This is a genomic window from Aureibaculum luteum (assembly GCF_003449015.1).
In the GTDB taxonomy this organism is placed as follows: domain Bacteria; phylum Bacteroidota; class Bacteroidia; order Flavobacteriales; family Flavobacteriaceae; genus Aureibaculum; species Aureibaculum luteum.
The window spans coordinates 1-57,671 of sequence record NZ_QRGD01000004.1 but is presented as its reverse complement, the minus strand read 5'-3'; the positions used below and the strand labels follow the sequence as shown (position 1 = coordinate 57,671).

Sequence of the window (57,671 nt, the reverse complement as noted above, 5' to 3'; positions counted from 1 at the left end):
CAAAAGGTAATGGGGTTCTAGTTTGATCAACTTTTTGATCTTTTGTGTTAATTAAGATGGAAATAGGGTAGTGGTCAGGGTGCAGATCAGACCATTTTTTTAGGGCTTCTAAACCTTCTGTGAAAAGGAGATGATGACTTCTGAAATCGATATCTTGGATATGAAACATTTTTAAGCCAGGTAATTTTAGTTTCTCCTCACTATCATAAGGCAACGGTTCTTGTCCAGTTAATTTTACAATATCTAATCCCTTAGGGTTTGAAAAATATCCACCTTGTGGGTCATAAAAAACATCTAATTCTAGATTCCGTAAGCCCAAATCTAATTGCTTACTTAATGAAATATGACCATATTGTAAACCCTTCATTCTCTTTGTATCTATTTTTTCTAAATAATCATACAACGGTTTCTCAATAGGGATTTTATAAGAGTTGTGACTGCCAATTACTTGAATATCATTTAAATAAACGTTTTTACTTTTACATCCAACCAAAAAAAGTAGTACAAAAATTATTTTCATAACTAATTGGTAATTCTTTTTAAACATCGTATTTTTTTTATGGATTGATATTTTCAATATAAAAATTGGCAAATCTTTTACCTAAGATTCGTTGACTCTCTGAATCAAAATGTAAATTGTCACCTTTATCTATTAAATCAGCTGTACTTATGACAAAAGTATATTTGTCTTTTTTTGCATAGGTATTTATAATTTTGTTGATGGCTTTCCAGGTCTCACTTTCTGGTCTATACCCTCCAAGTTCTCCGACTAATATTGGTAATTTTTTACTTCTAACAGAGCTTCTAAATGATTTAAATAAATGTTTTAAATTATTTTCATATTTAGGAATATCATTTGTATTTGCATCGCTTTCACCTTGATGCCAAAGTATACCTTTTACAGTTCCATATTTTTGAGCTAATTTTACTTTTTCTTTAAAATTAGTGAGTAATTTAACATCTCTATGGATGGAGTCTCCTAACCATTTAGTGGTAGAACTTCCTCCTACAGCAGTAGGGATAAGCAATATTGATACGTCTTTAGGAATTTCCTTTAATAGACTGTTTGCAAATGACAATCCGCAATCTAAACCACCCGATTTCGGTTCATAAAAATGCAATGGCTCTTTAGCAAGTACTATGTCATTATTTTTGTTTATAGTTAAAATGCGTTTTGAGGTAATGGTATCTTGTGGTTCAACAAATCCACGACCAGCCATGTTTGATTGACCTGCCATTAGAAACACCCATAATTTTTTCTTTTGGGGTAAGTTAGTCACTAATACTTCTTTCTTTGGAAAATTTAACTGGCGTTCATATTTTGCTATTTCTCTTGATTTTAACCAATTATTCATCCATTTTTCTGCAAGATTTGGCCATGTTTCTGCGGCGGAATTGCCTTGCCGTAAACCATAGCCGTGTCCGCCTTTGGCAAGCATATGTAATTCAACAGGAACTTTATTATTTCTTAAAGCTTTAGCCATCACTAAACCACTATTTCCATAAGGGTCGTCGCTCGTTCCAAAAATAAAGAATGGTGGAGTGTTTTTATCTAAATAAAAAGCAGGATCTATAGTTTTGTTTATACCTCTATCTAAATAGGCAGGATAAATTAGCATTGTAAAATTAGGGCGACTAGATACATTATCAGCAATATCTATTTTATCGTAAGTATTGGTCTGAAAACTGGTTGAAGCTAATGCTGATAGATGTCCACCAGCTGAAAATCCCATGACTCCAATTTTATGTGGATTTAAATTAAATTCTTTAGCTTTACTTCGAACCAAACGTAAAGCTCTTTGTAAATCTTGTTTAGCTCCTTTTTCTTTTTTCGGGACTCTATATTCTAAAACAAAAGCGGTGTAACCTAAACTAGTTAACCATTCAGCAATTTCATAACCTTCTTTATCAATAGCTAAAATTTGATAGCCACCTCCAGGGCAAATTATTATACCGGCTTTAGCATCATTTTGTTTTTTGGGTTTATAAACAGTTAATGATGGGTTTGTGATATCGGTTAGTCTTTTGACATTACCCGATACATTTTCAGTTTGCTTTGCAATGTGTTTTTTTTGACTTTCTCCTGGCACTTCATCTGGCCATAAATAAATTGTATCTCTCGTTTGTGCCATAGCGAGTACTGATACACTGAAAAAAACAGTAAAAATTATAAGTTTTAGTTTTTTTATTGATATTGCCATATTATTATAATTGATACATTATTTTTCAAATTCTATCTTAAAACCTGTAATCGGGATTTCAGTGCTGGAATATCTTGGAATGCCTAATTCTAAACCCACTTTGGTTTGTTTCCAACTTACTTCTTTAGAATTATCTAATTGTGTAACAGACTTTATTTTTTTGTCAGATGAAAGGGCTTTTATTACTGCTTTATCCCCTTTAAAACTGCATACATAGGCATAAATAAATCCATCTTTTTGAGTGAAAATTGTTTCTGGAAAAATCTCTTTGGAGGTAGCATCATTTACAGCATCTTTCAACGTATTTTTCTTATCTTCAACTTTTACTTGAGATTCTTTTTTATCATTATCATTAGGTCTTTCACTATGCGTTTTCCATGGTGTAGAACCATAAATACCTTCTGAATTTAATTTCATCCAAGTTCCTATTTCTTGTAATCGTTCTTGAGCTTCTTGTCTAATTTCACCTTTACCAGTTGGCCCATTATTCAATAATAAATTACCTCCTTTACTCACTATTTCTAGTAACTGCCTTGTCATTAACTCTGACGATTTGTAAATGGTGTCATATTCAATATACCCCCAATTTTTACTCATGGTGATACAAGCTTCCCAAGGCTTAACTTCTAAGTCTTCAACAATTTTTTGCTCTTTTACTTGGTAATCGCCTAAGCCATTTCCTATTCTACTATTGATAATACACTCAGGCTGTAAACCTTGTATTAAATCTTGTAATTCTTTGCTTTCATCAACACTTATAAGTTCAGGCGTATCAAACCATATGACGTCAATTTTACCATATTGGGTAAGTAGTTCCTTTATTTGAGGCTTTACTTTTCGCTTAAAATATCGGCTAAAAACCTTAATATCTTCATCTGGATAATCAACTAAATTACTTCTACCACCTTTATGTGGCCAGTTTGTAGCAACATCTGGATCTTCCCAATCTCGACCTAAAGAATAATAAAATCCAAATTTCATGTCGTACTTATGGCAAGCATCGACAAGAGCTTTCATGGGGTCTGTTGCATAAGGTGTACGTTTTTTAATATTATAGTCGTTGGAAGGAGAATCAAACATGGCAAAACCATCATGATGTTTAGAGGTAATGATAATATACTTCATACCAGCCTCTTTAGCAGTCAACACCCATTTTTCAGCATCAAAATTTACGGGATTAAAGTCATTGGCTATTTTTCCATACTCTTTTAAGGAAATTTTTTCGTGAATCATAAAGTGTTCATTGCCCTTTGCAATGTGCCCATCCCAGTAACCTGCAGTTTCAGAATACAAACCCCAGTGCATAAACATTCCGAATTTAGCATCTTTCCACCAATCCATTTTCTCTGATGATTGAGCATAGCTAATATTCAGAGAGCTATAAATAACAATTAAACTGTAAAGAATTCTTTTTTTAGTGGCTATATTCATCTGATGGTATTTGAATAATAAATCGTGATTTATCTAGAGAATCGTTTGATTCGCTAATGTATTAAAATTGTACTCTTTAAACGAATGTCTTTAGAAGAAGCTCCCAGCATAAATTCATACGTTCCATTTTTAAAAATCCATTGCTTCTTATTTGCATCCCAAAATTGCAATTCTTTTTTAGAGACTTGAAATTGAACCTGCTTTGATTTTCCAATAGGTATGGTAGTTCTGTTGAAACCAATTAACTTTTTTATGGGACTTTCAGTAACAGATTTTGGAGCTTTAAAGTATAATTGAACTACTTCATCACCATTATAATTACCTGTGTTTTTAATAGTGGCAGAAATAATAATCTTTTCACCATGTTCTTTTACCTTAAAGTCGCTATACTCAAATTTAGTATAGCTTAATCCGTATCCAAAAGGATATAATACATCTCCTTGAAAGTACATATACGTTCTACCATTAGATATTTCATAATCTTCCATAGGAGGTAAGTCATCTACAGATTTATAAAAGGTAAATGGTAATCTACCCGCAGGGTTGTAATCTCCAAATAATACATCTGCAATTGCTGTTCCGCCAGATTCTCCTGGATACCAAGCATCAATAATAGCGGGTATATTTTCGTCCATCCAATTAATAGCCAGAGAACTACCCGCAACCAAAACAACAATCATATTCTTGTTTATGGCATACATCTCTTTTAAATAATTAATTTGATCGTCAGGTAAATTTAACGAGGTCCTATCTTTTCCTTCTTTTTCAATAGATTTATTTATACCCATAACAGCAATAACATAATCACTTGATTTAGCTGCTTCTTTATCCTCTTGGTATATATCGTCAGTATTACTAGGAACTTCCCATAGTAGTTGACAAATTGCGTCACCGCCATTATCAAAATACTCTAATTTAATAGCATATTTTTTACCAGCTTCCATATTAATTTCAACTTGATCAGTCGTAGCTCCGCGATTGTGCCATTCATCTACAACCAGCTTGTTATTTAACCATAAACGAATTCCGTCATCAGAGTTCACTCCAATTTTATACGAACCTGAAAAGTTGGGTGTAATATAACCTGTCCAGCGTATAGATTTATGCCTAAAATTGGTATATGGATCTGGAGGGTTATTTACAGGATCGAAATTAACAACCTTGTCAACACGTGTTTGTGGGGTTCCTTCTAAAAATTTATCATCAAAATATTCACCAAATAGACCTGATTCATCATTAAAATCATTTCGTAAATTCTCTGCTTCCAAAAGATTTAAATTTCTGGCAGCTGTTTTCCATTTCACATAGTTCACGGCTATTTTATCACCTACTTTATTTTGAATACCTTCAAGTGGAGATATTGGTTTTATTACTGGTAATCCGCTATAATCACCAAAAACAACTTGATTAGCGTTAAAACCAACTACTGCTATTTTTTTTATTTTATCAGAATTTAAAGGTAACGTATTATTGTGATTTTTTAAAAGAACAATGGATTGCCTTGATGTTTCTAGAGCCAAATCTTGATGTTTTTTAGAACCAATAACATCAGGTGAAATTTTTGTATATGGATTTTTATCCGTGGAATCAAAAATACCTAATTTAAATCGTGCTCTTAAAACACGGGTAACCGATTTGTCAATTGACGCTTGTGAAACTAACCCATTTTTATAAGCCGTTAATAAGTGCTTTGCATAAATATCATTACCACATTCTAAGTCTAAACCACCTTCTATAGCAACTTTTGCAGCTTGTTCTTTAGTTTTTACAAATTGGTGTGACTTCACTAAATAGGTGGGGGCTCCACAATCGCTCACCACATACCCTTTAAAACCCCATTCTTCTCTTAATATAGTATTTAAAAGCCAATTGTTTGCCGTACTAGGAATACCGTTTATGGCATTATATGCACTCATTATAGCTTGAGCGTTTCCTTCTTTAACGGCCGCTTTATACGCAGGAAAGTAATACTCACGTAATGATTTTTCTGAAACCACAGCGTTGTATGCAAATCTGTTTTCTTCTTGGTTATTAGCAACAAAGTGTTTTGGAGTGGAAACTACTTTTAAATATTTTTTATCATTTCCTTGTAGTCCTTTTACAAAAGAAACACCTATTCTACTGGTTAGATAAGGATCTTCACCATAGGTTTCTGGAGTCCGTCCCCATCTAGGATCTCTAGCCATATTTATAGTAGGGGACCAAAAGGTTAGTAAATCACTATAGACATTTTTTTGGTCTAGACCCTGATTATAAAAATTCCATTTGGCTCTTGCCTCATCAGAGATAGCAGATGATACATTATAAATCAAATTAGGATTCCAAGTTGCTGACAAAGCTATTGCTTGAGGGAAAACAGTAAACCGTCCCCCTTTTACAACACCATGTAACGCTTCATTTCCATGATAATACTTTGCTACATTTAATCTCGGAATTGCTACGGATGTGGAAACTAATAATGAAACTTTTTCTTCAATAGTCAAACGATCTAATAGATCATTTACTCTCTTTTCAGTTGACAACTTTTGATTTTGAAAAGGAAACTGTTCTTGTGTTGTCCCAACCATTGGAAATAAACAGAGTATAAATAGTATAAACGTATTTAATTTCATCAGATAATAAAATCTTATATTAATATTTATATTTTCCCAAAAGGTACTATTACAATATGAATTTAATGAACAGTATAATTACTTTTTAATGAATTCAACATTGGTAATTTTAACCACAATGGGGTTATGCCATATTTTATTATTGTAGAGTCGTTGTGCCCTACTCACAGAAATTTCTAACAAATCGTCATGCTGTATAAACCGCGTTGTAGGCGTGTTTTCGGGCCAATATTCAACGACTAAATCACTTTGACCCAATACTGAAACTTGGGTGTTTTTTGTGGATTTCATGTTTTTTAGCAGAAAATTTCGTCTAAAACCTTTAAACCAATTTTGTTGGTTGGTGATAAAAACATAGGCTGTGTTTTCCTTTTTATCTTTTGTAAACCACATATCACCATCTTTAATAATTGTCGGTAACGTTCTTGTGTTTTTTATGCCTTCTTCATTTACGTACATCCAAAGAGCTACTTCACGCAAGCGTTCTTCTTGTTCTATAGGAATTTCACCATTAGGTTTTGGGCCAATGTTTAACAAGAAATTACCTCCTTTAGCTCTAATTTCAATTAATTTTTCAATTAACTCTGAACCACTTTTATAATTCTCGTTGGTGGGTTTGTATTGCCATTGTGTTCCCATAGTCATACAGGTTTCCCACGGTCCTGGCATTGCACCTCCAGGGATACTCTGTTCTGGAGTTTTCATTTCACCTCTGGTAACAATTATAGATGGATCTTTTTTGTGAACATGTTTTACAATATCAGCTTTATGAAAAGAGTCAAAAAACATAATGTCTGGTTTATATTTATCTATTAACTCATCTATTTGTTCCTTGTCATATGCTAATAATTCTGGATTTTTATTCACACTACTCATTTCACCCTTACGAGAAATTAAATGACCTTGTTTTCGTAAAACGCTAAAATCTTCAGGAGAGAAATACAAGCCAACCTTTAATCCCTGTTTACGTAAAGCTTTTACCAGTTGTCCTACGATGTCTATACCGTAAGGTGTATTCATAATATTAAAATCGGTAGTTTTAGTATCCCACATACAAAAACCATTGTGGTGTTTTGCTGTAAAAACTACATATTCAGCACCTGTTATTTTAAACAAGCGAGCCCATTCATCCGCATCAAATTTATCAGGATAAAATGTTTTTGGAAGTTCATTATAATACTTATCTACATAATCGTCTGAAGCACCAACTAATGAATGACTGATAACACTACCCAATTGAGAATCGACACTCCAATGAATAAATAAACCAAAGCCCATATCCATATAATCTTCTACGAGGTCAGGGTTGTTTTTAAGTTGAGCAAAGGTTGTTATGCAAACGGTAAAAAACAAAGTGATAGTAATTTTTATCTTCATTCTCATAATTTTTTAATTTTTTAAAGTTTCTTCACTTGTCATTTCTAAAATTAATGTTCCTCCCTTAATAACATCGCTATGAATTAATTGATAGTTATTAATTGGCTTATTATTCAACAAAACCTTGTTGACTAGTGTATTGGTTGGACCATTATTTTTTGTTTTTATTGTAAAGGTATTGTCTGAATAATAATCGGGATTTAATTTAATGGTTACTTCATCAAAAATAGGACTTCCAATTTGATATTCTGAATTACTGTCAGTTCCTCCATTCATTTGAAACAATCCAATTTTCATAAGTACGGCTAAACTGCCCATAAGACCTTGATCTTCATCACCATTGTAACCTGTTGATGGTGACAATCCACCAAAAGCTTTATCAGCCACTTTTCTAGACCAATATTCTGTTAAATCAGGACGCCCCAATTCATTAAAAATAAAAGCAGTTTGTATAGAAGGTTGGTTGCCATAATTGATAGGAATACGTCTATATTCAGGATGACCTTCTTGAGAATGCGAGGTGCCTGCTGTGAAATTTAATTTTTCAGAAGTTTTAAATTGATTGTTTAGTTTTTCAATAGCCTTTTCATTTCCTCCCATTAAAGTAGCCAACCCTTCTAAATCATGAGGTACAAACCAAGTAGACTGAGCACCATTAGATTCAATAAAACCATGTTCAACTTGATAGGGATCAAAATCTTTGTACCATTTTCCATTCACATCTTTAGGTCGCATCCAACCCAATGATTTATCATAAACATTTTGATAATTTTTTGATCTTTTTAGAAAATAATTATAGTCTTCTGTATGGCCTAATTTCATTGCCAATTGAGCCAATGTCCAATCTTGGTAGGCGTATTCCATAGTAAGGCTTGCACCATCTTGATGACCTCCAAAATTACCTTCAGGAATAGGGTAGGGTACATATCCCTTTTCTATATAATACTTTAAACCACCACCAAGATTTGTTTTATGTTCGTATCCCGCTTTTTCCATTATGCCACCTGACATATGATTCTTTTTAAGTGCTTGGTAAATAGTTTCTAAATCTTCCTTAATTATACCTTGCTGAATTGCACTTACTATAAAAGGTGTACTAGAAGCACCTGTCATTACATAGGTATAATTACCACCAGATGGGCCTCTTGGAATTAAACCGCCATCCTTAGCATATTGTAGTAATGAGTGTACAAATTCTTCTTTTATTTCTGGATAAACGAGTCCCCACAATGTATTAATAGTCCATTGTGCCCCCCAAAAAGAATCAGAGTTAAAATGGTTAAATTTTGGTTTTCCATTTTCATTTAATGGAATCTGACCTATTTTAAAAGTATCTCCAGTATTATCTGGATAGGCACCATTTACATCACTAATTATCCTTCTACCTTGAAGTGCGTGCCATAAATCTGTATAAAAACGTCTTTGTTCTTGATCAGTACCTCCTTTAACTTTAATCCTACTTAATAAACCTTCCCATTCATTATGAGAATCTTTTACAATTTCATCAAAATTCCATTGAGGTAACTCTGAGGCTATATTATTCGAAGCATTTTCAATTGAAGTATATGATATACCCGTTTTCATTAATATAGGTTCTTCTGAAGCTTCAAACTGGATTAAATAATTACCAGTTTTATCATCGCGTTCAATAGATTTGAATGCTTTATTTAGCTCAACTTTAAAGTATATGGTTAAGGGTTTAGGTCTGCGATGTGTAGCGGCTGCAATAAGCTTTCCAGAAAATTCTTTATCACCTGTTTTTTCTAACACACCATTTATGTTTTCACATGGGCCTAAAACAGTATTAAGATTGAATAATATACCCGCATTTTTTTCTTTCGGAAATGAATATTTATGAAAGCCAACACGTTTTGTACTTGTTAACTCAGCATTGATATCATATCTTTCTAGTTCAATCTTATGATATCCAGGTTTAATCACTTCGTTTTGGTGACTAAATTTTGAATAGAAATCGGTAAAAATTGTTTTACTATTTTCTTCAGAAAGTGTTACTGGCATAATGGATAGACCTGAAATTTGCCAAGCATGTATATGGCTGAAGCCTTTTATTGTATCAATGGCATATCTATATCCACTTCCCCAGGCACCTTTTATTTCGGTATCAGGACTTAAATTTACCATTCCAAACGGTCGGCTTGCTGATGTAAAGAAAAACCATCTAGAATTTTCTGAATCTAAAATTGGATACACTTTATCAGTTAAATATTCTTCTACTTCTGAAGTGTTTTGTTCTTCTTTTTCTCTTTCTTTTTTACATGAAAGAAAAGTAATAGAAAGGATGCTAAGTGTTATGAATCCTAGGGTTAATATATTTTTTATTTTCATGTGTTTATGGTTATTGTTTTTCAATGGTCACATGCTGTTCGCAATTAATCATTCATTTGGGTGATGAAATTCTGAACATGCTCGTTTCATTTAATTACCTTTTATTTTCATTAAATTGGTATGAATGGCTTCAAGCATTTCTTTGGATGGAAATCCATTATTAGGCCTTCTTATTTCAGGATTATACCAATTTTTCCATTTTTTATTCTTGTCGCCTTCTAAACTTCTTTTATGAATTATGTCTAACTTGATATTGGCTTCATCTAATAATTGAATAGCAGTATCTAACGCACTCGTATCACGAGTGGCTTCAAATGATTTTTTGAATTTTGAAATTCTATGTAAGCAATTTTCAAATTGAATTAAATCTAAATAAAGATGTGCCGGAAGCGTGATATAATCATTATAAAAAGTATCATCGTTGGATACATATTCAGAACCTTTTACGGCATAATCAAGAGCTTCTTTAGCTAATTTTAGACGGTTTTCGATATGCTCGTAATCTTCAGCAACAGCCTCATAATTAAAAGGTACAGGTGTTTTACCTGGACGTTCAATTGGAGCATTACTTAAATAGGAAACCGTTTCTCTAATTTCCCATAAATGTTCTACATAACCGCCTCTATTTAATTGAGCTTCATGTAATTTTCGCATTGATTTAATGGCATATTCTGAAGCTTCTTTATTAAAATAACGTTCAGACCATTGTTTATAAAATAAATCACCATCGAAGGCTTCAACATTTTTTGATAACTCAGAGAAAGCCTCCATATTTAATAGAAAAGGACGAAATGTTTGTCCATTTACCAAACAATATTTGTCAGCTTTATATTTTCTTACCATACTTTTCATTATGGTATCTATTTTATTAGGGTAGGGGTCATGTACGGTATGATTAAGCCAAAACCCGGCATGCATATACGTTCCGAAATCATAATCTTTTGTACTTTCAGGGAGATGTTTAAAGCCACTAAAGCCATCATCTGACCATGCTACTAACCAATCTTTTGGAGGGTTGAAATTGTTATTAAACATTTCCATTCCATCTGCATAACAAACCAATACTTTTTTGGCATTCGGATTGTGTTTATCAATTAAGTCACCTAGGACTTGATATACTTCATTAAACACTTCCGTTTTATCTTCACCGCAAGAGCTTTTATATTCCCAGTCCCAAACTTGATTTCTGGGACGTAATGAAAAAATATCAGCTTTTGAAAATGGAGTTTCTTCGAAATAATAGGTCCATGTATCTATCCAATCTTGTTTGTAATCTGTCCAACAGTCGGCTTTATTTTGATCTAAAGGTTTTATTTTATAACCTAAGCTGATGTCAATTTGTACCATCATCCCTTTTTCATGGGCATAGTTTATCAAACTATCAACATAAGAAACGCGAAGTTTATAATCTGGATTAAGCTTTTTATATTCAGGTCTCGTAAAAAATTCAGGACGACCCAACATGTCAAAAAGTTGAATGGCATTATAACGCATTCTAACTAAAGAATTAATTAATTCGGTATAACTTTCCCAATCATATTCTAATAGTTTACCACGGTAATTTGCCAACTCATCGACATCATTTTCAAAATAGCCTAAAATTGGTATTTGTGGTGGAGAAATAGTTATTTCCTCAAAATCAAAAAAGTTAATTTTCTTATTTTTATTTGGCAGTGTACCTGTCCAATATTCTAAAGCATCAACACCTAGAATTTCCTTAGAATAATCATAGATGGCATATTGCATACCTTGTACATCAGAGCCTGCTATTACAATAACTTGTGTGTTGTTTTTTATTTCTTTTTTTGCCCAAATACCACCTCTTGGTCCAGGTTGAGTTACACTAATAGATAACTCATCATCTTGTGTCATTTTTGAGATTAAAGTACTTGATTCTGGAGTGCCAAGGACAAAGAATACACCCTGAGAAGGTATATCTTTATTTTCTGAAATTATATGAATATCAGAATCACTGATTTTAGTTAAATCTACTTTTAAATCGTTTATAGCATTTAATTCTAATTCTGAAGCATTTTCACCATAGATTAAATAAATAGTATGGTTTTTGGCAACGTCTGGCTTACATGATATTAATAAGCTGATGCTTAGAAGTGTATAAAAAAAGATTACCCTATGACGAATGTTTTTTGCCATTTTAATTACGCTATTGTTAAAATATAGGCAGGTAGTATAATTACCTGCCTATATAAAAAACTAACTCAAATAATATTTTAAGTACTCTGATTTATTCTTAGTAACCAGGATTTTGTGTCATGGTTTCTGGAGAAATCTCTATCTCTTTCACAGGGATAGGACGTAATAAATGTTTTGAAGCATCAAATGTACCGTGATCTACATAATGAGGGTTATATATTAATCTTTCCTCTAATTTACCCATACGTTTTAAAACTGTCCATCTATTTTCTTCACCTATTAACTCTAATGCTCTTTCAACAAGTATATCATCTAAATCAATTGAAGTGTAATAATCAGCAACACCTGTTGCTCTTTCTCTAACTCTATTTAAATGAAATAAAGCCTGTGCACTATTACCAGCACCTAAAAATGCTTCGGCAGCCATTAAGTGTGTGCCAGCTACTCTATAAATAAAATTATCGCGAGCACCACTACCATTTTCTTCAAAAATTTCATCATCAAACTTTTTCAATATTGGAAAACTAATGAACTCTGGATTTAATGAATACTTATAAACAACTCCATCAATATCAGCGGGTCTACCAAATAAATATTGATCTGGTTGGTATACCCAATAACGATCTAACTTATCTTTAATTTCTGTTTCACTCAATGCATATTTCGGAAAATAGATAACAGTATCACCGGGATTAATTATATCAGTACCTAATCCACCTTCTTCGTCTGCTATTATTGTTCTATGAATAGTTACATCTTCCCTGGTATCATTATCTTCAAATAAAGAATAAAAGTAAGGGGTTGGCATTGTATTGCTAAGTTTTACACCATAAGGGTTTTTTCTACTTACACCTGGTAAATTAAATACTTGATACATACCAAAAGAATGCATGTTATTGCCATTGTCTTCTGAAAAACCGGTATCTCCAAATTGTCCTGCAAAAAGTATTTCGTCATTCACTTGATTATCATAAGCAAAAAGTTCAGCAAAAGATTGACTTCTAATATCATAACCATCAATGGCTTGTAAAGCTAAATCGGCTGCTGTTTGAAAATCAGTACTTTGTCCATAATCTTTATAGGCTCTTGTTAAATATACTTCTGCCAACACATGTTGTGCAGCACGTTTAGAAAATCTACCTGTTTCAGGGTCAGCTTTTAAATCTGGAATAACAGCTTCTAACTCACTAATAATTAACGTATAGGTTTCTTGTTCTGAAGAACGCGTGTAATCATTACGAATACTTTGAGGTTCTTCTAAATCAAGTACTACACCTCCAAATTGTTGTACTAAATTAAAAAATGCAACTGCTCTTAAAGCTCTTATTTGAGCTAACCCATAAGTCTTATCTGCTATTTTACCAGAACTCCAGTTAATTTCATTTTCAAATCTATTTAAAGCCGTGTTCGCCTTTGAAATTATACCATAATTAGCATTCCATATACCGTTGGTTTGTGAAGCATTAAAGCTGACATAATCATTTTCACTAGAAGTATTAAAAATTTCTAATTGTGTAGTGAAAATGTCAGTTCCTAAATATTTGTAACCACTGTTTAGAAAAGCACCTCTTACACCTCCATACAGGCCTACAACTAATTGATCTGCGGTGTTTTCATCAATAAAGTTCTCACTTGTAATACCGCTATAAATATCTTCTTCTATATACTTGTTACAGGCACTAAATAATAGTGTAATACCAAGTATGACGATTATCTGATTTATATTTTTTATTTTTTTCATCTATAATAATATTTAAAAATTAATATGATACCTTAAGTCCAAATAATACTGTTTTTGTCATGTAACCTGCATTATAAGAGTTTTGTAACGCAGTTTCAGGATCTGGCCCTTTGTAACCAGTAAATGTAAATGGATTCTGTACATCTAATGACAATCGTAAACTAGCCATTTTTAATTTATCTAATACACCTTGTGACGCATTATAGCCTAAACCAATATTACCCACTTTAACAAAACTTAAATCTTCATAATACCAATTTGTATTTCCATATTCTGGAGCAGGATACTTTGCATCTGGATTATTTGGTGTCCAAAAATTCATATCAAGACTATTAAATTTAGCATCATCACCGTTATAAGGTGTAAAGTGCGAATAGAACTCTGAATGACCGTATGATCCTTGTCTTGTATATATTTGAATCGATAAATCTAAATTCTTATAAGTAAAAGTATTCGTCATACCTCCAATCCAATCTGGAGATACCTGACCTAATATAACTTTATCTTCAGCCCCATAAGTACCACTATTGTCTTGATCTATTACTTTATACTGTCCAGGGAAAGCTCCATAAACGGCAGCTTCAGCAGCTTCGTCTATTTGCCATATGCCATCATTTTGGTAGCCATAAATGGCGTCAACAGGTTGACCTACTTGAAGTACACCATGTGATCCATAAGTCTCTTTATCTAATGAACCATCCAATTTTAAAATTGAGTTTTTATTCTTAGCAAAATTTAAACTTGTAGACCATTTGAAATTATCCGTTTGAACATTTACAGTATTTAAAGTAATCTCAATACCCTTATTTTCTACAGAACCATAATTACCTATGGCAGACCCATATCCAGTTATATTTGATAAGGTTCTACTAAGAATTGCATCTACAGTTTTTTTTCTATAAAGTTCTAAACCTAAACGCACTCTATTATTTATAATTCCTAGATCGATACCAAAGTTAACTTCCTTAGAACGTTCCCATGTTAAATTATAATTAGGCAATCCATTTACATCTACACCATTAGTATGTGTATTTCCGAAAAGATAATCAGCACCACCTAAAAAGGCTAAAGAGCTATAAGCACTAACTGGACTGTCGTTACCAGATTCACCGTAACTTAAACGAAATTTTAAATTACTTAACCAACTCGTGTCTTGTAAAAAATTTTCTTCACTGGCTTTCCATGCAAATGCCGCAGAAGGAAAGAATGCCCATTTGTTATTTACAGCTAATTTTGAAGATCCGTCATACCTACCTGTAAAGGTGAATAAATACTTATCTAAAATATTATAATTTAAACGACCTGCAAATGATGATAAAGTTTCTTTTCTATAATTTGTTTTATAAGCTCTAACATCTAGACCTGCAGCAGTATTGTAAAACGAATACGCATCTGTGTCAAAATCTCTTGTTTCAATATTACTGTATTCACTTTGATTGTAATAAACAGAAGAAATTAAAGTAGCCTTTAAGTTTTGTGTATCTGAAATATCAAAATCAAAATCTATAATATTATCCCAAGTATATGATGTTTTAAATGAAGCATCATAATGTGATTGGATTCTTGAAGGGTCATTCCGAGCCGCTTTTGTATACAGTCCTCTATATTCACCAAACCTTGTGTTCTTAATATTAGGAGCAAATTGTGTTTTAAAGCTCATCCATTCTGTAGGCTTATATTGTAAAAACACATTAGCAATAACATCTAAAGATTTTGTATTCACTGTCCAAGCCCCTTTATCTTCATAATAAGGATTGGTAAAACGACCATCCTGATCATCTGGAAATAAAATAACATTACCATCAGGATCAAATGAGTTAACTGTTGGTGCTAAACGTAGCGTACTTCTAAAAAGCTCTCTACTTCCTTCTTCTCTTTCAGACAATGATAAGTAAGCTTTTACACCCGCTGTAAATTTATCAGTAACTTTTTTTGTTATAGAAGCACTTAAATTATAACGCTCATAACCTTCAATACCCATAACTCCTTCATCATTTAAATATCCAATAGATCCATTATATGTAAGTCCATTAGAACCACCAGACATTGCTAAATTATGACTTGTTTGTATACCTGTTTTTCTATAATCACCAGCCCAGTCAGTATAACGACCGTTTGTTACGTTGTCAAATTCTTCATTTGTATTTTTAAATTCTCTTGATAAATCAACTGTAATGCCATTATAGTCAGCCACAGTACCTTCATATCCATTTTTAAATAGTCCTTTCCAAGCTGTACTTCTTAATACTTTATCAACAAAGCCAACATATTCATCACCATTATAAAAATCAGGAATGTTAGTAGCAGAACGTACCCCTAAAGTAGCCTCATAACTAAAAACTGTTTTTCCTTCTATACCATTTTTGGTAGTAATAATAACAACACCATTTGCACCTCTGGCACCATAAATTGCTGTAGCAGAAGCATCCTTTAATACATCCATTTGTTGGATGTCGGCAGGGTTTAAAATATTAATGTCGTCAAAAAATATTCCATCAACAACATATAGTGGTTTTGAAAGGTCACTAGCAAGATTATCACTAATCCCATCACGACCTGCGTCACTATTTTTTATTACTGTATTACCCCTAATATCTATAGAAAGTGGAGCACCAGGCTTATTACTTAATGCCCTAACATCTACTCCTGCTATTCTACCTTGAATCGCTTGACCGATATCTGTTTTTTTCTGTTCCGTTATAGTGGCTGCACTTATGGACGCAACTGCACCTGTTAAATCTGTCTTTTTAACAGAACCGTAACCAATGACAACTACTTCGTCTAAAGCATTTGCACCAACTTCTAATTGAACGGTGTAACTAGATGATCCATCTAAGATTATTTCCTTCGTTTCAAAACCAATAAATGAGATTAATAAACGAGCATTTTCGTTTTTAACGGTAATAGTGAATTTGCCATCAAAATCTGTAACAACTCCGTTGTTTGTACCTTTTACAATAACGCTTGCTCCTGGTAAAGGTTCTTTTAAATCATCTAATACTGTACCTGACACCGTAGTTTGTGCCCATGTATTAACTGAAAAACCTACCATAAAGACAATTAGTAAGAGTTTTAATTTTTCCATATTTAATTGTTTAGTTAAAATTTAAGTTAATTATTTGTTGTTATTAATATTTTGTTAAAATTACTGAAGATGGAGAGTTATAGAATGGATTTTTTATTCAAAAACATGGAAAATCGTGTTATTCTTTTCTTTTTTTTACAATTTTTAATAGACCGTTATTTCTTCTTTTTATTGAAAATATTTTTCAAGATTCATTTATAAACATTTAGATTGTAACAATTTAAGGTCGAAATTGTCCATATTTTTGAAATATTAGTCCATCTTTTCAATTAGAATATATAATATATTTATTCGCAAGGCTACTATACACTAAAAGAGTATAGGCAATAAGTTTAAAATTAAAAAAATAAAGGTATGACAAATGATAATCCGATGGATAATATTGACGATTGGGAAGATAACTTAAAAGAACGTTATCCCGATCCAGAAGCTACTAAGAAGGAAAAGGAGGAGTTTAGAAATTATTTAGATTCTGAGCGAGTAGAGACCGTTAAGGAATTTTACCGCGTAAATCATATCAATCAAACGTATCGTTTTGTTTGTGAAAAAGAGAAGGAGTTTTTAAAGTTTGACAAAAATGAAATGTCACTTTGGGATGCCGTAGATTTTTTAAACACATTGGTTGATGACAGTGATCCTGATATTGATTTAGATCAATTTCAACATTTATTGCAAACGTCTGAAGCGATAAGAGCAGATGGTCATCCAGATTGGTTTGTACTCACAGGTTTTATTCATGATTTAGGTAAGGTATTATGTCTGTTTGGTGAACCACAATGGGCAGTAGTTGGTGATACTTTTCCAGTTGGGTGTAAATTTTCAGATACCATTGTATACCCTGAATTTTTTGATAAAAACCCAGATACCAATGATGAACGTTATAATACTAAATTTGGAATTTATACTCCTAATTGTGGTTTAGATAAGGTGAAAATGAGTTGGGGACATGATGAATATTTATACCAAATATTAAAAAATCACTTACCAGAGCCCGCATTATACATGATCAGATACCATTCCTTTTATGCACAACATCGTGAAAATGCTTATACACATTTGATGAATGAAAAGGATATTGAAATGTTTGAATGGGTTAAAAAGTTTAATCCCTATGATTTATACTCAAAAGCTCCTGTAGAACCAGATGCGAAAGCTCTCAGACCTTATTATGAAGAACTAGTTTCAAAATACCTGCCTTCTTCGTTAAAATTTTAATCACTAACTACTAACTAAACAACACTTTTAATATGCTTTATACCTACTTAGGTTTTTTTGGATTTACATTTTTTGTAATATTTTACACGGTTTTTAAACTTCGTAAAGATAAATTCACAACTTCAGAAGGGTATTTTTTAGCAGGTAAAAGTTTAACAGGACCAATTATTGCTGGTTCTATGATACTCACAAACATTTCTACCGAACATTTAATAGGTATGAATGGAAGCTCCTATAAAAATGGTATCATTATTATTGCATGGGAAGTAACCTCAGCAATTGCTTTAGTGATTGCCGCTATTTATTTTATTCCTAAATTTATGAAAATGGGTATTTTCACTATACCTGAATTTTTAGAAAAACGTTTTGATGGAGCTGTACGTTCGGTAGTTGCTTTTTTATTAATGTCATCGTTCGTCATAACCTTATTACCAATTGTTTTATATTCTGGAGCCATTAATATTGAAAGTGTATTTGACTTTTCAAGTATTTTCAATATATCTAAAGAACATTCACTAATTTATACAGTTTTAGTGATAGGGATTATTGGGTCTTTTTATGCCGTTTTTGGAGGTTTAAAAGCGGTCGCCTATTCCGATAGTTTAAATGGAATAGGATTAATGCTTGGTGGTCTACTTATTCCAACGATTGCACTTTATCAAATTGGTGATGGTAATATGCTTACTGGATTAAGTACGGTTTATGATTTTGCACCTGATAAATTTGATATTATCGGAAAACCTGATTCTGTGCTTCCGTTTTCTGTATTATTTACAGGTTTAATGATTAACCAACTCTATTTTTGGGGAATGAATCAGGCTATTATTCAACGGGCTTTTGGAGCAAAAAACTTGGTAGAAGCTCAAAAAGGATTAATATATACTGGAGTTTTAAAGTTATTTGTTCCAGCAATAATAGTATTACCGGGTCTAATCGCTTTCTATTATTTTCAAGATCAGTATTATGAGACCCCTGATTTAATTTACCCAATGCTTGTAAAAAAAGTGTTACCTACATATCTATATGGGTTCTTTGCAGCTGTTATATTAGGAGCGGTATTGAGTACTTTTAACAGTGTTTTAAATTCAGCTAGTACTATTTTCTGTTTAGATATTTACAAAAAGATTATAGATAAGAATGTTTCTGATGCAAAATTAGTGAAATATGGTAAATTGTCTTCTGTAGTTTTAGCCATAATAGCCATCTGTGTAGCACCGATGGTAGCTTATGCTCCAGAAGGTTTATACCAATTGCTTCAAGAATTAAATGGTATCTTTTTTATTCCCATTTCATCAATAATTATTGCGGGCATCTTTTTTAAGCAGATTAACACGAAAGGGGCAAAGGCAGGACTCTTTTTTGGATTTACCTTTTACATCTTAACCACATTTATTTTAGATTTAAATATCCATTTTGTTCACCTGTGGGGTATAGAATTTGTGCTTAATTTTATCATCATGTTTTTAGTTTCATACTTATTTCCAACAGTTGAAGAGCATCCTTATATGGATAAAGGTTCTGATGAAAAATCGTGGCCGGCTGTAAAAACGGCAGGACTAATACTTGTAACCTTAACGATATTAATTTACGTATTACTTTCTTAAGAAGTTAAAATAATCTAACGCCACATTAAAGTCTTTGGTTCCGGTAAATGTTAAATACAAATCTGTTTTACCTTTTAAGCAGTGTATTTCTTTTAAGATGTATTTCTTTTGCAAATTATCTGAGTCAATAGGTATTCTTCCTAAAATTTGACCAGATAAATTACCTTGTCTTATTTCTAAAAAGCCTTTGCCCTGAACACTATTTAGTTGCAGTTGAAATTCAAAATTTTCATTTTCGAATAACATTTCAGCATATCGAATCCAATTTCCATCTTTTATGTTGGTCAATCGAAATCCTTTATTCTTCAGCCCTCGCTTTTCTATATTTGATGATTTTTCATAATACCATTCTGCTTCAATTTTTTTCCATGATGCTTTATACTGACCAACGCCATTGCTAAAATGTTCATCTAAGAAGTTGGTATCGGTTACTATATGTCCATTATCATCAATATGACAATAGCTTATAATACTCTCTCTAAACTTATATCCATCTCGTATGTAATAACACCAAATATGATAAAACTGACCTTTCCACCAAAAAAAACTACCATGTGCAAATTCACCCAACTTATATCCTGTACCAACAGCATCAACACATTCATAAGGACCATAAATATTCTTAGATATTGCATATTGATTTCCCCAACTTAAATAGTATGACTGTTTATATTTGAAGAGATAGTTTTTATCCATCCATTCAGGTGCATTTTTCCAAGCATCTCCTTTTATTTCTATTGGTTTAGGAGTTTCTGCCGTAGAAATCATATCATTATTTAGCTTAACAATATAATATGCATCTGTTTTATCTCCATAAATTAGATAAGGCGTTTTATTTTTATCATCATCTGTAAAAAGCGTAGGGTCGTGTAATGGAGAAACTAAAGGTTTATGTAAAGCATCTGTAAAAGGACCAGTAGGATGCTTTGCTTTCATAACACCTATGCCACGTTTTCTATCAGAAAAGTAAAAGTAATAATTTCCATTTCTGGCACTAGCATCACTAGCCCAACAATCTTCACTATTATCATCCATATAATTATCTTTTGGAGATATAGTTTGTACGTGTTTCCAATCTAATAAATTCGTTGTGGCAAAAACACGCCAATCTTTCATAACCCACGTTTTATCATTGGGGTCAGCATCATGACCACTATAGAGATATATAGTATCATTAAAAACGCGAATGTGTGGGTCTGAAATTCCTTTAAAAGTTGTAATCGGATTTTGAGCGTTTACAATTCCTCCAAAAAAATATACTGCCAACATTGCACTATATAGAAGAATACTATTGTTATAAGTTTTCATTTATGCAATCAATTTATTTGGCATAAGAGCATTGGTAATTCTAGCAAAAGTAACATTACTTTATATTCAATATTAATTAATAATTTGAATATCAGTTCTAAACTGATAGGCAGGTAAGTTAGCATCATTAACTAAATTAACATCAGGCTTTCCAGCAAATGCATAACGAATGTACAGTGGTTTTTTAACCTTTATAGTATTGAGCAGTACCGTTTCTCCTTCAATTTTTGCATTGGCCATTTCCCATTTTAAAGAGTTGTCTGCAATCCAGAATCCTGTTGGAGCTTTCTTATTTATAGTTTTTAAACCTTTACTATTTTTAAAATGTACTATTAAAGTGTTGTCATTAATTTCAATAGTATCAAACATAGGACCTTCAGTAACAACTTTTTTATTGAGGGTGTATTTAGCGGCTTGTAAAGCCAACCGTTGAGCTAGAGGAAATTTGTCCGTTGGATGAATATTCTTTTCATCACCAAGATCAATTGTATTCGCAACACTCGTATTAGGTAAGTCTAATGCTTTTAATTGCGATTCTCTCATCCATGCCCATGATGCTGCCGTTGGACTTTTAGAATCTATATCAGGATTAGCAGCAGTACCTTTACCATAACCGGGTAACATTACAATTGAAAAATGCATGTTATCATTATGCCATTCTTTTCTGTAACGTTCAATCCATAATTTTAAAACAGTTCCATATTCTTTCATTCCAATAACATTATGAAACCAGTTCTTTTCGGTAACTTCAGGGACTCCAGAAAGATATCGGGTATTGCGTTCACCTTGATACCATACTAATCCTCTGCAAGCATAAGGGGCTAATGGTTTTATCATGGCATTATACAAAATATTAGGTTGTCGCCTCATAAAAATATCTTCATTACGTGTCCAGCCATTTTTAGCATCTAGAGACTTTTGGATGTTGTTATGTGTAGTTATATCTTTATCAAAAGCATCCATTATCGTTTTGAAATATGGTAATTCTTTGGTCATATCTCTTGGCATCCAAGCTTCAATAGAAGAACTGCCCCAAGAAGCATGTATTATTCCAACCGGAACATCACCTATAGCTTCTAGAAAATAAGCAAATCCAAAAGCTACTGCACTGCTAGGAAGGGTAGTGGACCAGTTACCAATTACATTATCTTCCTCTTTAAAAGATACTATTCTTTTTACTTCAAAACTTCTAATGTTTTTGGCAAAAGGCACAAGTGATTCTATTTCTGGAACTGCTTTTACCGAAAATTGCATGTTCGATTGACCGGAACAGATCCATACTTCACCAACCAGGATATCAGATAGTATAATCTCAGAACTTCCAGTAATACTCATTTCTCTTCCTGTTTTTGAAACAGATAAAGGAGCTAACTCCACCATCCATTTGCCATCACTCCCTGTAATGGTAGATTTACTTTGGTTGGCAAATTTCACCGTAATTTTTTCATTGGGTTTTGAAGTGCCCCAAACAGGAACGTCCATTCCTTGTTGTAAAACCATATTATCACAGAATAACGTTGATGGTTTTAACTCTTGAGTGTAACCCGTGGTAATTTGAAATAAGATTAGAAATAAAAGGGTAGTAATTAATATGTTTTTTTTCATTCTTAAATCTTTTAGTAATTTAATACATTAAAACGTTGCTTTTACAGTGTTTTTACCACTTTGAAGTAGGAATACAGAACCCTGTTGTTGTATACTTTTATTGTTTATGTAAACTTCACGTATAGTATCAGGTAAAATAAATTCTGCCGTCATACCACCTGGAATTTCAATAGAATAGTTCATTTCTGATCGGTTACTCCTTTCATATTCAGCAATAATACTTCCATGTATAGTAGGCACTTTTATTTTTGAATGTGCTAAATTACCCAATTGTGGTTTTATTGTCGCTATTTTAAAACCAGGAGTTTTTGGTTGAATACCCCATAAACCTCTAGGTATTATATTGGCAGGTGTTGCACCCCAAGCATGGTTCCAATCGGCATTGGGTTTGTATTTCATATCCCAAGCTTCAAGGGTAATGGTAGAGCCGATTCGAATCATATTATACCAACTGCGGTTTTCTGTTGATGTTAATAAACGTAACGCATAATCGGATTCATTAGCATTATACAAGGCATCTAATAAATACTGAGAACCATAGACACTACAAGCCATGCCTCTCGTTTTAATAAATTCAGCAACACTTGAAATATTTTCTTTGGGTACAATATTAAAAGCTAAGGCCATCATGTTTGAATGTAATGAGGCATGCTCTGTATCTTCTCCATCTTTATAAAAACCTCTTTCAGCATCAAGTAATTTACTATTTATGGAAGTTTTTACCTGTTGTGCTAAATTTTTGAAAAATGTAACTTCTTTTGGTTTGTTAAGCAACTGTGCAAATTCTATCATTATTTCTAAATTACGATAATACAAGCAGTTTGCAACGGTATTTATAGGTGTGAAAACAAATCCATCACGTTCACCTTCTTTAGTTGCTAACTTCCAACCAGTATCTTTTTGAGCGGGTGGCCAGTCTACAATATCTTTTAATTTGTCTTTGGGGTTTTTAAAACCTAATTTTTTCATGAATTCAGGTGTTGCTTTTGATGAACTAATTAGTCCGTCTTCTCGCCTCAATTCTAGTAATGTTTTGTGCTTTAAATCATCATAATACCGTTCAATGAGTTCTGTATTTCCGGTATACATATAATCAGCGTGAAACATTAACGCCACATGTAATTGCCATTCTGTTGGCCATGTAGGATGTTCCATAAAATATTCTATAGTTTGGCGAGCCATAGCATATTCTCTATCCGTGGTATAATGACTTAATTGATTTAGATACGCATCAGCTTCATAAGGAATTCGTTCTCTATCACCATCAACATAGACGCCTGCAAATGTTGTTGCTTTTATTGAATATTTACATAAATCCCAAATTTGGTTTAATATGGTATCAGAACTTTGAAATTTACTTTCTGAATCGTCCCAATAACTATGAAAGGCTAATTGTGTAAACGCATTTTTTTCTATTGATTCTTTTACATTTTCAATTTCTGCATATCTAAAAGGCATCAATACTGGGAAAGAGTCGGGGAGTACTATAGCTCCTACTTTCGTATTTCTTTTGTCCGGCTTTATAGGTAATATATAGGTATTCTTTTCAGGACTAACAGGAATTTTTATTTCTTGATAGCGAATGGTACCTTGGGGGTTTCTGTTTATTCTATTACCGTCTAATTGTTCTCCAATACGAACAATGATAGTGTCATTACTTTTTGCATTATAATGAAATAAGATATTTGCAAATGCTGCTTTACCAAAATCTATAAAATAGGATGATTTAGAGATTTCCTCAAATACGATAGGTTTTATAGAATCCATTTGGAAACTATTGGCAGTAGTAATTGTATTTATTTTACTGCCAGTTTGAAATGCCTGTATTTCTGAATACTGACTTTCTTGATCAGCATTATCCCAAATTCTAACTTTCCAAAAATAAGTTTGACCTTCTTTTAAGGCATTTCCTTTAAATGAAATATTAAAAGATTCATTACCTATTACTTTTCCTGAATCCCAAACATCAACTTTCGTAATATTTGAATTTTCTTTAGAAGAAGATACTATTATTTGATAGGCTTTTTGAAATGGGGTAGTGCTAGGAATAATCCACCCAAATTCAGGTGTTAAATCTACTATTTTAACATTTGTAGTATTCCTAATATTCTCTACGGTTAAGCCAGTAGGTGCTATTGGATTCCCAACTTCTGTTTGGTCTGCCTTAACTTTACAATTTATACATATAATTAAAATGAATACTAAAATAAAACGCACTGAATTTTTAAGCAAAAAATGCTTCACTAATAAATTTATTCTCATAATAATTATAATCGATTTTGTTAACCCAAATTGTTGAATTTCGGATTCCAATGTACAATAGTCTCATTATACATGGCATCTAAACCCATTTGAACGCAAATGGCAGCTTTTGCTCCTGTAATAACATTAGATTTTGGCATGGTATTATTCAAGATATTATCTCTAAAATCTATCATGGCTTGTTTTGTTGGCTCTTCATGTTCAATATTTATAGCCTCTCCATAGCCATATTTGGCTTTTGCAGTAGCTCCAGAAACGCCGTCAACATCTTGTTGTACCGCTTTGGTTTTTCCTTCAGGGTAAAACGTAGCTTTATCATAATCAAGTAGAATGGTACCTTTATCACCCATAATTTTAATTTGATACCCTTCGTTTGCATTACTTGTTAAGCAAGAAAATTTGGCATTAACACCATTGGGATAACTATAAATTAAATGAACATTATCATACGTTTCTCGACCATCTTTCCAATAATCTACACCACCAGTCCCCATTACTTTTTCAGGATTTGCTTCTAAAACCCAATTCACAAAGTCTATTTGATGCGAACATAACTCAGCGGTAAGCCCACCTGAATATTCTTTATACATCCGCCAATTTATAATGCGTTCCATGTCAGGATGATCAACTTTTCTTCTCCAATCTCCATGTCTATTCCATTGACACTCAAAAGCAGCTATTTTTCCTACTTTACCTTTTTTGATAAGGGCAACTATATGTTCATATAATTTTGAACAGTGGTATTGATGACCAGATTGAAATATTTTATTAGAAGATTTAACACTATTTAATAAATGATTAATTCCATCATAACCTTTTGCCAATGTTTTTTCACAATACACATGCTTATTCGCCTTAACGGCGGCCATGGCTATTTCGTCATGCATGTTAAATGTAGTAGAAACAATAACGGCATCAATGGCTTTGTCTTTTAACAGTTCCTTGTAATCAGCATATCCTTTTACATTCTCACCTGCCCGTTTTAAACCTTCTTCTAAGCGGAATGGAATACTATCGCAACATGCATAAAGGGTTACATTTTCTATGCTGTTTAAAAGCGGCATTAATCCCTTACCACGATCGCCAGTGCCAATTACAGCAATGTTTATGTTTTTATCATCACTAAAACCATAACCAACACCAGCTAAAATTGTTGATGTTCCTAATAAAGCAGCAGATACTGTTCCGCTTTTCTTAATAAATTTCCTTCTATCCATAATCAAAATTTAATATAGGAAGTACTTAAATAGCTTTAATTTCCCAACCTGGTTCATAGGTTCTTGACCATAATTTCATGGCTTCTCTATTATATATTCTTCCTGTCGTTTCATCAACTTCAAATCCATTATCTATTCTTGAAGCAATGTTAGCATAATGTGTAAGTTGTTGACTGATTACACCTTGTTCGATAGGTGAGGTGAGTGGTGCATTACCTCTTATTGCATCGAAAAAATTTAAGGTATGTTGAGTAGAAATATCTCCGCCTCCGCCAAGCGTGTTACCGGCTTCTGCTCCTTTATTAATATTTTCTTTTATTAGTTTTCCTTTATTATCAAATAATTTATAACCACCTCGATCAATAAATACGCACCCTTTGGAACCATAAATAATGGTACCTCTTCCTGCCCCAAATTTTTGATAACCATTTCTACTTTGTCCGTCCCATTTAATGGTTCGGTTTCCAGAGAATTTAAATTCAGCTTCCATAGTGTCATACATTTCCCAACCATCATCTTTGTAATGAAATTTACCTGCATTCACAGACACACTTTCAGGATATTTAACATCTAATGCCCAACGAGCAATATCTAATTCATGTGTCGCATTATTACCCATTTCAGCAGTACCATAATCCCATCCATACCAATGCCAGTTATAATTCCAAGTATCATGTGTGTATTCTCTTCTTGGTGCTGGTCCTTGAAAAAGTTCCCAATCTAAACCTTCAGGTGGGTTGGTTTTTTCTTGATGCGGTACAGGCCCTCTATTACTTGTATAAAATGCAGTAGCTTCATATACATCTCCTATAATGCCATTATGGATTTCTTTAATAATTTCCTGTGATTGCACTGAAGAACGTTGTTGGTTCCCCATTTGAACCATTTTCCCATATTTTTGTTGATAGGCTACTAATAATTCTCCTTCTCTTGGGTTATGACTACAAGGTTTTTCTAAATACACATGTTTATCAGCTCTCATCGCCATACATGCACCTGGTGCATGCCAATGATCTGGAGTTGCCATAAAAATCGCATCTACCTTTTTATCATTAATAATATTTCGAAGGTCATTTTCTAATTTAAACTTGTTATTAACGACTTTAGAAACTACTTCAGCTGCTTTATCTCGCTGACTTTTCATAACATCACATAAATAAAGTAACTCAACATTACTACTTTTATCTGCCAGAGCGGGAATATAAGCCCCATAACGTCTACCTAACCCCTGAATAGCAATATGAATTCGATCGTTGGACCCAATTATTTTTGAATAACTTTTTGCACTCATTGCATTTAAGTTAGTCGTTAATGCAATGCCCGCCGAACCTACGGCAGCTTTTTTAATAAAATTTCTTCTACTTGACATATTGTTGGGTTTAGTTTGATTTGATTTTTATATTTTTAAAAGATACTCTATCACCATGATCTTGTAATAGAATTTGACCTTTTTCTAGTAATCCGAATTTAGGCCATTTTACATATTTACTTTCAGAGACTAATTTCAAAAAGTCATCACTACCACGTTCATATTCTAGTACTTTTACACCATTAAGCCAATGTTCTACATGATTGTCTTTTGAAATGATATAGGCAGTATTCCATTCACCAATTGGATGAATTGGCTTATTAACATCTGCTTGAATTAAATCATATAGTGAACTCACTGTTCTACTACCATCGTGATTACCCAATTTTGCATCAGGATGTAAGTCATCATCGAGAATTTGGTATTCTAATCCGATAGAAGATCCTGCTCCTTTATTGATATTTGTATCTACATAATATTTTATGCCACTATTTGCACCTGGAGTTAGCTTAAAGTCAACTTTAAGTTCAAAATTACCATATAATTCATCTGTAACGATATCACCACCAGCAGCAGATTCTGCACCGCCAGAAGGTAAAACAGTAAGAATACCATCTGTTATTTCCCATCCATTTTCAGGGAATCTATCAAGTTTAGCACCTCTCCATCCTTTAGTTGATGTACCATCCCAAAGTAATTTCCAACCACTTTTAGCTTCGTCTATTGTCAATTGATTTTTCGTTATGATAGGTTTTAAAGGAGATTTTTTTGAATATTTTTGTAAGCTATCCGTAAGTATTTTTACATTTTTCCAAATAATTTCTGTGCCTTCGGCTTTATCTTCATGTATGCTATGTACCTGTAGTCCAATAAAACCAGAAGCCGTTTTGTCGTCAATAAGGTAGGCTGCAGGAATTTCATTTATCCATGTTTTAATGGTATCTCCTATAGCTTCTATTCGATAATGGTTCCAATCATTTTGCTTGAATGCTTTTTGAGCTTCAGGATTATCTGTCAAAGGGTTTAACCATCCGCGTCTACTTTCATCATAAATTCCTGCACTCCATGCTCTTTCAGAAGGATCAATTTCAATTTGATAACCATGTACACGACCATTTCTGTAATTAGGAAAACTATTAGATCTAATTTGAATTCCCGAATTCATCGTAGAATCTACTTTATAATCTAATTCAAGTATAAAATCTCCATACATTTTGTCAGACCTTAAAAAGGTGTTCGGAGTTTTTCTAACGGTTCTACCAACAATTGAATTGTTTTCAACAGCATAAGTGGCATTTCCTCCAATAATAGACCAACCATCTAAGGTTTTTCCATCAAATATTTCTACCCAAGGGGTATCATCTACTTCTGCTTTTGTACAACTGGAAAATCCAATTATTACTGTTAAAAATAATGCTAGTTTTAGCATATTTGCTTTGTTATTCATAATGATCAATGTTTATTATTTTATTTACCTATGTTATTTTGATAATGTGTACTTCCTATTTTTTTAATTGAGATCAATAATAGATCATGATTACTTAAACTCAATCCTGTACTGTACTGTTTTCTTTAAATACCTCATTAAACTTTAAAACATTTTTAGCCTATTTGATGATATATATTATTTGGGACTATTTTATAAAATGATAACAACTAAAAATAAACCTATTTTTAGAATGTATGCATTCTTGTTTATAATGATAAATGTTTTTGTTTAATAAGGTATAAAAGTAGCCATATTCTCTCAATTTAGTATGGATAATTTATGCAAATACATGATTAATTCACTCAATTGAATAGGATTTATGAATGTATTTAGGGAAATTCTATGATATGCATTAGGTTGTATTTTCTATTCATTTAATTAATGATGAATTAGTTTAGTAGTAACTATTAAGGAAAAAATCAATTTGGAAAAGACGATTCTCACCTTCTGTTTTGATGTAAATGACCTCTTGGATGGCCTATATCTATATATTTAACATTTCATGAAATTGTTCAAAAGTTTACCAAGTTAAATAGAGTAGCGGGGTAGATGTTAAAATCAAATTGGTGTGCGTATTCATTAATGTAATTGCGTTTTGCGTTAAATAATTAATCGATTGCGTTATAGAAATATTTTAAAAAAGTTAATTTTCCATTACTTTTTTATAAACTCTAAATAATTGGAAAACACATCACCATCATCAAAATTCAAAATAGCAGATTTACCCTCCTTGTTGGTTAAAACTTACAAAGCTTGGGATGCAGAAAACCCATTTAGATTGAGTGCTGTGGTTGCTTATTATGCCATTTTATCTATGCCAGGTTTATTAGTAATCATCGTAAATGTCATTGGTTCTATTTGGGGTCAAGATATTGTTCAAGGTGAGTTAACTAACGAAATATCCAGTGCTTTGGGAAGGGATGCAGCAAGTGCTATTGAAAGCATGATTGCAGAAACGCAAGAAGGAGATAAAAATCTAATTTCGACGATAATAGGTGTTGGTACGCTACTATTTGGAGCTTCAGGCGTTTTTTATCATTTGCAGATTTCTTTAAATCAAATTTGGAAAATTGATTCAGCACCTCAACAGAAATTTTGGAGAATGCTGCTTAATAGGGCTAGAAGTTTTACTTTTATTTTAGTAATTGGGTTTTTATTATTGATTAGCTTTATTATCACTGCAGGATTATCTGCACTTGCTAATTTTTTAAACCGCAATTTTCCAGACTTTATAGTTTACCTTGCCTATATTTTAGATATCTTATTATCTCTTGGTATTATTACAGTACTTTTTGCCTTAATGTTTAAGTATTTACCGAATGCTAAAATTAAATGGAAATCGGTTTGGGTTGGTGCGATAATTACAGCGGTATTGTTTGTCTTAGGCAAGTTTTTATTAGGACTTTATTTTGGTCGTGCAGATTTTGATTCTACATATGGCACTGCGGGCACCATTGTTTTAATTTTACTTTGGGTATCCTATTCTTGTTTAATTTTATTTTTTGGAGCTGAATTTACCTGGGTATATTCAGAAAAATATGGTTTTGGTATAAAACCAACTATCCATTCGTCTAAAATTAAAAAATAACCCATGTGTTCTTATCATTAATATAACTAGGTAGTTATATCTACACTTTTTTAGCATTAGGGTTAATATATTAATTGAAATGATTAAAATCTAACTGTCCCATATCTTACTTTTACAACAAGTAAATCATAAATTAAATCATGACAAATTCAAGCGTTTAATAAATAATATGATTAACACTTATCAATTGTATTCATTAATAATAGGTATAAAAATGATTGATGAGCAAGTTGCAATGTTTTAAGAAGTAGCTACAAATCTTTAAAATTAACGACAGTGAAATATATTAGTGCCAAAATAATCAATCAATTGTTTTTATTACTTGTATTACTTTTTACAGGAATTCTTATTTTCTTTGAGATATTACCTTACTTGTCAGGCGTTTTGGGAGCCATAACCATATACGTGTTATTACGTAAGCCCATGAAAAGGTTGGTGAAAAGAGGTTGGAACCCTCAATTGGCAGCTATTGCTTTATTATCATTATCATTTATTGGTATAATGTTACCCGTTGCAGGTATTATTATCATGTTGGGCAATAAAATTAGTGATGCCGCTACAAATTCGGAGAGGGTACTAAATGCTTTAAAAATTGAACTGGAAAATATTCAGAATTATTTGGGGTTTGATTTAAGTTCTAAAATAGATACTTCAGAAGTGTCTTCTGCTATATCGAGCAAATTGCAAAGTTTAGCTGGTAGTACTTTTGAAGTTATACTTGCTGTTTTTATAATGTATTTTATGCTATATTATATGTTAACCAATCGAAGAAAATTAAAAGAAAGTTTATTTGAATATATTCCTTTACATAAAGATAATTTGAAAATCATCGGTGAGGATATTAGTAAAATGGTAAGGTCGAATGCATTGGGAATACCATTAGTAGCTATTGCACAAGGGGTTGTTGCACTTATTGGATTTTTTATTTTCGGCATTGAAGATCCTATTTTTTGGTTTGTTTTGGTTACGGTTGGTTCCATGATTCCTTTTGTGGGTGGATTATTGGGTATAGTGCCGGCCTTTATTTTAACCTATGCTAACGGAGATGGTTTTCAAGCTTGGGGTATTCTATTATATGGTATAATTATAGTAGGTTCTACTGATAATTTGATTCGACTTTTTGTATTAAAAAAATTAGACAATGTGCACCCTTTAATCACCTTAATAGGAGTAATAATAGGAGTACCATTATTCGGATTTATAGGCTTAATCTTCGGTCCGCTATTATTAAGTTTATTTTTGGTAATGATAAAAATTTACAAAAAAGAATATAGCAATAAGAATACTGAAAAATCATAAAAACAACATTTAAATCACAAAAAAATATGGGTGTAATATCAAAAGATAACCGACAAATAAAATTGTACTATAATTCAGAAACCTCACTCGGTAAGCAAACGTTACCCTTTGTAAAGGCTTCTGAGAAAAAAGTGCTAACTATTGATATTTCCACAACGAAAGTAACAGGAACACAGTGGCTAGAAATAGCAGATCATTTGAAAATGCCTATTTCTGAATTGGTAAATTTGAATCATCCCGATTTTGTAAAAATTTACGGTAATAAGTTGATAAATTTAAAGGAACACGATTGGTTAAAATTGATTGAAAAACATCCAATAATTATTAGCTATCCCATCGTAATACATGGTAACACGTTTATACAAATAAAATCTCCTTCTGATTTTGCGAAATATTTGGATAAAGAATAACTATTTGATATAAATGGTCTTTTCATTTACAAAAGCTAACATTCCTTCCTTTGAAAGTTCTCTTCCGTATCCAGAAATGTTGGTACCACCAAAAGGTAGTCTCGCATCTGATTTGGTCATTTCATTGATAAAGAAGGAGCCATCATTAATATTTTCTATTTCCATTCTAGCGGCATTGATGTCTTCCGTAAAAAGCATGGTTCCTAAACCAAATTTAGAAGTTGACGCTACTTTTATCGATTCTGTTCTGTCTTTTACTCTTATAATTGCTGCTACTGGTCCAAAAATTTCCTCATCAAATAAGGGCATGCCAGATATTACATTCGTAATAATTGTTGGTTCATAAGTAGTATTATCACAAGTATTTCCAATATGAATGGTTGCCCCTTTTATGAGCGATTCATTCACTTGTTCTTGGACTTTTTTCGCTAAATCGAGTCTAGCCATGGTTGCAATATCAGTGCTTGTTTCCATAGGGTCACCTGATCTTAGCGTTTTTACTTTTGCTGTAAATTGTTTCAAAAACTCGTCATAAATAGCATCAACAACAACAAACCTTTTTGCGGCAATGCAGCTCTGACCCGCATTTAACATTCGTGCATTAACCATGGTATCAATATGAGTATCCAAATCGGCATCTTCCCAAATTATGCAGGCATTATTTCCTCCTAATTCCAACACTGTTTTCTTTAAATTTTGACCTGCAATTGCCGCTATTTTTCTTCCTGCTTTTTCACTTCCTGTTAGAGTTACCGCTTTAATAATATCATTTTCTATAATTTTTTCAATGCTGTTATGATCTGTTAAGACAGTTTGGAAACAACCTTCAGGGTAACCAGCTTCTATAAATAAATCTTGTATAGCTAAAGCACATCCTGTGGTATTTGAAGCATGTTTTAATATGGCTGTATTACCAGCAGTTAATGTTGGTGCCGCGAAACGAAAGACTTGCCAAAATGGAAAATTCCATGGCATAATTGCTAAAATACATCCTAAAGGATCGTAACTAATAAAACTTTCTTGAGCTTCTGTATCAATAAGTTCATCTGATAAAAAATCATCTGCATTTATCGCATAAAACTCGCAAACCGAACTACACTTTTCTATTTCAGCAACACTTTGTTTGATGGGTTTTCCCATTTCTGTCGTAATTAATTGAGCCAATTCAGCCTTTTTACGAATTAATAAATCACTAAGATTATTTAGTAACGCAACTCTTTCTGAAATTTCTTCTTTTTTCCATTCTTCAAAAGTATCTTGAGCATTTTTAAGAATTTGACTTATTTCTTTTTTAGAATGTTGTTCATATTCTGCAATCAATTTTCCGTTAAATGGGTTAATTGTTTTAATTTTTTTCATTGGTATATATTTTATGCAATCTTGTAGGCTATTGATACTTACATCGGTTGGTCTGATTATTTTAATTTAAGTACTGTATCAAAAACGTTGGTTTCTAATAATGCCATTAAATTTTCTTTATCAAATTTATTATTAATTTTTTTATCAATATCATTTTTTCATACTTTCAATTCCCTTTTAATAACTAATTCACCATTTTTTCTTTACGTTTCCGCAATTGTCTTTCTAATTCATTTATAGATTCAGTGATAGAAGATTGGAAATTACTATGCGTTGCCTCAGCGAAAAGTCGTGGACCCGGCATACTCAATCTTATATTACAAATGAGTCCCGTTTCATCTGAACTTGTATTCTCTTTTTTAAAGAAAACATCAGCTCTGTGAACAAAGTCATACTTTTCTTCTAAATCGTTTAATTTCTCCGTGACAAAGTTTTCTAAATAGGTACTGGAGTTTACATCATGGTATTCAAAAATTATTTGCATTGTTGTTTGTTTTTATGACTACAATTTTAGTAAATCTAAAAGCAGTTCATTAACGCAAATAGTTATTAAATTGCCGTAATAAATTAAAGTATTGAAAAATACTTTTTCGTATTACCTTTGTAAGATGAATTTCAAGGAATCAAAATTTTCAATAGTTGATGTAGAGACTACTGGTGGTGTAAGTATAGGTAGAATGACGGAGATATGTATTATTACCGTAATAAATATGGAGATCGTTGATGTTTATCAATCTCTTATCAATCCTGAGACACCTATTCCAGGACATATTACAGCATTAACTGGAATAAGTGATGAGATGGTATATGATGCTCCAAAATTTCATGAAATTGCTGAAATTATTGAGACGAAAATGAGAGATTCCATATTTGTAGCTCATAATGTAAATTTTGATTTCGGGTTTTTAAAAAAAGAGTTCGAAATTATTGGAGAAAAATTTTTGAAGGAAAAATTATGCACAGTAAGATTATCTCGTAAACTAATACCAGGTTTACCATCATATAGTTTATCAAAACTGTGTAGATCGGTTGGAATTGAATTAAATGGTGCTCATAGGGCAGAGGCAGACACAAGAGCCACAACTATCCTTTTTTTAAATTTATTAAAACTTGATAGCGAATCAGAGTATGAAGTTTTAAAGAAGTATCTAAATAAGTCGTCAGTAAAGACTGCGTTGCCTACTAATTTACCCACAAAAGATTTTGAAAAATTACCCAATACACCGGGTATTTATATTTTTAAAGATCAGGGTGGAAAGATTATTTATGTTGGTAAGGATAAGAATATTAAAAAAAAGGTGTTAACTCACTTTTATTCCAAATCGCAAAAAGTAATTAATATCTGCAATGAAACGCATGCATTAGATTTTGAAGAAACTGGAAATGAGCTTTGTGCATTACTTTTGGAGGCAGATTATATTAGTCAAAACGATCCTAAATTCAATCAGACACAGAAAAAACCAACCAGTGTTTATCAAATAATCTCTTATGAAAATCAATTGGGAGTATTGCAATTGGCTTTGCATAAAGCAAAGGTGAGTAATAATTCAGTTCAAACCTTATTCAGTACTGCCCTAGCCACAGAAACGCTAACCAAGTTATGTGAAAAGTTTAATTTGTGTCCTAAGTACTGCTCATTGCAAGTAACCAAAGGATCATGTTCACATTCTAAAATTAAAAATTGTTTAGGCATTTGTTCCCAGAAAGAGGATGTTGCTACATATAACGAACGTGTTAAGCAAGCATTATATAATGTACAAAACGAACAACAATCTTATACAATTGTAGAAAAAGGTAGATCATCTTCAGAAACGTGTGTAATACTAATTGAAAATGGCGAATACCAAGGATTTGGTTTTATAGATAATGAGAATGTCATAGAGCATTTTGAGGGATTTAAAGACTATGTAAAGCAATACAACAATAATTTTTTCACTTCTAAAATATTGAGTGCTTACTTACATAAAAATTCAAAAAGTTTAAAAATTATTAAAGCTGATACAACGCGTGTAAATTAAGTACTTGTCTTTATGTTTTTTCCAATTTTGTAATAATTTATGATGATATGTATTGGAATAGAATGGCCCATACTAGTTAAGAAATTATATACCCTTTAGATTTAGCATGTTTAATAATTTGTGCTGTATTTTCTGCCAAAAGTATTTCTACATGAGTACTATTCTTTATTAATTGAACAACTTTTTTTAATTTCTTCGTGTTTGTAATACTTCTTATATAAATACAAAGAATTCTATCGAGAAATTGCTTTGCTATTTCTAAATAAATTTCAGAATCTAAATCGTGAGCATCACCAATAAGGATAAATGGCATTGATGGATAAGTTTCAAGTATATGTTTAATTTTTAAAAATTTGTTACCCTCTAAAAAAGATTTTTTCCTTTTGTTTTCTAAACCAATATCTCGTAATAATAAGGTGCCTTTTGGGAAATTATTTTTTTCTAAAAATGCCTGCAGGTAATCATATAAATTCCATGGACTATTGGAAAGGTAAAAGAAAGGATTTTCATTATACCCCGTGCTTCCGCCATAAAGTTGAGAGCATAATTCCTGAGACCCCGCAATAGGCAAACGTTGATCACTCGATTTAACAATAGTATTTATAATTACTTTCCATTTTAAAAAGGAGTAAAGCCCCGTATCTAAAATAGTTTCATCAACATCACTAATTACTCCAAATTCTGCATTGGAAGCAGGTTTCATTATAGAATCAGTAATTGTAAATAGGGTTTTACTATCTTCTTTTAGGGCATAAGTTATCGGAATCCATATTGTTTTTTTATGCTTTAGATCAAGACCATGATTGGTATTTAGATTGACATAACCTTCACGATCGGAAACCAATACGATCTCTTTATTTTGCCAAGTAACTTTTACAGAAACGTCGGCTTTTTCATCCGTTTCAAAACGTTTAAAAGACCGAACTATATTTTTTGAAAAAGAATTATCAACTGTGGTGTCTATACCCTCATCTTCTAGCACTCTAGCTTGAGCATATATTTTCGTATCATTTGCAAATCCTCCAAAAGGAATAATAATCACAGGATCAGGATCGTCTATTAATTGTGATATGTAATTAAACATTAATAAATAATTTTATCGTTAATTCATTCAAATATACTTTTTTGATAGGTTTTATTGCATTCAAATGAACCTTAGTCTAAATTAAATAAAATGCTTTAAAAAATGTAGCCAATGCTGTTAATAGTAATCCAACTGAAATAAAATTCTTTTAATAATCTTTTTCATTTCACTTTGTAATACAAGAAATGTATGTAGAAAATATTATGTACATCCAATGCTAGTTACTTTGTACGAGAAAGGGTCATTAGATCAGTATTTTCAAGATGTTAACCATGCTACCAAACAAGCAACATACTTTACCAAATCAGAATCCGTAATTCTTAAAGTAATAGCAAATTTCAGCCCCAACTTTTAGGTTTCAATGCATTTTATCGATACGATTAAAATTCAAATGGATAGCGTTAAGCTCCAAACTTGAATCTTTCTAATTTTACATCAGTATTGATGTTGAGTAGCTTAGCATCAAAAAAAATAAGCTATTAATTTAAAAACAATTATTATGAGTACGACATACACTGAAAAATTAGGTGAAAAATTAAATACCTTATTGGAAAAAAGTTATGATGCTGAAAAAGGGTATCATAAAGCTGCAGAGAATGCGAAAAATCCGGGATTGAAAGGTTATTTTGAAAGAAAATCAAAAGAGCGAAATCAGTTCGGACATGCTATAAAATCTGAAATTAGAAACTACGGTCAAGAAATTGATAAAGGAGGGAGTACGGCTGGCTCAATGCACCGTGCATGGATGGACGTTAAATCTTTCTTTTCAGCGGATAGTGACGAATCTATGTTAGAAGCGGCAATTACAGGTGAAAAGGCTGCCATTGACGACTATCAAGATGTTTTAAATGAAATAAACTTACCTACAAGTACGGCAACTCTGCTCACCAATCAAGTAAGTCAAATTAAAAATGACATAAATACTATTAAAAATTTAGAAGACTTAACATAAGTTACAGAACCTATTGTTTCATAACAATATATGTTACCACCCTGTAGGGTTTTAACCATACAGGGTTCTTTTATCTTACAGTTATTGATGCCTATATTTCTTAGATACCCTGAGAATTGTAAATCAAAATTATCAAATGTTAAAATTGATTAAAGAATTTGAACATTTGTTGTTTTTCATAATGAAAAGGAGGAGTATAAAATGTGTAATGCGTTAATCTTTATTGCGTTAGCGTTAAAGTGATACTTAAATTTTATAGACTTTTGTATAAGAAGATTGAGAAATATCATAGCTCAATTATTAATTATTAACCATCCTTGTCACTTAGACAAGCTTAAAACAGAAAAATTATGTTACGTTGGACAATCACATTTGTAATCTTAGCAATAATAGCTGGAATTCTTGGTTTCGGTGGAATAGCCGCAGGAGCTGCAGGTATTGCAAAAATATTATTTTTTATTTTTTTAGTACTATTTGTCATTTCATTAGTTTCAGGTAGAAAGAAAATTTAAAACGAAAAAACAATTTAAAAACACTTAAAACTATTAATTATGAAACGAGTAATTTATGTAACGCTTTTACTTTTTATAACTTCTATGTCATTTGCGTCATTAACAAGTTGTAAAGAGAAAAAAGAGACACCAGAGGAAAAGGTTGAAGAAGCTATTGATGAAATTGGAGATGGATTAGAAGAAGCTGGTGAAGAAGTTAAGGATGCTGCTGAAGATGTAAAAGAAAATGTTGAAGAAGCTATCGATACAATTAATTAAAAATCTCTTAAAGGGAATGATAAACACATTGGTTTAATACGTTAATGGGTTTAAACGAGTATTTTAAATACTCGTTTTTTTTTGGATTAACATCTATTTAAGATTATAGAAGCCTAAATTGTATTCAAAGTTTTTAATTAGATTAGTTGTGTAATTTAGAATAGTTAAAAAAAATAAATTTTGTTCAAACTTAGTAAGTCAATTATAGTATATTCGTTGTGTACTTTTTCAATTCGTTTTATTAGAATATTGAACTTTTGTCAAATTAAATGGTGATTATGAAAATTTATGTAACATTCAATCTTGACATTACTTGTAACGCTATTCTTGAGGAGCAATTAAATAAATTAGATGTTCAATATGCCATAAATGGAGCAAGAGAAATTGTATTTACTAAAAAATTGACTGAGCAACAGCAATTGGGTTTAACAACATCTTTAAAAAAATATGGGGTCGAAGTTATTGATAACCAAAAAACCGAATTGATACAACGAATTAAAGATACAATAAATGAGATGCTAAAAGATGATGAAGCTAATTTGTATAAGGTATCCTCTTATTTATCTGATAAATTAGATTATTCTTATACTTATTTATCTAATCTTTTCTCAGAAGGCACATATACCTCTATTGAAAACTTTGTAATTCTAAAGAAAGTAGATTATGTTAAAGAATTGATTGCAACAACTGATTTATCACTGACTGAAATTGCATTTAGACTTAAGTATAGTAGTGTGGCTCATTTATCAGGTCAGTTTAAGAAAATAACAGGGTTAACCCCCACGGTATTTCAAAAAATTATAGAAAAACGAAAAGCATTTAAATCCAATAAAGCATAAAAATGAAGTTAAATAACTTAATTGTTTTTCTCGCAGAAGATGACGAAGATGACAGATGGCTTTTTGAGCAGGCACTAACCGATCTAAAAATTAAAACAGAACTTTCCATGTTTAAAAATGGAAAAGAAATGATGGACTATTTAAAAAAAACAGATACCATCGTACCACATATTGTATTTTTAGATTTAAATATGCCAATAAAAAATGGTATGGAATGTCTTAAGGAAATGAAAGAAGATGAAAATTTAAAAAAGATACCAGTTGCCATATATTCAACTTCCTCTTCTGAAAAAGATATAGAAAATACGTTCATTAGTGGAGCTAATGTTTACATTAATAAACCTAATAACTTTTCAGCACTTAAAAAAGTAGTAGAAAAGGTGTTACAATTAAACTGGCAATACCAAACATCAAATTTAAATAAAGAAAACTTTTTATTTAGAATCTAACCTAAAATGGATTTTAGAGTAATTATATCTTCAACGAAGTCATATAAAATTGTGCTAGCAATTGCTATTGCATTTTTATTGATGCTTTCAAGTATTTCTTATCGTCAGATAAACAACTTAGAAAAATCTGCTGATTTAGTATCCACATCATTAATTATTGAAAAGGAAATAAATAATCTTTTTTCAAAATTCAGTTTGGTTGAAGCTGCAGAGTACAGAGCTTTAATTGTAAAAGATTCGATACCTTCTGATACTTATAAAGACTATAAACGAGAAATAGAGATTTCACTTCATAATTTAACCCAACTAACAAAAGAGGTGCCCGAACAGCAACAGTATATTGATTCTACAGTTCAATTTAAAGACAGTTTACATGCTATTGTTACAACGCTTAATAAATATAGGCACCATTTGTTAGAGGCATCAGAGGAAAAAGTAATTGAAGAAGTAAGTGCTTTATCTACGGTTGTTCAACGATTGAAATCATTTAAGTTAGGTATGTCTAAAAAAAGAGAGGCTATATTTAAGGAGCGAATGATTGCCTATAAAACGGAAACCTTTTTTACACCGTTTATCTCTTTGTTATTGGCTTTGTTTTCATTAATTATTTTTTGGCTAGCCTTTAGAAAGATAAATAATTCTCGCAAAAAGTTAGTCAGTGCCCAAGCCTTCGTAGAAAGTATCGTAACCACAAGTAATAATTTGATTACTTATTTCAGACCTCTTAGAGATGACAAAGGAAAAGTAATTGATTTTATTTTTGAATATGCGAGTAACAAAATTGAAGATATTACAGGAACTTCTGCACAAGATATTGTCGGTCAACGATTATCAGAAGCGTATCCTTCTACTTTTACGAATGGAATTTCTGAGATGTATATTAATTGCTTAGAGACTGGAAAATCACAGCAATTAACAAGTCATTATACCTTTAACAACGAAGGGAAGTGGCTTAAAAGTGTGGCTTCAAAATTAGAGGAAGGAGTAAATGTTACTACCATAGATGTTACACAAGAAAAAGAACGAAACGAGGATTTAAGGAACCTGAATACTAGTTTGTTTTTAAAAAATGCCATTTTAAATAATGCAGAGGTTATGGCTAAAATAGGAAGTTTTAGTACCTATTTGGAAAACGGCGAAACTGACATGTCAGATAATTTATATACCATGCTGGGATGTAAGCCCAATGATTTTGAAGCGAGTTTCGAAAAACTCAGCTCCTTTGTACATCCAGAGGATAAAATAAAGTTTGAAAAATCAACTTCTCAGAATTTAAAAGCAAAGGGAATTACGGAAGCTAATTATAGAGTAATCACTAAAAACAGAAAAGTAAAGCACTTTAAATCTGCCACATTAACTATAATGGAACATGGTAAAGAAAAAATGGTAGGTGTGCTTCAAGATGTTACAGAAAGTATAAAAAAAGATAAAAAATTAAAAAAGAGAAATAAAGAATTGAAACGCTCCAATGCCGAATTAGAGTCTTTTAATAGGGTAGTGAGTCATGATTTACAAGAGCCATTGCGTAAAATTCAAATGTTTATCTCTTTACTCTCAGAAACGGAGGGTACTGCGTTTTCAGATAAGAGTCTTACCTATTTTAATAAAATTGACACGTCGGCCAACAGAATGCAAATGCTTATTAAAAATTTATTAAGCTATTCGCGAATTGATAGCACGCATGAAAATTTTGAAAGAATAGACTTGAATAAAAAACTTGAAAAAGTTCAAGATAACCTTTCGGAAAGGCTAAAAGAAACAAATGTAAAAATTGTTAAAAACGAGCTGCCTATCATAAAAGGAATTCCTTTTCAGATGGAACAATTATTTAATAATTTAATTTCTAACGCAATTAAATATAGAAGTAGAACAGGTGTGGCTAAAATTTTAATTGATGCTTCAAAAGTATACAAAGACCAAATCCCTTTTAATTTCTTAAAAACTTCTAATAGTTACTATAAAATTGTAGTTAGTGATAATGGTATTGGCTTTGATCAGGAAAATGCGGATAAAATTTTTGATATTTTTGAACGCCTACATCAAAAAAACGAATATTCAGGCACAGGAATAGGTTTGGCTATTTGTAAAAAAATAGTGGAGAATCATCATGGTTTTATAAATGCTTCTAGCGAACCAAATAAGGGTTCGATTTTCTATATCTATTTGCCCGCTTAAGTTTATTCCTTACTCAGAGTTCACTACTATTTCACTACTAAATATCTTAAAGCATTTCTTTTTTTATTAATTCTTGTGCTCTAAAAAACCATTTTTACAGTGGTTTAACCTCTTTTTTACCCCAAAACATATAATTGTATAACTAAATCCAAAAATACTGTAACGTGTTAAGGGGGTTGTTGACGGATATTTGCCATGTACTATAGAAAGAGTATTTAATTCTTTAATAAAAACAACATGGAACGAGAAAATTTAAATTTAAAACAATTTGCTAGGGTAGGTAAGGTTTTTACAAAACAGATTTCTGAGACTATTGAAGGTAAACTAAATAATGAAAATTTTGTCTTAGTCCCCTTATCGAATTTATTAGATAATTAATGGGTTTAAAATCACAATTTAAGATGTCTAGAATTTTATACGGTATAGCAATTTTATTTTTAGTGGGTTGGGCCATTGGTTTTTTTCTATACGGAATAGGGTTAATAATACATCTTCTATTAGTCGCTGCTGTAATTGCTATCGCTATTAAATTACTTAAAGAAAATTAGTAAATCTAAAAATTAACTTAAAACAACTATCATGAGAACTACACATATAAAATCAACCAAAATTGAAACAATTTTTAATGAACTGCATAAGAATTTTGGAGGTAATTTAGAAACAATTTCAAACGAATACAAACTAGATTTAAATGGGAATTTTGGAAAAGGTACAATAAAAGGAATTTCTTTAAAAAATGGAATATCCTATATAGAATTTGATGTGACATTAACTGATGAAGTTGTAATAAGTATGATGGCAACTAAAAATTTGCCCATTTATTTTACCTATTGCTCAGAAGGAAGCTTAAGCCATAGTTTCGGGGAAAATAAACAATCAATAGCACTTGAAAAATACCAAACGGGTATCTTAACATGTAAGAGGGCAGAAGAAAATATTTTAACCTTTAAAAAAGAGGATCGCACTAAAATATCTTTGATAGTCGTTAACACAACTGCCTCAAAAACTGTTGAAGGTTCTAGTTTAAATCAAAGATTAAGAAATACTTTTTTTGAAGATAGTCAATTAGATAGTTCTGTATTTATTGGTTCTTATAATCTAAAAATTGGAGAAAAAATAAAAGAGCTCAATGCCATTAGACATACAGGTATTGTAAGAAGTTTAATGGTTGAAGGAATTGTTCATTTAATATTGGCGTTAGAAATACAACAACGTAAAGATGATTTAGCTGCCGAAGTAAATCCGACAGGTTGCTTAAGTACTAAAGAAATGGAAAAGATTAAAGAAATTTCAGAGTTTATTACAAATTATCCTGAAAACGATTATACCTTAAAAATGTTAAGTAGAAAGTCAGGTCTTTCTAGTAGTAAGTTGCAAGAAGGGTTTAAACTTTTACATGATAGAACAGTGAGAGACTTTATTATAAATGAAAGAATAAAAAAATCTGAACAATTAATTAGATCAACAGATTTAAATATTTCTGAGGTTGTGTACAGTATTGGGTTTACAAGTAGAAGTTACTTTTCAAAAATATTTAAGCAAAAGTATGATTGTAGTCCTAAATTTTATAAAGACAACCAAAATTCGATAGCTGTAACAGCTTAATATATTCATCACTTTAATTCCAAAAAAAACCGGTCTTCGGAGGCTGGTTTTTTTACTTAAAACTTCTTGCAGATGAACTAATAGTTTAAATATTCAGGAAGTTATAAGTTATATTTCAAATCAATATAATTAACTTAAAACCACTTATTATGAGAAGTTTACTTTGGCTTGTAGCCGTTATTTTAATTGTTATATGGCTTTTAGGAATGTTAGGTATAGTACAAGGAATTGCTACTAGTAACTTACTTCATATTCTATTAGTTATAGCAGTAGTTGTAATTTTATATAATATAATCTCTGGTCGAAGACCGTTAGATTAAAATTATGCATTAAGAAAATTAAAAAACCTCCAATATTTATTATTGGAGGTTTTTATTTGTGTTTTTAAATTTTAGAGAATTTTAAAAATTATCTATCTCTTCTTTTAATTGTTCTTTTGTTTTTCCAGTTTTTTCCTGAATTTTACCCAGCATCTCGTCAAATTTACCTTCTGCATAGGTAAGGTCATTATCGGTTAAATCACCGTATTTTTGTTTTAATTTTCCTTTGGCCTGATTCCACTTGCCTTTTAATTGATCTGTGTTCATAATTTTTCTTTTTTTAACCTGTCAAACGACGGGCAAATTAATACTCTTATAAAATATATACACAAAAATAAAGACATGTCAATGTGAACATTAATCCTAAAAATTAAAGTTTTGACTTAAAAAAATATAAATTTTAAAAATTAGATAGATTCTAAATTTCTTATGTTACCATCGCCCAAAACTCTTCTAACTGTTGCCCAAAAGCTTAAAAGTGCACTAGAGGACTTTTCCGCAAAATCAGAAAACAAAATTAAATTTTCGACAAATTGTTTAACATCATCATCATCATTCGGATTGTGGAATGCCATATTCCATTCTCCAAAATACCTTTTTGCATTATTTTCCCATAACAAGGTCACATCTTGATGCCTTTCATCAGCTTTAATTTTTTCGTATAATTGAAGAACTTCAATTTCTTCTCCTTCAAGAATTTGAACAAACCTACTGTTATGATAAACCAGACAACCTGTGATATTGAGTGTAGAATTATTGGTTTTTGCAACCTCAAGAATGTTGTTTAGATCTGTAAAATTCATTTCAGATTTTGATTTTGAGACGTAAGTTAGTTGAAACATGTAAAGGATTTTTTTACTTTTTTATTAAATACTTTTATTCTTAAATTGAAAAAACATTAAAACTTGACGAATAAAAATTTCTAAATTTAGGGGATTCTTATGGGGTGTAAATATAGTAAAAACAATATTTCATAATTTCATACAGATTCAGGTGAAAAATAGCCATGTTGCTTATAGATTATTTTTTTTTGTTCTTTTCCTTTTTTGCATATTTAAAATCAATGTCATTGTCAATTACATTTTCAAAAGCATGAATCCATCCATTTCTAGAAATATTGGTTATTGTTGTCCATGTTTTTGAATTTACATTGTTCAAATCACCTTCTATAGCTACTTTGGTTGCCAAAGTGTTTTCTTTTTGTTTTTCAACACGAACTTAAAGAATCCAACAAAACCTTCCCATAGAGTATCTAAAAAGCTGTCTTCTTTCCCTATTAATTTAGAATTTTTTAATATAGCTTTAATATATCCTTCCAAAATGCCATCAGCAATTGCAATTTCACTAAAAACATTAAAATTGCCTTCTTTGAAATCAATTCCAGCATAGTGATTCGTAAACTCATTAATAGCAGACGTTGGATTTTCTAATGAAAATGAAATATCCATATCTGGAATTTTCTTAAAAATGTTTATGTCACCATCTAATTTGAAATTTCCTTCTCCAATAGAAATCGCACTTGCGTGTATGTTTGATGGTAGTATTTTTTCTTTTTCTACCACATTTCTTAAATTGGTCCAAGAAAGATTTATCTTACGAAGGTGTAAGTCTATAGTCGCGTCAGCAGTAATTTCAACAAAAGCAACTTTTCCATTGATAACTTCCAAATTATTAATATCTATGGGCACTAAATTGGTTAAATCCTCTGACCAATCATCAAGATCTGATTCATCTTTTTTAGTTTGATCTTCAAAAATATAAATTACATCAGGTGAATTCAGAATAATTTCACTCACTATTTTACCTTTAAGAAGAAATTTCCATTCTATCGAAATATCTGTTTTCTTTAAATTTAGAAATGGTACTTGTGATTCTGAATTCACTCTATTTAAGTACAGTTTGTGTATTACATATGCTCATCGTATTAAAGAAATATCTATATCTTTAACCTGATCATAATTCCCATGAATAGTAGCCAAAACATTGTTTACATATTTTTTACAAAAGAGGGAAGCAATAGCCTTATCATTATAAGAATAGTTATAATTGCAAAAGGAATCATATATTTTTTTTCTAAATTTTATTTTTTTTATTTGGTCGATAATTAAAATTAAATCACGATAACGTTTTGTTATTTTTCTTTTCCAGTTAAGGCATTGATTAATCCATCTTCTACATTAATCCACAAATAATTAAAGAATGATTTATTTGTTTGTCGGTCTACTTTTATAATACCATGTCTGTAACCCTTATTATCAGTCTTTGAGCCATCATTTATAAATAGATTGCCAATAGCCGTCAATAATTTGTTGACGTGATTTTTATTATTTAATATTTTAAACTTAAATTCTTTATACTTTATTTTTAAATCACCTGTTGACTTAATTTTATTACCATTAAATGTGAAGTAAATCTGTTCAATTACTCCTTCTGCTTTGGCATTTAAATTTGATTTAAAAAAATCATTTACCAAGTGGGCATTGAAATCTTTAAATTGCCCTGAAGCCATAAATGTGTCCTTATCATCAGTAACATCAAAGCTAAGGTCTAAATCCATTAAGGCCTCACTCATAAAGTCAGAACTGGCTGAAATAATTGTTGATTCTTTATTATCAATATTTGTTAGATTCTTAAGGGATGCATTAACATTATCAAAAAATATTTCACCTGCTTTATCCGTGTTTTCTACCCGTTCGGAATAACTTATATACCCACGTTTCAGCTCTATATCAGTAATCAAAAATCTAAATGACAAGTCCCTTAACATTTTACTATACAGGCTCTTAACGGAAGATTCATCAGCTATACGTTTATCTCGAAATACTTTTAACTGGGGGTTTATTATGTTGGCCTTCTCCACTGTAATAAATCCTTTTTCTTTATTAAAACTGAAATTCATTGCTAGTAATTCTAAACTTGGAATTTGAAGTTGGATGTGATCGCGTTCAAAAGCTATTTTAGCAGAAAGCTCTTGTTTTGTAAACTTTGGTTTAAAGGATATATTTTGAAGTTTTAAATTACCGCTATCAGCGTTGATAGTCTCTATTTCTAAAAAGTCATAGGCACTTGTATTCATATACATGTGTTTCATACTAAAACTATAGTTTTTGTAATTGAATGGTATTTTTTTCTTTAATATATGGGCGTCTGTGTTAAGTCCAATAAGGCTAGAGCTGATGCTGTCTATGCTTAATATAAGTTCGTTTGACTCATTATTATATACTTTGAATGATCCATTTTTAATGAAATATTTCCAATTTTTATCTTTTTATCGAACTGCTTTTTAGAAGTTGACGTTTCTTTATTTCCCTCTTTTTTTTGAGTTTGATAATGATGTACATCTGGATATTCAAAAATAACGTTATCAATAGAAATTGTTTTATTAAAAATATATTGCCAGAGACTAAAACCAGCAATCTTTAAATGCTTTGCTTTTAAGACTGTAATAGTATTTTTATTCGTATGAGTTAGCTTAAATGAAAGGCTATCTAGCTCAATAGCTCCCTTAAGTATATTCGTATTTATTTGATTGTAATTGAGCTCTAAATTAGGTGGTAATTCAGTTTCAATAGCTCTAATTATCTTATTATTAAATATGTACTGTAGAATAAACAGAATTCCAAAACATAGAACTATTAATAAAGCAAGTATTTTTTTTGATTTATGCATACCTTAAATTGACTGATGTAAAATCTTATAAAATTTCAACCAATTGTGACTGCATTGCATAAATGATTACCTCATATGATTTTTCGATTTTTATTATTAATCATAATAATTATATTGTAGGTATACTTTAAAATTATGAGAAAAATAATACCTAATAGTATTAAAGAAGATGTTGATAAAGCACTATCATTTTATCCAGAATTAGAAAATACATCGATAGCTTTTAAAATTAAAAAAAACATAAAAAAGTCAACCATGCAGGCCCAACCAATATGGGATTTTCTATGGAAATCTAGAAAAAACAGAGCTTATGTTATTTTAATAAGTAGTACATTTAAAATTGAAGGTCAAGAGTTTACTACTTTAGACATTCCGTCTGAAGTTTTTATTGGATGGATTGGTCATGAACTAGGACATATTATGGATTATCAAAGGCGAAGTAAACTGAATTTAATTTTATTCGGAATAAACTATTTAATTTCAACTAAATCAATCAGAAATGCGGAAAGAACGGCAGATACTTTTGCGGTTTCACATGGAATGGCAAGGTATATTTTAGCTACTAAAGACTTTATTCTAAATAATGCGTCCATTGCACATAATTATAAGGCTAGAATTATTAAATATTATCTTTCACCTGAAGAAATAATGGAATTGGTTGAAGAAAGAAAGTAGACAGTCACTATAGAAATGTGAGAAATGAATAGTTGCGAAGCTCAAAGAAGTCAATAAGGTTTTTAAATTCGATTATCTTATTTATTTACAAATTTTTCCCATTTTTCAAATTTTTCTTCTCCCATTACACGCTCCATTTTTACCTGTCCACCTTTCTTTTTATTGTAATCATTCCAATCATGAAAAACGGAAGGTTTAATAAGCTTAACATTCACACCTTTCAATGCTTTTGATCTTGCAACTTTATAATTTTTATTTGCTTCTTTTAAGGCTTTATCTAATGTTTTAGCAATTTTTTCAGCATCTATTTCTATGTTGTCGGCTCCTAGATACCAGCTGTGATAATAATCTCCATCAATTCGTTTCGCCGAAATAGTATATTCTGTAATCTTTATATTAAAGTGATTTTCAAGTTCTTTTACGGCATCATTCATTTTATTCACTGATAATTGTGAACCAACAACATTTAAGAAAAATTTGGTTCTTCCTGTAATTTTGATTTCAGCTCTTTTAACATCTGTAAATTCAATGGTGTCGCCAATTAAATAACGCCATGCTCCAGAAACTGTACTAATTACTAAAACATAATCCTGACCTAATTCAACCTCTGCTAAACTTTTAACTTCTGCGTTGGGTACTAAAGAACCATCTTCCTTAATGTATTCAGGTTTAAAGGGGACAAACTCAAAATAGATGCCGTTATCAGTTACTAATTGCATTGCCGAAGTTTCAGGACGTGCTTGAAAGGCAATAAATCCCTCAGAAGCTAAGTAGGTATCAATTATGGTTATGGGCTTTCCTAATAAGGCATTAAAACTTTTTTCATAAGAATCAAAAGCAACTCCACCAGAGGTATAGACTTGTAAGTTAGGCCAAATGTCATGAATATTATTTACATTATGATAACGTATAACTTCCTGTAACATTAATTCTATCCATGAAGGAATACCACTTAACGCTCCAATATCCCACTTTTTAGCATTGTTGGCTATTTTTTTAACACGTGTATCCCAGTCATCAATTTGTGCAATTTCTTTACCCGGTTTATAATAAGGTCTAAACCAAAAAGGAATGTTACTCGCACTTATGCCACTAATTTCACCTTCTAAATGATTGTTATGTTCTTTTAATTCAGTTGAACTTCCCAACATCATAATTTCCTTTTCAAAAAAATCGGGAGGTAAATCAAAATTTGCTAACGCCAATACTTGATTGATACCAGCTTGTTTAATAGCATCTAGCATATCATTTGTAACAGGAATTCTTTTACTAGTTTTACCTGTAGTACCAGAACTTAAAGCAAAATAATCAGGTGAACCTGGCCAAGTTACATTCTCAAATCCGTCATGCAATTTAGTCCACCATTCTGAATTCATTTTATTGTAATCAAAAAACGGAATATCGTTGGCAAAAGTAGTTGCCATATTTTCTGACTTTAAAATACTATTGAAGTTATATTGTTTGCCAAATTCTGTTTCCTTCGCTTTTTCTAGTAGTTTTTTTAGTACCCTTTTTTGAGCCATGATTGGGTCATTATCTGCAGCTAGTTTGTCCGTTATTTCAACTACTCCTTTTATTATATTTCCTAAAATAGCCATTGTTTTTTTAATTAATAGATTGATAATTTTGTTAATAAACTATCAAATAAATTTTACTTTATTCGCTCTAATGCTTTTCTATTAACCCTGTTTTCTGCAATTTCATTTAGGGTATGATCAGCATTATATTCTTCATTAAGAATTTCTTGTAAATTTTTCGCAACTTTTCTCAAACCTAATTCTTTAGCGTATCTAACAGCTGTTCCATAACCGGAAATTTCATAATGCTCAATACGTTGTGCTTCAGCTATTAATCCGGCATCCATTACTTCATTGTCTTCTACTGCCTTCATAAAGATTTTAGCCTCTTTAATTAGACCTTTCATTGCATGACATTTTGCACCAGATGGAGAAATGTTTAATACCCTGCAAATGGTTTCAAGTTTACTCTTTTGCTCTTTAGTTTCTTTTAAATGATTCTCAAATGCTTTGATTAGTTTCTTATTATTAGCATTTTTAGCCATTTTTGGAAGTACAGAAAGTAATTGCGTCTCAGCACTGTATAAATCTTTTATTTGATGATTGAATAAATCGTTTAACGTTTTCATACCTTTTTATTTTTCATTTAGGTGACTAAAATAAGGTGTATATGAATGAACAATTAACTATAAAAAGTAAAGTATTAACCCATACGATGAAATGGATTTACATCAAAGATTATTTAGGTTTAGAATTAAAAAAGATTTGCTATTATGGATTGATGTTTTATCAATCCAGTTCATATGTTTTTTGAATGTCGAATGCATTTAAAAAGAAGAAAATCATTTGATGCTTAAGTAGTATTAAAGCTTTAATTTTACAGACCAAATGAAATTCAACAATAACAAACGATACAACGATTACTCGTCCTATATCAAACGGACATTTTATGAACGTGTTCAAAAAATTTCGTTAGATACAGGTTTTACCTGTCCAAATAGAGATGGCACCAAAGGAGTAGGAGGGTGTACCTATTGTAATAATAGTACCTTTAATCCTTATTATTGTAAACCCAACAAGAGCATTACCCAACAGTTAGAGGAGGGCATTGCATTCTTCTCCAAAAAATATAAAACACAGCAGTATTTAGCCTATTTTCAAGCCTATACCAATACTTACGCAGACATCAATTTGGTGAAGCAATTGTATTACGAGGCCATCAATCATCCTAAAGTAATAGGCTTGGTTATTGGGACACGACCAGATTGTATTAATGCCGATTTAATTGATTTTTTATCTGATTTAGCAAAAGATAACTATATTTCTTTAGAGTTTGGAGTAGAAAGTACGTTGGAAAGAACCCTTAAAGATGTAAATCGATGTCACACTTATAAAGAAACGGTTGATGCCTATGAACTCGCTAAAAACAGAGGCTTGCATTTAGGTGCTCATATGATTATAGGCTTGCCTGGAGAAAGTAAAGCAGATATTTTAAACCACGCCAGCCAATTATCCAAACTGCCCATAAACAGCTTAAAATTGCATCAATTACAAGTAGTCAAACATACCATGATGGCAAAACAGTTTAAGGACAATCCAGAACAGTTTAGTTTATTTACGGTAGAAGACTATGTAGATTTTGTAACCGACTTTGTTGCCTTATTACGACCAGATATTATTATAGAACGCTTTATTAGCGAATCGCCAAGCCATTTATTAATTGCACCAAAATGGAATTTAAAGAATTTTGAAATCGTTGCAAAAATTGATAAAAAATTAGTCGAAAAAGACCTTTGGCAAGGAAAAAGTATTGAACCATCATTACAATCTTAAAACTGTAATACCTACTTGGTTTCGTCATTGCGTATGGAGTGAAGTAATTTATCTCTTTGAAACTTATTTTTTGTTAAGAACTCTAATTAATAATATTACTCCTCACGACTATTCGTGGTACTTAATTAGATTTTATATAGTGAAATTCAGTTAATAATATAATCAATAAGGATTACTCCTCGTACCTCGTCGTGATCCTGTAATGGGGTTGTTGCTCATCAAAAGCCTAAAAAAAGGTATTTGTATTTTAAAAATTTCATATGAAACGGGATTACTCCTCGTACCTCGTCGTGATTGTTAATTGGCGTCTATATGGTAAATTCAGGTAATATTTAAATCAAAAGGATTACTCCTCGTTCCTCGTCGTGATCCTGTAATGAAGTTGTTGTTCATTAAAAGCCTAAAAAAAGGTATTGGTATTTTTAAAATTTTCATATGAAACTAGATTACTCTTCGTACCTCGTCGTGATCCTGTATTGGGGTGTATAAAGAAAGATATTAAATTTTTAGATAGTGGAGATTAACAGGATTACGCCTCGTTCCTCGTCGTGATCCTGTAATGGGGTGTATAAAGAAAGATATTAAATTTTTAGATAGTGGAGATTAACAGGATTACTCCTCGTTCCTCGTCGTGGTATTTAATTAGCGTTTATATAGTGAAATTCAGTTAATAATATAATAAATAAGGATTACGCCTCGTTCCTCGTCGTGATCCTGTAATGGAGTTTATAAAAAGAAAGATATTAATTGGGAGTTAACAGGATTACTCCTCATACCTCGTTGTGGTATTTAATTAGCGTTTATATAGTGAAATTCAGTTAATAATATAATAAATAAGGATTACGCCTCGTTCCTCGTCGTGATCCTGTAATGGGGTTTATAAAAAGAAAGATATTAATTGGGAGTTAACAGGATTACTCCTCATACCTCGTTGTGGTATTTAATTAGCGTTTATATAGTGAAATTCAGTTAATAATATAATAAATAAGGATTACGCCTCGTTCCTCGTCGTGATCCTGTAATGGGGTTTATAAAAAGAAAGATATTAATTGGGAGTTAACAGGATTACTCCTCATACCTCGTTGTGGTATTTAATTAGCGTTTATATAGTGAAATTCAGTTAATAATATAATAAATAAGGATTACGCCTCGTTCCTCGTCGTGATCCTGCAATGGAGTTGTTGCTCATCAAAAGCCTAAAATGGCGATGCCATTTTAACGTCTTTTTTTATTTGTTTACTTATGCTCATCTACGATGGCAATGTAAACAAATAAAAAAAGCCTAAAGAATCAAAGATTCTTTAGGCTTTTAATGGTCGGGGTGGCAGGCTTATTTCAAAACCTATAACACCCTGTATATCAAATTTTTAAAACACTTTTAACTGTATGTGTTCACCGAATTGCACACTAAAGTTAAAAAGAACTATTTAAAAACAAATAATATTTGTCATTACAAATACAAAGATACAATTTATATTAAATAGCCATCAATTTAATTAGAATTAATGGACTTGAATGTATTAACAGGTTTAAGTATCGAAATACCCTTTAGACTCAAAAATTCGCTCCGCCATTATGCATTTTAATACTCAATTCCATTTTTTTTCTTATTCATTTAAAAACTACCTAAAATCAAATTCCATTTTTAAATTTTCCATAACATTAAAAACAATTGGACAAATTCGATAATTTACTAACATGCTCAAAGTCCTCGAGTTAAAATGTTTTTTATTAATATGAGGATAAGATTTGCAATCGATTGGTCTATATTCGTAAATAGAGCATTTTTTATCTGATAAATATTTACAAGGCGTATTTTTTAAGTATTTAATGTTCTCCAAGTCATCTCGTTCTATAAAATTCTCTATATAAAATTCTCGCGATACTTTATCAATTTTTGTCAAGGTTTCAATTTCATTATTCGTTACACACGGTCTCAGAGTTTTACAACAATTTCCACATTTTGTACAATCAATTCGGCTTTCTATTTCTTCATTTAATCTATGGACAATACCATCAACTTTTGTACTATCTTGTCCTTTAAGAAAAGTTCGAAATCTTAGATTTTCATTTCCCTTCAGATCCCCTATTTGCTCAATTTTTTCAATATTTAATTCTAGCGGTATCATTTTGATAGATTTATTTTTGTTCTAACTTTTAATAAGCAATTTTAAATTCTTTCATTTTTTAATCTTGCTTTCTATTTTATTCTCAACTATGATTCTTCTTCTGTTTTTTCATAATTCACTATTTCCACCATTTTATCTAAGTATTTTTGATACAAGCTTTCTTTCAGGTCATTCGGTTCTATATATTCTAATTTGCTACTCATATAGTGAGCTAATTGTATTATTTCCATATTTATGAAAACCTTACAATATTCTTCAAAAGCCCCTTCAACTTTGGTCATAATTAGAGCCTCCGCAAGATTTAATCTAATTGATGGTTCCCAAGTTTCAGAATACCCCAATAATGTTTCAATTGCATTGCTATTAAGGTTATCCAAATAACCTCGAAGTTTTTCATATCCCTCATATTCCCACCATTCTATATCATCATCATGAAAATATAATAGGTCATATATATAATCGAAAGTTTGTTTTTTCATAATGGCCCGTCTTGAACACAATAGCCATGAATAGTACTGAGGCAAGGAAAACTTTTCGTTTTCGACTAAGCACGTAGCAAAAGCTTTTTGTTTTGTTTTATTTTTTTAATTAAAGCTAAATCTGAAAAATATTTCGGATGCATAAATATACGGAAAGCCTCGAATTATAGTTTTATTGAATACAGTTTTTATTTCATCAACAGTCTTTTCATTTCTTTTATTGAATCAGTATAGTCAGACATTCTGTGCCCTTTTCCGATATGAATCGGACTAGTATTCAATCGATTTGTCAAGTCCTTAATTGGCATATTTTCTAAACTCCCAAATTCGTCTTTCCACCATTCCAAGTCTCGAATTCGATGGTTTTGAAAGCCCATTGTTTTCCTATCATTATCGGTTGGTAGAAATTCGAGTTCGCCAATTATTTCGTTTAGATTTTCAAAATCCGTTATTATTCCGTCATAAACTAATTGTCCATAAAACGCATTTTTAAATATTTCTTCAATATTTTTTAATTCCGTAGTCTTGATGCCAGTTAGTATGACTAGATATTGAGTTTTTGCATTGGAAATCAGCCAACATTTTTTTCGATCAACATAAAAGACGGTCGCATTCCATTTTCCTAGAATTCCACATTCTCTCTTTGAGTTGGTTTGAATTAATTTTTTAACCAATTTTTCTAGCTTTTTTGATGTATGGATTGGAGTTCTCATTTTTATGTTTAACAACGTGTTTCTTTAGTTTGCAGTTTGTTTTAAGTATTAAAATAGTAAACTTTTACGAACCTGTGAATATTCCGAAGGAATATTCACAAGTAGAGAAGAAAACAGCAATTAAATATACACGGCTTAAGTTTGTAATTCATTAAATTAGATACATAAATAGAAAGAACAAAAGAGAGGAATAAGATTATTATACACGCAGAAGCAAAGACTTCGTCAACATTGAAAATCCCCTCTCTTTTCTACACAGATTTCGTACAGTTCTATGAGGCTTTAAGACCTCGATTTTAAGTCGTTGAAACTCGCGTAGTATGTCCTTTCAAAAAACATTTTTATTATGAATAAAGATATTAAATATTTTGGACTTGATATCAGTCATTTAGTTTTTGATGTTACCGATTCTGATGGTAATTACTATCAGTTTAAAAACAATGAATTTGGCTTTAAAAAGTTCACAAAATTATTAAATGATAATAGTCATTGTGTTATGGAAGCAACAGGTTATTACCATTATCAATTAGCGTATCATTTGCTAGAATCTGGTATAAAAGTATCTGTAGAAAACCCTTTATCGGTAAAACGATTTATACAGATGAAGCTGTCTAAAATCAAGACAGACAAAAGTGATTCAAAACTTATATGTGATTATGCTCAGCAGGTTGAATTAAAGCTATGGCAAGGCAATTCTAAGGTTGAAATGGAATGTCTTCAAATTACGAGAGCCTTAGCAATATATACAAAACAAAGCACTATGCTAAAAAACAAGTTGCATGGAGAGGCTGTTTTAGGAGAGCCAAGCAAGGCTGTTGTAAGATCAATAAAACGTAGTTTAAAACAAGTTGTGAATGAGATAAAAACTTTAGAGGTTAAATTGTTGGTTTTGGTAAAACAAGTACATCAAGATTTATTAATTCGATTAAAAACTATACCAGGAATTGGTCCTAAAACGGCCATTATGTTAATTGTTTTAACAGGTGGATTTGATCGCTTTACAAGTGCAAGTGAATTGTGTAGTTACGCTGGTTTAACACCTGTAATTAGGCAAAGTGGAAGTAGTGTAAAAGGACGACCTCGAATTAGTAAAATAGGGAATCAGAAGCTGAGAAATTTATTGTTTATGTGCAGTTTTAATGCTTGTAAATGTAACAAGGCTTGTAGAGATCTTTATGAGCGAATAGTTGCCAAAGGAAAGAGTAAGAAACTAGCATTAATAGCTGTATGTAATAAACTATTAAAACAGGCTTTTGCCATTGCTAAATCAGGATTAATATATGATGATGCTTATAGAAGTACTTTCGTGAAAAATTAATGAAGTTTTACTTGTTTTTTACCACAGTACTTTGTTGTAAACTGGCATTGTTAAATTGTTACAAAATTTCTAAAGTTACTTCTATCAACTATTTCTTCTTTTGCATTATATTCATTTACAAATGTTTTAGGTAATCTCAGTTTTTTCTTTGCATTCCACTTAAATTCAAACCCTGTTATAATTCCATTGTTTTCCTCAACTAAATCGACTTCTTGTTGCTGCTTGGTTCTCCAAAAATACATTTTTGTATACGTGTTTTTGTATGTGTTTTGCTTATATCTTTCTGATATTAAAAAATTCTCCCACAATGCACCTGTATCTTGCCTAAGATTTAATGAATTGAAGTTTCCTAAAACCATATTTCTAACACCATTATCATAGAAATAAATTTTCTTATTCTTTTTTATTTCATTTCTTAAATTTCTGCTAAAACTGTCTAATTTAAATACTACATATCCTTTTTGTAAAATGTTAATGTAATTTGAAATAGTATTTTTATCTACTCCAACAGTTTGAGCAAGTTCGTTGTAGTTCACTTCACTTCCTATTTGTAATGCTAATGCTTGGACAAGTTTTTCTAAAACTTCAGGTTTTCTAATATTTGAATAAGCTAATATATCTCTGTATAAATAACTATTTACTAATTGTTTAAGAATTTCTTTTTCCTCACCAGGATTGTTTAATACATCAGGATAGAATCCATATAACATTCGATTTTCGATTTGCTGTTCTGAAACAAGATATCCGTGTTTATTTTCAAGCTCTTCCCAGCTTATTGGAAATAATTCGTATTCCCATTTTCGACCCGTTAATGGTTCATTAAGTTCTCTAGATAAATCAAAGGATGATGATCCACTTACAAATAGTTGAACATCTTTAAATTGATCTGTTATTATTTTGAGTGTTATTCCAATTCCTGATATTCTCTGTGCTTCATCTATGAATATAATTTTATTAGAACCTATGATGCTTTTAATTTGTTCTGTGTTAGGATTATTTAAGATACTCCTAACAGTTGGATCATCAGCATCTAAGAAAAGATGTTTTTGATTGTCAATTAATTTCCTTATTAAAGTTGTCTTTCCTACTTGTCTAGGACCAATTAGAATAATAGCTTTCCCTTTACCTATTTTTGATTCAATTTTATTTGATAATATCCTTTCATACATAACTTGAAGATTTGTTCAAATATATGAATTATAAAATCATATTCACTAATGGTTATGTTTTTTAGTGAATTAAAATTATGTTTAGTGGTTTTTTTGCTTGTTTACAACGGTTGGGCTATGGTTTTCGTTGCGGAATCGTCCGCGAGGACTATTCCGATATTACCAAGCCTTCATTGCAAGATAGGAATTTCCGGAGGAAAATTCCGCCGCAATGAATTATAGCCCTTGTGTGTGCCCAGCATGGGCATCTTTTCCTTACGAAAGTAAGGAATTAATCTAGAGGGTGCAAGTCCCTTATGGGCATGGGTAACGCCCTGAACCATTAGTAAGCTGCAAGGTTGCTAA

General features: G+C 31.3%; 50 protein-coding genes (1 of these 50 running past the window's edge). 20 read left to right on the top strand and 30 right to left on the bottom strand.

The window, feature by feature from the left end; genetic code table 11:
• The 9 genes from D3P13_RS11070 to D3P13_RS11030 all read right to left on the bottom strand — a co-directional run.
• Nucleotides 1-520, bottom strand: partial view of a phosphatidylinositol-specific phospholipase C1-like protein gene (locus D3P13_RS11070; protein ID WP_198680016.1) — the beginning only. 527 nt of this gene lie to the left of the window's left edge; 520 of the gene's 1,047 nt are visible here — the first part of the coding sequence; it begins with the start codon at nt 518-520; its stop codon lies beyond the left edge, outside the window.
• Between the two features lie 37 nt (nt 521-557).
• A complete protein-coding gene (locus D3P13_RS22090; RefSeq protein ID WP_198680015.1) occupies nt 558-2,201 on the bottom strand; it encodes a sialate O-acetylesterase in 1,644 nt (547 codons plus the stop codon).
• 18 nt (nt 2,202-2,219) lie between these two features.
• Nucleotides 2,220-3,632, bottom strand: coding sequence for an alpha-L-fucosidase (locus tag D3P13_RS11060; protein WP_117882357.1), 1,413 nt, complete (start codon nt 3,630-3,632; stop codon nt 2,220-2,222).
• A gap of 53 nt (nt 3,633-3,685) precedes the next feature.
• Nucleotides 3,686-6,244, bottom strand: a complete 2,559-nt coding sequence (locus D3P13_RS11055; RefSeq protein ID WP_198680014.1) for a glycoside hydrolase family 3 C-terminal domain-containing protein — start codon at nt 6,242-6,244, stop codon at nt 3,686-3,688.
• A gap of 78 nt (nt 6,245-6,322) precedes the next feature.
• The gene (locus D3P13_RS11050; protein ID WP_117882353.1) at nt 6,323-7,621 is read right to left on the bottom strand and encodes an alpha-L-fucosidase; all 1,299 of its coding nucleotides are present in this window, start codon (nt 7,619-7,621) and stop codon (nt 6,323-6,325) included.
• Between the two features lie 12 nt (nt 7,622-7,633).
• Nucleotides 7,634-9,967, bottom strand: coding sequence for a GH92 family glycosyl hydrolase (locus tag D3P13_RS11045; RefSeq protein WP_117882351.1), 2,334 nt, complete (start codon nt 9,965-9,967; stop codon nt 7,634-7,636).
• Between the two features lie 90 nt (nt 9,968-10,057).
• Complete coding sequence (locus tag D3P13_RS11040) at nt 10,058-12,121, bottom strand: glycosyl hydrolase 115 family protein (RefSeq protein WP_117882349.1); 2,064 nt, start codon at nt 12,119-12,121, stop codon at nt 10,058-10,060.
• A gap of 97 nt (nt 12,122-12,218) precedes the next feature.
• Nucleotides 12,219-13,862 carry a RagB/SusD family nutrient uptake outer membrane protein gene (locus D3P13_RS11035; RefSeq protein WP_117882347.1) on the bottom strand — a complete coding sequence of 548 codons (1,644 nt, stop codon included), beginning with the start codon at nt 13,860-13,862 and terminating at the stop codon, nt 12,219-12,221.
• 19 nt (nt 13,863-13,881) lie between these two features.
• Entirely contained in the window at nt 13,882-16,947 is a 3,066-nt protein-coding gene (locus D3P13_RS11030) for a SusC/RagA family TonB-linked outer membrane protein (RefSeq protein WP_117882345.1), read from the bottom strand.
• A gap of 354 nt (nt 16,948-17,301) precedes the next feature.
• On the opposite strand from D3P13_RS11030, the gene D3P13_RS11025 reads away from it, so the two are divergent.
• The gene (locus D3P13_RS11025; protein ID WP_117882343.1) at nt 17,302-18,162 is read left to right on the top strand and encodes an inositol oxygenase family protein; all 861 of its coding nucleotides are present in this window, start codon (nt 17,302-17,304) and stop codon (nt 18,160-18,162) included.
• A gap of 32 nt (nt 18,163-18,194) precedes the next feature.
• Entirely contained in the window at nt 18,195-19,766 is a 1,572-nt protein-coding gene (locus D3P13_RS11020; protein ID WP_117882341.1) for a solute:sodium symporter family transporter, read from the top strand.
• Here the strand turns inward: D3P13_RS11020 and D3P13_RS11015 are convergent.
• From D3P13_RS11015 to D3P13_RS10990, 6 genes are all read right to left on the bottom strand, one after another.
• Complete coding sequence (locus D3P13_RS11015) at nt 19,755-21,074, bottom strand: family 43 glycosylhydrolase (RefSeq protein WP_198680013.1); 1,320 nt, start codon at nt 21,072-21,074, stop codon at nt 19,755-19,757. The genes D3P13_RS11020 and D3P13_RS11015 overlap by 12 nt on opposite strands.
• Before the next feature lie 72 nt (nt 21,075-21,146).
• Entirely contained in the window at nt 21,147-22,679 is a 1,533-nt protein-coding gene (locus D3P13_RS11010) for a sialate O-acetylesterase (RefSeq protein WP_198680012.1), read from the bottom strand.
• 27 nt (nt 22,680-22,706) lie between these two features.
• On the bottom strand, nt 22,707-24,941 hold the full coding sequence (locus tag D3P13_RS11005; RefSeq protein ID WP_117882810.1) for an alpha-L-rhamnosidase-related protein: 2,235 nt from the start codon (nt 24,939-24,941) through the stop codon (nt 22,707-22,709).
• Nucleotides 24,942-24,961: 20 nt separating this feature from the next.
• Complete coding sequence (locus D3P13_RS11000) at nt 24,962-26,158, bottom strand: Gfo/Idh/MocA family protein (protein ID WP_117882339.1); 1,197 nt, start codon at nt 26,156-26,158, stop codon at nt 24,962-24,964.
• A gap of 25 nt (nt 26,159-26,183) precedes the next feature.
• Nucleotides 26,184-27,527, bottom strand: coding sequence for a Gfo/Idh/MocA family protein (locus D3P13_RS10995; RefSeq protein WP_117882337.1), 1,344 nt, complete (start codon nt 27,525-27,527; stop codon nt 26,184-26,186).
• Between the two features lie 10 nt (nt 27,528-27,537).
• Entirely contained in the window at nt 27,538-28,914 is a 1,377-nt protein-coding gene (locus D3P13_RS10990) for a 3-keto-disaccharide hydrolase (RefSeq protein WP_394336459.1), read from the bottom strand.
• Nucleotides 28,915-29,635: 721 nt separating this feature from the next.
• On the opposite strand from D3P13_RS10990, the gene D3P13_RS10985 reads away from it, so the two are divergent.
• The 3 genes from D3P13_RS10985 to D3P13_RS10975 all read left to right on the top strand — a co-directional run bounded on the left by D3P13_RS10985 (nt 29,636) and on the right by D3P13_RS10975 (nt 32,253).
• The gene (locus D3P13_RS10985; protein WP_117882335.1) at nt 29,636-30,544 is read left to right on the top strand and encodes a YihY/virulence factor BrkB family protein; all 909 of its coding nucleotides are present in this window, start codon (nt 29,636-29,638) and stop codon (nt 30,542-30,544) included.
• A 276-nt stretch (nt 30,545-30,820) separates the two neighbouring features.
• Nucleotides 30,821-31,843: an AI-2E family transporter gene (locus tag D3P13_RS10980; protein ID WP_117882333.1), complete on the top strand. Its 1,023-nt coding sequence runs from the start codon at nt 30,821-30,823 to the stop codon at nt 31,841-31,843.
• 26 nt (nt 31,844-31,869) lie between these two features.
• Nucleotides 31,870-32,253: an arsenate reductase family protein gene (locus tag D3P13_RS10975; RefSeq protein ID WP_117882331.1), complete on the top strand. Its 384-nt coding sequence runs from the start codon at nt 31,870-31,872 to the stop codon at nt 32,251-32,253.
• Here the strand turns inward: D3P13_RS10975 and D3P13_RS10970 are convergent, their stop codons facing one another.
• Both D3P13_RS10970 and hpf read right to left on the bottom strand, forming a co-directional pair.
• Nucleotides 32,254-33,612 carry an NAD-dependent succinate-semialdehyde dehydrogenase gene (locus D3P13_RS10970; protein ID WP_117882329.1) on the bottom strand — a complete coding sequence of 453 codons (1,359 nt, stop codon included), beginning with the start codon at nt 33,610-33,612 and terminating at the stop codon, nt 32,254-32,256. It abuts the gene before it with no gap.
• Between the two features lie 184 nt (nt 33,613-33,796).
• Entirely contained in the window at nt 33,797-34,096 is a 300-nt protein-coding gene (gene hpf / locus D3P13_RS10965; protein ID WP_117882327.1) for a ribosome hibernation-promoting factor, HPF/YfiA family, read from the bottom strand.
• A 124-nt stretch (nt 34,097-34,220) separates the two neighbouring features.
• Between hpf and D3P13_RS10960 the strand changes: the two genes are divergently transcribed.
• Nucleotides 34,221-35,630, top strand: coding sequence for an exonuclease domain-containing protein (locus tag D3P13_RS10960; RefSeq protein ID WP_117882324.1), 1,410 nt, complete (start codon nt 34,221-34,223; stop codon nt 35,628-35,630).
• Nucleotides 35,631-35,706: 76 nt separating this feature from the next.
• On the opposite strand, the gene D3P13_RS10955 is transcribed toward D3P13_RS10960, so the two are convergent.
• Nucleotides 35,707-36,714: an App1 family protein gene (locus D3P13_RS10955; protein WP_117882322.1), complete on the bottom strand. Its 1,008-nt coding sequence runs from the start codon at nt 36,712-36,714 to the stop codon at nt 35,707-35,709.
• A gap of 499 nt (nt 36,715-37,213) precedes the next feature.
• Here D3P13_RS10955 and D3P13_RS10950 point away from each other — a divergent pair, with 499 nt between their 5' ends.
• From D3P13_RS10950 to D3P13_RS10910, 10 genes are all read left to right on the top strand, one after another.
• Entirely contained in the window at nt 37,214-37,666 is a 453-nt protein-coding gene (locus D3P13_RS10950) for a ferritin-like domain-containing protein (protein ID WP_117882320.1), read from the top strand.
• 350 nt (nt 37,667-38,016) lie between these two features.
• Complete coding sequence (locus tag D3P13_RS10945) at nt 38,017-38,178, top strand: DUF1328 domain-containing protein (RefSeq protein WP_117882318.1); 162 nt, start codon at nt 38,017-38,019, stop codon at nt 38,176-38,178.
• 39 nt (nt 38,179-38,217) lie between these two features.
• On the top strand, nt 38,218-38,436 hold the full coding sequence (locus D3P13_RS10940) for a hypothetical protein (protein WP_117882316.1): 219 nt from the start codon (nt 38,218-38,220) through the stop codon (nt 38,434-38,436).
• A gap of 278 nt (nt 38,437-38,714) precedes the next feature.
• Nucleotides 38,715-39,275: a helix-turn-helix domain-containing protein gene (locus D3P13_RS10935; RefSeq protein ID WP_117882314.1), complete on the top strand. Its 561-nt coding sequence runs from the start codon at nt 38,715-38,717 to the stop codon at nt 39,273-39,275.
• Nucleotides 39,276-39,277: 2 nt separating this feature from the next.
• Nucleotides 39,278-39,724: a response regulator gene (locus D3P13_RS10930; RefSeq protein ID WP_117882312.1), complete on the top strand. Its 447-nt coding sequence runs from the start codon at nt 39,278-39,280 to the stop codon at nt 39,722-39,724.
• A 6-nt stretch (nt 39,725-39,730) separates the two neighbouring features.
• Nucleotides 39,731-41,899, top strand: coding sequence for an ATP-binding protein (locus D3P13_RS10925; protein ID WP_117882310.1), 2,169 nt, complete (start codon nt 39,731-39,733; stop codon nt 41,897-41,899).
• A gap of 237 nt (nt 41,900-42,136) precedes the next feature.
• On the top strand, nt 42,137-42,277 hold the full coding sequence (locus tag D3P13_RS21935; RefSeq protein ID WP_157972896.1) for a hypothetical protein: 141 nt from the start codon (nt 42,137-42,139) through the stop codon (nt 42,275-42,277).
• Between the two features lie 23 nt (nt 42,278-42,300).
• Nucleotides 42,301-42,447, top strand: coding sequence for a lmo0937 family membrane protein (locus tag D3P13_RS10920; RefSeq protein WP_117882806.1), 147 nt, complete (start codon nt 42,301-42,303; stop codon nt 42,445-42,447).
• A 31-nt stretch (nt 42,448-42,478) separates the two neighbouring features.
• Complete coding sequence (locus D3P13_RS10915) at nt 42,479-43,504, top strand: helix-turn-helix domain-containing protein (RefSeq protein WP_117882308.1); 1,026 nt, start codon at nt 42,479-42,481, stop codon at nt 43,502-43,504.
• A gap of 149 nt (nt 43,505-43,653) precedes the next feature.
• Nucleotides 43,654-43,824, top strand: a complete 171-nt coding sequence (locus tag D3P13_RS10910; RefSeq protein WP_117882306.1) for a lmo0937 family membrane protein — start codon at nt 43,654-43,656, stop codon at nt 43,822-43,824.
• A gap of 81 nt (nt 43,825-43,905) precedes the next feature.
• Here the strand turns inward: D3P13_RS10910 and D3P13_RS10905 are convergent, their stop codons facing one another.
• From D3P13_RS10905 to D3P13_RS10885, 6 genes are all read right to left on the bottom strand, one after another.
• Nucleotides 43,906-44,091: a CsbD family protein gene (locus tag D3P13_RS10905; RefSeq protein WP_117882304.1), complete on the bottom strand. Its 186-nt coding sequence runs from the start codon at nt 44,089-44,091 to the stop codon at nt 43,906-43,908.
• Nucleotides 44,092-44,231: 140 nt separating this feature from the next.
• Complete coding sequence (locus D3P13_RS10900; protein WP_117882302.1) at nt 44,232-44,666, bottom strand: BLUF domain-containing protein; 435 nt, start codon at nt 44,664-44,666, stop codon at nt 44,232-44,234.
• Nucleotides 44,667-44,844: 178 nt separating this feature from the next.
• On the bottom strand, nt 44,845-45,012 hold the full coding sequence (locus D3P13_RS22215) for a hypothetical protein (RefSeq protein WP_232829173.1): 168 nt from the start codon (nt 45,010-45,012) through the stop codon (nt 44,845-44,847).
• Entirely contained in the window at nt 44,997-45,707 is a 711-nt protein-coding gene (locus tag D3P13_RS10895) for a DUF748 domain-containing protein (RefSeq protein WP_232829172.1), read from the bottom strand. The genes D3P13_RS22215 and D3P13_RS10895 overlap by 16 nt, the downstream gene beginning before the upstream one ends.
• 248 nt (nt 45,708-45,955) lie before the next feature.
• Complete coding sequence (locus tag D3P13_RS10890; protein ID WP_117882300.1) at nt 45,956-46,900, bottom strand: hypothetical protein; 945 nt, start codon at nt 46,898-46,900, stop codon at nt 45,956-45,958.
• Between the two features lie 113 nt (nt 46,901-47,013).
• Complete coding sequence (locus D3P13_RS10885; RefSeq protein WP_117882298.1) at nt 47,014-47,493, bottom strand: hypothetical protein; 480 nt, start codon at nt 47,491-47,493, stop codon at nt 47,014-47,016.
• A 135-nt stretch (nt 47,494-47,628) separates the two neighbouring features.
• Between D3P13_RS10885 and D3P13_RS10880 the strand changes: the two genes are divergently transcribed.
• A complete protein-coding gene (locus D3P13_RS10880; protein ID WP_117882296.1) occupies nt 47,629-48,168 on the top strand; it encodes a hypothetical protein in 540 nt (179 codons plus the stop codon).
• A 77-nt stretch (nt 48,169-48,245) separates the two neighbouring features.
• Here the strand turns inward: D3P13_RS10880 and D3P13_RS10875 are convergent, their stop codons facing one another.
• Together D3P13_RS10875 and D3P13_RS10870 are read right to left on the bottom strand one after the other, a co-directional pair.
• Nucleotides 48,246-49,766, bottom strand: a complete 1,521-nt coding sequence (locus D3P13_RS10875; RefSeq protein ID WP_117882294.1) for a GH3 family domain-containing protein — start codon at nt 49,764-49,766, stop codon at nt 48,246-48,248.
• Nucleotides 49,767-49,819: 53 nt separating this feature from the next.
• Nucleotides 49,820-50,314 carry a YciE/YciF ferroxidase family protein gene (locus D3P13_RS10870; RefSeq protein ID WP_117882292.1) on the bottom strand — a complete coding sequence of 165 codons (495 nt, stop codon included), beginning with the start codon at nt 50,312-50,314 and terminating at the stop codon, nt 49,820-49,822.
• Between the two features lie 41 nt (nt 50,315-50,355).
• Here D3P13_RS10870 and D3P13_RS21930 point away from each other — a divergent pair, with 41 nt between their 5' ends.
• Together D3P13_RS21930 and D3P13_RS10865 are read left to right on the top strand one after the other, a co-directional pair.
• Entirely contained in the window at nt 50,356-50,499 is a 144-nt protein-coding gene (locus tag D3P13_RS21930; protein ID WP_157972895.1) for a hypothetical protein, read from the top strand.
• 74 nt (nt 50,500-50,573) lie between these two features.
• Nucleotides 50,574-51,518, top strand: coding sequence for a TIGR01212 family radical SAM protein (locus tag D3P13_RS10865; protein ID WP_117882290.1), 945 nt, complete (start codon nt 50,574-50,576; stop codon nt 51,516-51,518).
• 1,622 nt (nt 51,519-53,140) lie between these two features.
• Here the strand turns inward: D3P13_RS10865 and D3P13_RS10860 are convergent.
• From D3P13_RS10860 to D3P13_RS10850, 3 genes are all read right to left on the bottom strand, one after another.
• Nucleotides 53,141-53,647 (bottom strand): YkgJ family cysteine cluster protein, encoded by a 507-nt coding sequence (locus tag D3P13_RS10860; RefSeq protein ID WP_117882288.1) that lies wholly within the window; start codon nt 53,645-53,647, stop codon nt 53,141-53,143.
• 86 nt (nt 53,648-53,733) lie between these two features.
• Entirely contained in the window at nt 53,734-54,126 is a 393-nt protein-coding gene (locus D3P13_RS10855; protein ID WP_117882286.1) for a hypothetical protein, read from the bottom strand.
• Nucleotides 54,127-54,314: 188 nt separating this feature from the next.
• The gene (locus tag D3P13_RS10850; RefSeq protein ID WP_117882284.1) at nt 54,315-54,839 is read right to left on the bottom strand and encodes a DUF6933 domain-containing protein; all 525 of its coding nucleotides are present in this window, start codon (nt 54,837-54,839) and stop codon (nt 54,315-54,317) included.
• Between the two features lie 346 nt (nt 54,840-55,185).
• Here D3P13_RS10850 and D3P13_RS10845 point away from each other — a divergent pair, with 346 nt between their 5' ends.
• A complete protein-coding gene (locus D3P13_RS10845) occupies nt 55,186-56,157 on the top strand; it encodes an IS110 family RNA-guided transposase (RefSeq protein WP_117882282.1) in 972 nt (323 codons plus the stop codon).
• Between the two features lie 50 nt (nt 56,158-56,207).
• Here D3P13_RS10845 and D3P13_RS10840 read toward each other — a convergent pair whose 3' ends face one another.
• Nucleotides 56,208-57,326 (bottom strand): ATP-binding protein, encoded by a 1,119-nt coding sequence (locus tag D3P13_RS10840; protein WP_117882280.1) that lies wholly within the window; start codon nt 57,324-57,326, stop codon nt 56,208-56,210.
• Between the last annotated feature and the right edge of the window lie 345 nt (nt 57,327-57,671).

What these genes read in the sequence shown, in the direction of transcription:
- D3P13_RS10875 (WP_117882294.1), bottom strand. Translation starts at nt 49,766, where the DNA reads ATGGCTATTTTAGGAAATATAATAAAAGGAGTAGTTGAAATAACGGAC.
- D3P13_RS11030 (WP_117882345.1), bottom strand. Translation starts at nt 16,947, where the DNA reads ATGGAAAAATTAAAACTCTTACTAATTGTCTTTATGGTAGGTTTTTCA.
- D3P13_RS10925 (WP_117882310.1), top strand. Translation starts at nt 39,731, where the DNA reads ATGGATTTTAGAGTAATTATATCTTCAACGAAGTCATATAAAATTGTG.
- D3P13_RS11060 (WP_117882357.1), bottom strand. Translation starts at nt 3,632, where the DNA reads ATGAATATAGCCACTAAAAAAAGAATTCTTTACAGTTTAATTGTTATT.
- D3P13_RS10860 (WP_117882288.1), bottom strand. Translation starts at nt 53,647, where the DNA reads ATGATACCGCTAGAATTAAATATTGAAAAAATTGAGCAAATAGGGGAT.
- hpf (WP_117882327.1), bottom strand. Translation starts at nt 34,096, where the DNA reads ATGCAAATAATTTTTGAATACCATGATGTAAACTCCAGTACCTATTTA.
- D3P13_RS10865 (WP_117882290.1), top strand. Translation starts at nt 50,574, where the DNA reads ATGAAATTCAACAATAACAAACGATACAACGATTACTCGTCCTATATC.
- D3P13_RS11045 (WP_117882351.1), bottom strand. Translation starts at nt 9,967, where the DNA reads ATGAAAATAAAAAATATATTAACCCTAGGATTCATAACACTTAGCATC.
- D3P13_RS10990 (WP_394336459.1), bottom strand. Translation starts at nt 28,914, where the DNA reads ATGAATAACAAAGCAAATATGCTAAAACTAGCATTATTTTTAACAGTA.
- D3P13_RS10935 (WP_117882314.1), top strand. Translation starts at nt 38,715, where the DNA reads ATGAAAATTTATGTAACATTCAATCTTGACATTACTTGTAACGCTATT.
- D3P13_RS10870 (WP_117882292.1), bottom strand. Translation starts at nt 50,314, where the DNA reads ATGAAAACGTTAAACGATTTATTCAATCATCAAATAAAAGATTTATAC.
- D3P13_RS21930 (WP_157972895.1), top strand. Translation starts at nt 50,356, where the DNA reads ATGAATGAACAATTAACTATAAAAAGTAAAGTATTAACCCATACGATG.
- D3P13_RS10955 (WP_117882322.1), bottom strand. Translation starts at nt 36,714, where the DNA reads ATGTTTAATTACATATCACAATTAATAGACGATCCTGATCCTGTGATT.
- D3P13_RS10845 (WP_117882282.1), top strand. Translation starts at nt 55,186, where the DNA reads ATGAATAAAGATATTAAATATTTTGGACTTGATATCAGTCATTTAGTT.
- D3P13_RS10855 (WP_117882286.1), bottom strand. Translation starts at nt 54,126, where the DNA reads ATGAAAAAACAAACTTTCGATTATATATATGACCTATTATATTTTCAT.
- D3P13_RS10940 (WP_117882316.1), top strand. Translation starts at nt 38,218, where the DNA reads ATGAAACGAGTAATTTATGTAACGCTTTTACTTTTTATAACTTCTATG.
- D3P13_RS10995 (WP_117882337.1), bottom strand. Translation starts at nt 27,527, where the DNA reads ATGTCAAGTAGAAGAAATTTTATTAAAAAAGCTGCCGTAGGTTCGGCG.
- D3P13_RS10900 (WP_117882302.1), bottom strand. Translation starts at nt 44,666, where the DNA reads ATGTTTCAACTAACTTACGTCTCAAAATCAAAATCTGAAATGAATTTT.
- D3P13_RS10880 (WP_117882296.1), top strand. Translation starts at nt 47,629, where the DNA reads ATGAGAAAAATAATACCTAATAGTATTAAAGAAGATGTTGATAAAGCA.
- D3P13_RS11000 (WP_117882339.1), bottom strand. Translation starts at nt 26,158, where the DNA reads ATGGATAGAAGGAAATTTATTAAGAAAAGCGGAACAGTATCTGCTGCT.
- D3P13_RS10920 (WP_117882806.1), top strand. Translation starts at nt 42,301, where the DNA reads ATGTCTAGAATTTTATACGGTATAGCAATTTTATTTTTAGTGGGTTGG.
- D3P13_RS10890 (WP_117882300.1), bottom strand. Translation starts at nt 46,900, where the DNA reads ATGAATACAAGTGCCTATGACTTTTTAGAAATAGAGACTATCAACGCT.
- D3P13_RS11055 (WP_198680014.1), bottom strand. Translation starts at nt 6,244, where the DNA reads ATGAAATTAAATACGTTTATACTATTTATACTCTGTTTATTTCCAATG.
- D3P13_RS11020 (WP_117882341.1), top strand. Translation starts at nt 18,195, where the DNA reads ATGCTTTATACCTACTTAGGTTTTTTTGGATTTACATTTTTTGTAATA.
- D3P13_RS22090 (WP_198680015.1), bottom strand. Translation starts at nt 2,201, where the DNA reads ATGGCAATATCAATAAAAAAACTAAAACTTATAATTTTTACTGTTTTT.
- D3P13_RS10850 (WP_117882284.1), bottom strand. Translation starts at nt 54,839, where the DNA reads ATGAGAACTCCAATCCATACATCAAAAAAGCTAGAAAAATTGGTTAAA.
- D3P13_RS11010 (WP_198680012.1), bottom strand. Translation starts at nt 22,679, where the DNA reads ATGAAAAAAAACATATTAATTACTACCCTTTTATTTCTAATCTTATTT.
- D3P13_RS11005 (WP_117882810.1), bottom strand. Translation starts at nt 24,941, where the DNA reads ATGAGAATAAATTTATTAGTGAAGCATTTTTTGCTTAAAAATTCAGTG.
- D3P13_RS10945 (WP_117882318.1), top strand. Translation starts at nt 38,017, where the DNA reads ATGTTACGTTGGACAATCACATTTGTAATCTTAGCAATAATAGCTGGA.
- D3P13_RS10970 (WP_117882329.1), bottom strand. Translation starts at nt 33,612, where the DNA reads ATGAAAAAAATTAAAACAATTAACCCATTTAACGGAAAATTGATTGCA.
- D3P13_RS11015 (WP_198680013.1), bottom strand. Translation starts at nt 21,074, where the DNA reads ATGAAAACTTATAACAATAGTATTCTTCTATATAGTGCAATGTTGGCA.
- D3P13_RS10975 (WP_117882331.1), top strand. Translation starts at nt 31,870, where the DNA reads ATGGGTGTAATATCAAAAGATAACCGACAAATAAAATTGTACTATAAT.
- D3P13_RS10885 (WP_117882298.1), bottom strand. Translation starts at nt 47,493, where the DNA reads ATGCATAAATCAAAAAAAATACTTGCTTTATTAATAGTTCTATGTTTT.
- D3P13_RS11025 (WP_117882343.1), top strand. Translation starts at nt 17,302, where the DNA reads ATGACAAATGATAATCCGATGGATAATATTGACGATTGGGAAGATAAC.
- D3P13_RS11035 (WP_117882347.1), bottom strand. Translation starts at nt 13,862, where the DNA reads ATGAAAAAAATAAAAAATATAAATCAGATAATCGTCATACTTGGTATT.
- D3P13_RS10930 (WP_117882312.1), top strand. Translation starts at nt 39,278, where the DNA reads ATGAAGTTAAATAACTTAATTGTTTTTCTCGCAGAAGATGACGAAGAT.
- D3P13_RS10910 (WP_117882306.1), top strand. Translation starts at nt 43,654, where the DNA reads ATGAGAAGTTTACTTTGGCTTGTAGCCGTTATTTTAATTGTTATATGG.
- D3P13_RS10950 (WP_117882320.1), top strand. Translation starts at nt 37,214, where the DNA reads ATGAGTACGACATACACTGAAAAATTAGGTGAAAAATTAAATACCTTA.
- D3P13_RS10960 (WP_117882324.1), top strand. Translation starts at nt 34,221, where the DNA reads ATGAATTTCAAGGAATCAAAATTTTCAATAGTTGATGTAGAGACTACT.
- D3P13_RS10840 (WP_117882280.1), bottom strand. Translation starts at nt 57,326, where the DNA reads ATGTATGAAAGGATATTATCAAATAAAATTGAATCAAAAATAGGTAAA.
- D3P13_RS11040 (WP_117882349.1), bottom strand. Translation starts at nt 12,121, where the DNA reads ATGGCAAAAAACATTCGTCATAGGGTAATCTTTTTTTATACACTTCTA.
- D3P13_RS21935 (WP_157972896.1), top strand. Translation starts at nt 42,137, where the DNA reads ATGGAACGAGAAAATTTAAATTTAAAACAATTTGCTAGGGTAGGTAAG.
- D3P13_RS10905 (WP_117882304.1), bottom strand. Translation starts at nt 44,091, where the DNA reads ATGAACACAGATCAATTAAAAGGCAAGTGGAATCAGGCCAAAGGAAAA.
- D3P13_RS10915 (WP_117882308.1), top strand. Translation starts at nt 42,479, where the DNA reads ATGAGAACTACACATATAAAATCAACCAAAATTGAAACAATTTTTAAT.
- D3P13_RS11050 (WP_117882353.1), bottom strand. Translation starts at nt 7,621, where the DNA reads ATGAAGATAAAAATTACTATCACTTTGTTTTTTACCGTTTGCATAACA.